Origin of the sequence: Pseudomonas sp. D47, from assembly GCF_045447305.1 — a bacterium.
In the GTDB taxonomy this organism is placed as follows: Bacteria; Pseudomonadota; Gammaproteobacteria; order Pseudomonadales; family Pseudomonadaceae; genus Aquipseudomonas.
Genome location: NZ_JBJGXU010000015.1, coordinates 57,672 through 115,342, shown reverse-complemented (window position 1 = coordinate 115,342; position 57,671 = coordinate 57,672). Strand labels below are relative to the sequence as shown.

Genomic DNA, 57,671 nt, shown 5'->3' with positions numbered 1-57,671 from the left:
GAAACCGTCACCGATGCCAACCAAGCCCAGCGCCTGCACCACGAGCGTTGGTCGCTGCTGCTGGCGATCTTGCTGGCGCTGCCCCTGGTGCTGCCGATGCTGGTGGAGCCCTTCGGCCTGCACTGGATGCTCCCCGCCTGGGTGCAGTTCGCCCTGGCCACCCCCGTGCAGTTCATCTTTGGCGCGCGCTTCTATATAGCCGCGTGGAAAGCCGTCCGCGCCGGCGCCGGCAACATGGACCTGCTGGTAGCTATCGGCACCAGCGCCGGTTACGGCCTGAGTATCTACGAATGGCTCACCGCGCCTGCAGGCAGCATGCCGCACTTGTATTTCGAAGCCTCCGCGGTGGTGATCGCCCTGGTGCTGCTGGGTAAATACCTGGAAAGCCGCGCCAAGCGCCAGACCGCCAGCGCCATTCGTGCCTTGGAAGCCTTGCGCCCGGAGCGGGCGATTCGCGTGTTTGATGGCCGCGAAGAAGACGTTGCCATCAGCGCGTTGAAGCTCGATGACCTGGTGCTGGTCAAACCCGGCGAACGCTTCCCGGTCGACGGTGAAGTGGTGGACGGCCAAAGCCATGCCGACGAAGCCTTGATCAGCGGCGAAAGCCTGCCGGTGCCGAAACAACCGGGGGATAAGGTCACCGGCGGCGCCATCAACGGTGAAGGCCGCTTGCTGGTGCGCACCCAGGCCTTGGGCGCCGAAAGTGTGTTGGCGCGCATCATCCGCCTGGTGGAAGACGCCCAGGCGGCGAAAGCACCGATCCAGAAACTGGTGGATAAAGTCAGCCAGGTATTTGTGCCCGCCGTGCTGGTGCTGGCGTTGATCACGCTGGTGGGCTGGTGGCTGTACGGTGCATCGCTGGAAACCGCGATCATCAATGCGGTCGCGGTGCTGGTGATTGCTTGCCCCTGTGCCTTGGGCCTGGCCACGCCGACCGCGATCATGGCCGGCACCGGCGTCGCCGCGCGCTACGGCATCCTGATCAAAGACGCTGAAGCCTTGGAACGCGCCCATGCCGTCAGCGCCGTGGTGTTCGACAAGACCGGCACCCTCACCTCCGGCGCGCCAAAAATTGCGCACTTGGCGGCAGTGGATGGCAATGAAGCCCTACTGTTACAACAGGCCGGTGCACTGCAACGCGGCAGCGAACACCCGTTGGCCAAGGCGGTGCTGGATGCCTGCAGCGAACAAGGCCTAAACGTGGCGGATGTGACTGCTAGCCAATCCCTCACCGGGCGCGGCATCGCGGGCACGCTCGATGGCCGGCAACTGGCTTTGGGCAACCGTCGCATGCTGGAAGAGAACGGCTTGAGCGTGGGTGACTTGGCTGATTCCGCCAACGCCTGGGAAGCCGAAGGCCGCACCTTGTCCTGGCTGATCGAACAAGGTGCGCAACCGCGTGTGCTGGGGTTATTTGCCTTTGGCGACACGCTCAAGCCCGGCGCACTGGAGGCCGTGGAACGGCTCAAGGCCCAGCACATCAGCAGCCACTTGCTCACCGGCGACAATCGCGGCAGCGCCCGCGTGGTGGCCGAGGCGCTGGGCATTGACGATGTACACGCCGAAGTACTGCCAGCCGACAAAGCCGCCACCGTCGCCGAGTTGAAAAAGACCGGGGTGGTGGCGATGGTCGGCGACGGTATCAACGACGCCCCGGCCCTGGCCGCCGCCGATATCGGCATCGCCATGGGCGGCGGCACCGATGTGGCAATGCACGCCGCCGGTATCACCCTGATGCGCGGCGATCCACGTTTGGTGCCGGCGGCGCTGGAGATCAGCCGCAAGACCTACGCCAAAATCCGCCAGAACCTGTTCTGGGCCTTTGTGTATAACTTGATCGGTATTCCCCTGGCGGCGTTCGGCCTGCTCAACCCGGTATTGGCGGGCGCCGCCATGGCGTTGTCCAGCGTCAGTGTGGTGAGCAATGCGTTACTGTTAAAAACCTGGAAGCCGAGCACTTGGAAACCGGAGCATTTGGAGGATAAACGCCCATGAACATCGGCCAAGCCGCCCGCCAGAGCGGGCTGAGCGCGAAGATGATTCGTTACTACGAGTCCATCGGCCTGCTCAAAGCCGCCCATCGCACCAACAGCGGCTACCGCGTGTATGGCGCCGACGACTTGCACACGCTGGCGTTTATCAAGCGCTCGCGGGATCTGGGGTTTTCCCTGGAGGAAGTCGGCAAGTTGCTGACACTGTGGCAAGACCGGCAGCGAGCCAGCGCCGACGTAAAAGCCTTGGCGCGCCAGCACATCGATGAGCTGAATCAGAAAATCCTGGAGCTTGGGCAACTGCGCGATACGTTGCAGGACCTGGTGGAACACTGCCAAGGCGATCATCGGCCGGATTGCCCGATTCTCAAGGAGTTGGCGTCGGGCAGCTGTTGCGCCTGACGCTTAAACTGATTCAACCCAAAACCAACTGTGGGAGCTGGCTTGCCTGCGATAGCATCAACGGGTGATGCCTGATACACCGAGGTGTCTGTATCGCAGGCAAGCCAACTCCCACAGGAAGCCAGCTCCCATATTTTTAGCGCTTCATGGGCCTGAAGATCATTGCATCCAAGGCGGCGGCGGAGGTTCTTCCGTCGCTTTGCTCGGTGGCGCATCATCCGCGGCCCGAATCGCTTGCTTACGCTCTTCATCCAACCGCGCCGCTTCGATCTCGCGGATCACACCGCCCACATCCGCCAACTCTTCCGGTTCGTCAAACTCACCAGTCAATGCACTGGCCGGATGCAGCGTGCCGGCTTCGTACAAAGCCCACATTTCCTTAGCGTACTTGGTCTTCTTCAACTCCGGAGCAAAGCGCCCGAAGTAGGAAGCCATGTTGCCCACATCCCGTTCCAACATGCTGAACGCATGGTTGTTACCCGCCGCATCCACCGCCTGAGGCAGGTCGATAATCACCGGGCCGGTCGGCGTAAGCAGCACGTTGAACTCGGACAAGTCACCGTGCACCAGACCGGTACACAGCATCAGCACGATCTGGGAAATCAGGAAGGCGTGATATTCACGTGCCTGGTCCGGGTCCAGCGTTACGTCATTCAGACGCGGCGCCGCATCGCCGTACTCGTCGGCCACCAGTTCCATCAACAGCACGCCTTCGAGGAAGTCGTACGGCTTAGGCACGCGAACGCCTGCACCGGCCAAGCGGAACAACGCCGCTACTTCGGCGTTCTGCCAGGCATCTTCGGTTTCTTTCTTACCGAATTTGGAACCCTTGGCCATGGCCCGGGCCTGGCGGCTGTTACGGACCTTACGGCCTTCCTGGTACTCGGCCGCCTGACGAAAACTTCGTTTATTCGCCTCCTTGTAAACCTTGGCGCAACGCAATTCGTTGCCGCAGCGCACCACATAAACAGCTGCTTCTTTACCACTCATAAGTGGGCGCAGCACTTCGTCGACCAGACCGTCTTCGATCAGGGGTTCAATGCGTTTAGGAGTCTTCATCAGCTTTTATTGTGGGTCCTTTATTACCAAACACGCGTATGGCACTCGTTATACGGCAATCGGCTCGCCTCGGGGAGAGGCTACCGACCTTTGGCACTTAAGAATGCATCCAATATGCCAATTTTTTTGTACATTTTTAGCGTTCGATAATCGCCGTCACACCTTGGCCGCCGGCGGCGCAGATCGAAATCAGCCCACGGCCCTTGCCCGCCGCGTCCAACAGCTTGGCCAAGTTGGCGACAATACGCCCACCGGTGGCCGCAAACGGATGCCCGGCGGCCAATGAACTGCCCTTGACGTTGAGCCGGCTGCGGTCGATGGAGCCCAGCGGCGCGTCCAGCCCCAGGCGGGTCTTGCAGTATTGCGGGTCTTCCCAGGCTTTGAGCGTGCACAACACTTGGGCAGCGAAGGCTTCGTGAATCTCGTAGTAATCGAAGTCCTGCAGCGTCAGACCATTCCTAGCCAACAAGCGCGGCACTGCGTATACCGGCGCCATCAACAGGCCTTCGGCGCCGTTGACGAAATCCACCGCCGCCGCTTCGCCATCGCGCAGGTACGCCAGGATCGGCAAGCCGCGTTCCTTGGCCCAGGCTTCACTGCCCAGCAGTACCAGCGATGCACCATCGGTGAGCGGCGTGGAGTTGCCGGCGGTGAGGGTGCCCTTTTCGCTGCGCTCGAACGCCGGCTTGAGGCTGGCGAGTTTTTCCAGGGTCAGGTCGGGGCGCAGGTTGTTGTCGCGGGTCAGGCCGAGAAACGGCGTAAGCAAATCGTTGTGCCAGCCTTCGGCGTAGGACGAGGCCATTTTCTGATGGCTTTCCAGCGCCAACTGATCCTGCTCGGCGCGGGGAATCTGCCAGGTCTGCGCCATCAACTCGCAGTGCTGGCCCATGGACAGACCGGTGCGCGGCTCGCCATTGCGCGGCAGCTCCGGCTTAAGATGATGGGGACGAAGTTGTAACAGGACTTTTAATTTATCCGCCATGGATTTGCTGCGATTGGCTTGCAACAAGATCTTACGCAGCCCTTCGTTCACACCGATAGGCGCGTCAGAGGTGGTGTCGACGCCCCCGGCAATGCCGCAGTCAATCTGCCCCAAGGCAATTTTATTCGCCACCAGCAACGCCGCCTCAAGCCCAGTGCCGCACGCCTGCTGAATATCGTAAGCCGGGGTTTGCGGCGACAGCCGCGAGCCCAGCACACATTCGCGGGTGAGGTTGAAGTCGCGGGAATGCTTGAGCACGGCCCCCGCCGCCACCTCGCCAATGCGCAGGCCGTGCAGATTGTAGCGTTCGATCAGGCCCTCCAGGGCAGCGGTCAACATCGCCTGGTTACTCGCCGTGGCATAAGGACCGTTGGATCGGGCGAAGGGGATGCGATTACCGCCAATGATCGCTACACGGCGCAATTGAGTCATGGAAAGCTCCCTGATAGTTGTGGGTGGAATCATCAAGCCTAGCCTAGGCTGATCGAACGACTACCACACCGGGGTGGTCAACCGTTTGAACCCCAGCCTTTGGAGAGCGTTCCATGTCTGACCGTTATATCGACTTCGCCAACTCAAGCCTCGGCCATCGCCTGGTCGCCGCCATTGGCCTGCCGTCACCGGTACGCCTGGAGCGCTGGCAGGCCGGGCGCCTGCGCCCGGTGGAGGGTGCGCTGCTGCTAGGCGGCGGCGCCCTGGCCGCCAAGGTGCTGGCGTTTGCCAACAAGCTCACCGATGCCACTTACAGCTACGGCGCTGAGCCATTGGGGGCAGCAGCGTGGATTCCCGGGCATGGCCCCAAGCTCAAGGCCGTGGTGTTCGATGCCAGCGACTTGCAGCACACCGACCAACTCAAGCAGCTGCGCGAATTCTTTCAGCCATTGCTGAAAAATCTCGACCACAGCGCGCATGTGGTGATTCTTGGCCGGGCGCCGGAAAGCCTCAGCGACCCCTTCGAAGCCAGTGCGCAGCGAGCCCTGGAAGGTTTCAGTCGCTCCCTGGCAAAAGAGCTGCGCAGCGGCGGTGTGTTGCAATTGTTGTACGTGGGCGAAGGCGCCGAAGACCAGCTGGAGGGTGCGCTGCGGTTTTTCCTGTCGCCTAAAAGCGCCTACATCTCAGGCCAGGTGATTCGCCTGCAAGCCTGCGCCACACCGGTTGAGGATTGGACCCGCCCATTGGCCGGGCGCAAAGCGTTGGTCACTGGCGCCGCCCGTGGCATTGGCGCCTCCATCGCCGAAACCCTGGCGCGCGACGGTGCCGAGGTGATCGTGCTCGACGTGCCCCAGGCCAAGGCCGATCTCGAAGCCTTGGCGGCACGCTTGGGCGCACGCACCGTGGTGCTGGACATCTGCGCCGAAGACGCTGCCGCGCAGTTGATCGAGCACTTGCCAGACGGCATCGACATCGTGGTGCACAACGCCGGCATCACCCGCGACAAAACCTTGGCCAATATGACCCCGGAATACTGGGACGCGGTGCTGGCGGTCAACCTCAACGCGCCGCAAGTGCTGACCAAGGCGCTGCTCGACAGCGGCACCCTGCACGACAACGGCCGTGTGGTGTTGCTGGCGTCCATCAGCGGCATCGCCGGCAATCGCGGGCAAACCAACTATGCCGCGAGCAAGGCTGGGCTGATCGGCCTGGCCCAGGCCTGGGCGCCGTTGCTGGGTGAGCGTGGGATCAGCATCAACGCCGTGGCGCCGGGGTTTATCGAAACCCAGATGACCGCGCACATTCCTTTCGCCCTGCGTGAAGCTGGGCGGCGCATGAGTTCGCTGGGCCAGGGCGGCCTGCCGCAGGACGTCGCCGAGGCGGTGGCCTGGCTCGGCCAGCCGGGCTCCGGCGCGGTCAGCGGCCAAGCACTGCGGGTCTGTGGGCAAAGCCTGCTGGGAGCATAAACATGGAGTGGCTGACCTTAAGCAATACCCCGTTTCTGCCGCCGCTGTATTGGCGTGCGGCGCTCAAACGCAAGATCACCGGCAGCACCTTGCCCGAGCAGGGGCTGCGCTGCCGGGTGAGCGTCAACCCCAAGGCCGTGGCCGCTTATCGCAACGTCTGCGGTTTTGCCGACAGCCCCATCCTGCCGGCGACTTACCCGCATATCCTGGCGTTCGGCCTGCAGATGCAATTGCTGACGGCGAAAAACTTTCCGTTTCCGTTGCTGGGGCTGATTCACCTGAGCAACCGTATCCGCATTCACCGCCCACTGGGCGCTGTCAGTGAGCTGACGGTGGCCGTGCACGCGCAAAATCTCAAGCCGCACGCCAAGGGCGCAACCTTTGATGTGATCACCACCGTCGAGGACTCCCTCGGCCTGCTGTGGGAAGCCGAAAGCCAATTGCTCTGCCGGGGCGTGAAGCTTGAAGGCGAGCCGGCGGATGACACCTTGCCCAGCCCCACGCAGGTCAACGAGCTGACTCGCTGGAAAGCCCCCGCCGATATCGGCCGCCGCTATGCCAGGGTGTCCGGGGACTACAACCCGATCCACTTGAGCGCGCTGACCGCCAAGTTATTCGGTTTTCCCCAGGCCATCGCCCACGGGTTATGGAATAAGGCGCATACCCTCGCCGCGCTGTGCGACCACTTGCCGGCCGCCAACATTGAAATACACGTCGAGTTCAAGAAGCCGGTACGCCTGCCCAGTGAAGTTACGTTGCTGGCCAGTGCGCCGGGTTCGAGCGGTGAGTTTCTGTTAAAGGGCTCGAGTGACATTGAACATATGGTAGGGAAGTGGCAACCCATCACCTGAAAAACACTGATTAATTATATATATACACCTTAAGTTATAGCGGACCTGAGCAGTCCGCTTTATTTTATTTAAGTCACTGATATAAAACATATATATATTCTGACACACCCTCTCTTTATACCCTTGGCATTAGTCGCTAAGCGCTGCCAAGCGGCCAGTATATAAATCGTTAATACCAAGTTGAGCGTTGCGCGAAAGAGTGCCCGGGTCTGTGATAGCCAAACGGACAAACGTATCGCTACTACTAGAAATAGCGAGCGTTTGAAACAACCAAGGTTGTACAGGTGCAAGGGAACTGAATCATGAAAACTCAAACTCAAGTAGTGCTATGGAAAGCAAGTACCGCGCTGGCTCTGATCATGGCGATGAGCCTCGGCGGCTGCAGCAGCGGTGGTGGCGGACATCACAGTAGCGTGGCGGCATCTTCCCCTGACTCAGGGGCAGGGACCGGTGGTGGTACTGGCGGTGGAACAGGTGGCGGTACTGGCGGCGGCACCGGCGGTGGAACAGGTGGCGGTACTGGCGGTGGAACAGGTGGCGGTACTGGCGGCGGCACCGGCGGTGGAACAGGTGGCGGTACTGGCGGTGGCACCGGCGGTGGAACAGGTGGCGGTACTGGCGGTGGCACCGGCGGTGGAACAGGTGGCGGTACTGGCGGCGGCACCGGTGGTGGAACAGGTGGCGGTACTGGTGGTGGCACCGGCTCGACCACTACGCCTCTGGTCACAGGCCAAATTGTCGGCACCGTGGGCACCACCGTGGGTAATGTCGGCGCAGCAGTGGGCGACCTGGGTTCGACCCTGACCACCGTGCCCATCGTCGGCGTAACCGCTGGAGGCTTGGTCACTGCGACCGGCAAAGCCGTTACCAGCATTGGCACCGGCGTCACCGCGGGCCTGGGCTCGCTGGGCACCAACAGCAATTCACTGGGCATCACCGTCGCTGGCGTAGGTGACGGCGTCTCCGACCTGGGCACCGGCGTATCGAACACCGGCAAGTCCTTGGGCACTACATTAGGCGGCATTCCGGTCGTCGGCGGGTTGACCGGCGGCGTAGGCGGTGCAGCGGGCGGCCTGGTGGACAAGGTCGGCCAAACCGTGACTATGCTCGGTGACACCCTCAGCACCGCCAGTACCACTGGCCCGCTGGGCTCCGTGACCAACACCCTCGGCGGCAAGGTGCTGGTGCCTGTGGTGTCCCTGGTGGAAAACACCACCGGCAACCTCGGCAAAGCCACGGGCCTTGGCAATCCAGTCAATGGCCTGCTGGATAAAGTCGGCTCCACCGTTACTGGCCTGGGCGGTCAAGTGGCTGGCGCCGGCGGCACCGGCAACCCTGTCACTGGTATTGTCGGCGGAGCATTGGCTGGCGTCGGCGGCGCGCTCGACAAGTCGGGCGGCTATGTCGCACCTGCCGGCGGCGCTTCGGCTTCCGGCCTGCCGGAACTGGTGGGTGGCCTGGTGGCCAATGTGGGTAACGGCTTGAACGCCGGCAACACCAACGGCACTGTCAGTGCAGCAGGTGTCACCGGTGGCGCACTGGGCAACACCGTCGCCTCCCTCGGCACTATCATCGGCGGCACCGGCGTTGCCAACACCGCCGCCACAGCACCGGTGGCAGGCTTGGCCACTAACGTCGGCGCAGCGCTGAACCCTGTGACCTCCGGTGTCAGCAGCCTGACACAAAACATCGGCACCACCACCGGTATCGGTGCGCCGGTCAACGGCCTGGTGACACAAGTGGGTGGCGCTGTCAGCGGCTTGGGTACCAACCTGACCGCCGCCAACGCCAACCCGATCACTAACACCTTGGGCACCACCGTAACGGCAGTTGGCAATACCGTGGGCGCAGTCGGTGGTTTGGTCACCGGCGGTACCAGCAGCAGCGGTGGTGGCTTGCTCGGCGGCTTGAACGTAGGCGCCAGTGCCTCGGCCAGCGGCAGCGCAAGCACTGGCACAAGCGGCGGCCTGGGCGGTGTATTGAACGGCCTTACCGGCAAAAAATAAATTGCACCTGGCCGATTAGACGGCCTCCCCTACAGCGCCTACGCTTGGTTGAGACGAGAGACCCTATAAGTCTCTCGTCTTTTTTATGGGGTTTGTTTCAAAGAACAATGCTTGGCTCTCCCGAACCGCGTCCCAGAACCCGGCGGGCCAGAAACGCTGCTGCAGTTTGACCATGGAGTGTCCTATGCGCGTGTTAACGCCGTTGTTAGTGCTTACCCTCAGTGCCTCCTACGTCCAGGCCGAAACCCTTCCCAGCTTCCTCAATAGCAACGACACTATCCGCACCCTGCCGGTGCCCAACCTGCCCGCAGACGCCTATCGGCCGGTCACACCACAGACCCAGGTGCCGGAAGCGTCGCCGACCCAGAACCAGCCGTTGCTGATGGACACTAAAGTCACCATCCGCAAACTGCAGATCGAGGGCGGCACGATCTACCCGCTGGACGAGACGGCCAAGGCCTACGCGGCGTTGATCGGGCATGAGACCAACCTCGCACAGCTGATCGAAGCCACCCGCAATATCACCCGTCGCTACCAACAGGACGGCTACCTGCTGTCCTACGCATTCCTGCCACAACAGACCTTCGAAAACGGCCTGGTGCGCGTGGTATTGGTGGAGGGCTATATCAAGGATTATCAACAGAGTGGCGACATCGGTTCCGTGTCGGCCTACGTCGACAAATTGGCGAATAAGCTGCTGGGAGAACGCCCGCTCACACGCAAGACCTTCGAGCGCTACACCACACTCATGGGCCGCATTCCTGGGGTGACGCTGCAAGCACAAGTGCCGCCGCCGGGTACCACCGATGGCGCCACGCACATGGTCATCCAGGCCAGCCGCAAGCCGTTCACCACCAGCATGAGCCTGGTCGAAAAAAACCGCGGCGGCACGCAAGCGTTGCTGACCGCGACCAGCAATTCGCAGACATCCATGGGCGAACAGCTCAACATCAGCGGCCTGTTTCCACCGGGCGATGACAAAGAGCACTACTACCGCGTGGGCTACAGCCAATTCATCAACGCCGAGGGCACCCAGTTGGCGCTGGCGGCCGAGCGTTATCGCGCAGACCCCGGCACCAACGTGCAACTCGATGGCGGCTTCCAACTCAAACCGCACCAGGCAATCGACCGCTACACCATCGGCTTCACCCACCCACTGATTGCCTCACCGAATGAATCGCTGACCCTGGGCACACGCCTGTACACGGTGGACCAGACCACGCGATATCAACTGGTGGGCTACCCCAACCGTTTCGACATCGAAACCAACTTGCGCGCGCTCGCGTTCGAGGGCGACTGGCGCAAGTCCGACACTCGGCAATTGCGTATTCTCAGCGCCGGTTTGTACCAAGGCATCAACGGTTTGGGCGCCACGACTCGCAGTGACCTGGAAGGGACAAAACCTGACCTGGACTTCTTCCGCCTGCGCCTGTCCGGCGTGCAGAGCGACAAGTTCTTCGATAACTGGCAAGGCGTGCTGTCGGGGGCGTTCTACTGGAGCGATAACTCCTTGCCCGACAGTGAACGCGCGACCTTTGGCGGGCAGAACTTCGGCCGTGGCTACCCTGATGACCAAGGCTCGGGCGACAAGGGCTGGGGCGTGGCGTATGAGGTCAACTACAGCTTCAACCGCGCCGGCGATTGGGTGAAGGTCCTGCAACCCTACGTGGTGCTCGACCGCGCCAAGACCTGGTTCAACGAGCTGCCGGTCAAAGGCAACGACATGTCATCGGCGGCTGTCGGCCTGCGTTTTGGTGACAACAAGTACTACAACATTGCCCTTGAAGCGGCCAAGCCAATGTCGGACATCGCCTTGGACAGTTTCAATCGGCGGCCACGGTATACGCTGAGCTTCAGCTATCAACTCTGAGTGTTTGTGGCAGCTCGTTTGTTAGGGAAGGCAGTCTCCTGTAACGAGCGGCTTTGTGTGGCGAGCGGGCTTGCTCCGCGCTGCGTTGCGAAGCAGCGCGAAAACCTGCCAATGCGTTCTGACTGGAAAAACGCGGTGCCTGGATCAGGGCCGGCGCCCCAACGCGGGGCAAGCCCTGATGCCGTTCAGTTAAGCGAACGCAATGCCCAAAGCAGCGAAAATTAAATGTGGGAGCGGCGGTGCGACGATTCGACTTGCCCGCGATGACGTCGGCCCAGCAAACATTGATGTTGACTGACCCACTGCTTTCGCGGGCAAGCCCGCTCGCCACAGGAAGCCCAGTGTCCACACGTAAGCCCACTGACCACACGTAAGCCCGCCGACCACAGACAAGCCAGCGCCCACAACAAGCTCGCTTGCCACAGAAAGCTCGCGCCTAAAATCTATGTTTGGCTAGGGGGAACAGGCTGTTGAGGGTGTCGATTAACCGCACCAGATAGATGGGCTTGCGAAACAGGTCCAGCACCTGCAGGCGCAGCATGTCGCTGACGTCATCCATCTCGGCATGACCCGACATCACGATCACCGGCAAGTGTTGGCGATCGGTGTGTTCGCGCAGGCGCTTGATCAGCGAGATACCACTTTCCTCGGGCATACGCAGGTCGGTGATGACCAATGCGATGTCGGGGTTCAGGGTCAGTTCCTGCAACGCGTAGGTGACGGAGGTGGCGGTAAAACAAACGAAGCCCTCGTTCTCCAGCGACTCCGCCAGTTCTACGAGGGCATCTTCTTCGTCGTCCACCAACAGAATTTGTTGGCGAAAAGGTGCAGCTGCAGCATTCATGGGTACTACCTGGCGTCGCTAATCAATAACAAAAGTACTCACAGAATGCCGTCTACAAGGTCACGTTGGCGTAATGGCTGTCGTGATTTTTGTAAACAACGCGCTGATCTGAGGCGACAGCGTAGTGCCTGCTGCCAGTATCACCAGCGCTACAATGGCCACCAGAATGAGGTACTCAATCGCCGTTGCACCGTCTTTACGACGAAAGAGCAACTGAAGTTGAACGCAACATCTCATCAACATATCAAGGATCATAATACGGCTCCTCTGGCGCCTCAGCGCCTGATCAACAAGGTACTGCACAGTCGTCGAATGCCCTGCGAATTTACGGTGGCGTAACGGCGGTGGTGATTTTTGTGAAGAAGGCGGTGATCTGTGGTTTTAAGGTAGTGCCAGCTGCCAGTATCACCAACGCTACAATTGCCACGAGAATGAGATATTCAATGGCTGTCGCGCCTTCTTTGCGCTGGAAAAGCAATTGAAGTTGGACGTGAAGTCTAATCAGGAAATCAAGAATCATCGTACTGCTCCCTGGGCGGCCAGGCGCCCTAGCTCGGTGCTGCACAGTAATTGCGATGTGCCACTTGAGCATTGTCAACAAACCCCACACTCACAACTGTAAGAACGGATTAATCACAAAGTAGTGGGTGCATTTCCAGTGCCTCAGATCCGTGATTTCAGAGGGTACTTGGGGCTTCACGAAGAATTTTTTCTGTCAGTAATGGCATTTCGTCCTAGCTGAACTACCTTCAAATAGCGAAATAGTTAGTCCACTGTTCATAGCAGCCGGGTTGCGTAATTGGCCTGTTCGGAAGACGGGTTGTAGTGCAACAGGAAAAGGAGAGCCGTCATGAACACGCGTCTGAGCATGATTCTGGCTGGTGTGCTGTTGATCGGTGCGCTGTTTGCCGGTTATTGGGGGCTTGTCCTCAGCCGTGAACCTGCTCCGGCGCCGCCACCGCCGCCACAGGCGGCTTCTGTCGAAAAAGCCGTCGCCGTGGTGGAAGACCAAACCCGCCAACCCGTGGTGGTGCTGGCCCACGATGTGCCGCCGTTTGTTGCGCTGAATGCTGCTGACCTTAGCGTCGAGAAATTACGCACCGTGCCGGCCGGCAGCATGACCAGTGTCGACCAGGCCATCGGCCGTACACCGTGGCGCGCCCTGCAAGCCGGCACCTGGCTAAACGAAGAAAGCTTCACCCCCGGTGGCCCCCTGGCGCGCATGATTCGCCCGGACGAGCGCGCCCTGGCCGTGGCCGTGGATGAAGTGATCGGCGCGGCCGGGCAGTTGAGCCCCGGCGATTATGTGGACGTGCTTTTGTACCTGCGCCAGGACACCGCCAACCTCGAACAATCCGCCCAAGTGGTCGTCCCCGCCATGCGCCTGCTCAGTGTCGGCGATCAAATGGGCCTGACCAACGACGGCACCCCCGCCTCCCCTCCCGCGATGACCGCTGAAGAAAAAGCCCAACGCCGCGCGCCCTCGCGCACCGTGGTACTGGCGGTGCCCGAACAACTGCTGAGCCGGCTGATGCTCGCCTCCCAGGCCGGTACTTTGCGCCTGGCGGTGCGCAGCAGCGACGAACGCCTGTTAAGCCACTATTGGGCCGGCGAACGCGATACGCAGGGCAAGCTGCAAAGCGCCAACCGCGACCTCTACCAGTTCACCCAGCTGGCCTTCGCCCAAGCCCCGAAAAAGCTCGCCCAGAGCGCGCCGCGCCGCGCCGGTGTCGAGGTGATACGCGGCAACCAAGCCACCCAACAAACGCCCGACTGAACAAGGATGCTGTGCATGAGCCGACGTTTCGCACCGGTGTTCACGCTGAAAATTGCCTGTGCCCTGCTGCTGTCGAACCTGCCCGTGGGCCTGGCCGTAGCCGCCACCGGCAACTGCGCCAGCTTGGGCCAATTGCCCGCAGCGCTCTCGGTAGGCGAAGGCCTGCAACAGGAGCTGCAATCGCCGGTAGCGATCACGCGACTGGCAATCGGCGACCCAAAAATCGCCGACGTCCACCTCAATGGCGACCGCGGCTTCCTGCTGACCGGCATCGCTTCCGGTACGACAAGCCTGATGGTCTGGACTGCCTGCTCCACCACGCCGCGCCAGAGCATGGTGTTCGTCAAGGGCAAGGCCACGTCAGCCCTGACCAGCCTGTCCTTGGCGCCAGCGGATGACCCTTCACTGCCCAGCCAGGTGCAGACCGACATCCGCTTTGTCGAGGTCAGCCGCACCAAGCTGAAGGAAGCCAGCACCAAAATCCTCGGCATGGGTAAGAACTTTTTCCTTGGCAGCCCCAACCTGTTGTTCCCCACACCCAGCACCTTCAAGCTGCCGGTGAGCGCTGAGCAGTTCAATATCGGCTTCGGCGGCGGACGTGTTTCCGCGATGATCAACGCCCTGGAAAGCAGCGGTTTTGCCTACACCCTGGCGCGTCCAAGCCTGGTCGCCATGAGCGGGCAAAGCGCGACCTTCCTGGCCGGTGGCGAGATACCGATCCCGGTGCCCAGCAGCGGCAGTGACACTATTTCCATCGAGTACAAAGAGTTCGGCATTCGCCTGACCCTGACCCCCACCGTGATCGACCGCAATCGCATCTCCCTCAAGGTGGCACCGGAAGTCAGTGAGCTGGACTACACCAACGCCGTGGTGATTCAAAACATCCAGGTGCCGGCCCTGACCATCCGCCGCACCGACACCAGCGTGTCCCTGGCCGATGGCGAAAGCTTTGTGATCAGCGGCCTGATCAGCAGCAACAACACCACCAGCATCAGCAAGTTTCCAGGCCTGGGGGACATCCCGATCCTGGGCGCGTTCTTTCGCGATTCCTCGGTCAACCGCCAAGACAAAGAACTGTTGATGATCGTCACGCCGCACCTGGTGCAGCCGCTGGCTGCCAACGCCCAGCTGCCGTCGTTGCCCGGCGAGAACCTGCGCAACTATGACCCGAACTGGTACCGCCTGTACTTCCTGGAAAACGGCAATTTCGACCGCAACAACGGGTTATCCCAATGAGCGATAGCCTGAGCCAGACCTACCTGGCAATCACCCGTAATACCACTGACCTTGAGTGGCTACAGGGCGCGCTGGCACCGCTTGGCCAAGTCGTCAGCGCCGGCAGCGGCACGCTGGATGAGTTGCTGGCGTTGGTCGATGTGACCTTCGCCACCCTAGTGTTTGTCGGCCTCGACCGCGAGCATGTGGTGGCCCAAAGCGCGTTGATCGAAGGCGCGCTGGAAGCCAAGCCGATGCTGGCCATCGTCGCCCTCGGTGACGGCATGGACAACCAGCTGGTACTCAATGCAATGCGCGCCGGGGCGCGGGATTTTGTCGCCTACGGCTCGCGCTCCAGCGAAGTGGCCGGGCTGGTGCGCCGCCTGAGCAAACGCCTGCCGCCGGTGACCACCAACACCCAGCTCGGCGGCCTCACCGTGCTGTTCGGCACTCAAAGCAATGCCGACGGCGCACTGCTCGCCAGCCACCTGGCGCTGGTCGTACAAAAAAGCGGCCAGCAAACCCTGCTGCTGGACCTGGGCCTGCCACGGGGTGACAGCCTGGCACTGCTGGGGCTTGAAAGCTCATTCAATTTCGGTGATGCCCTGCGTCACCTGCGCCGGCTCGACGCGACCCTGATCAACAGTGCCTTTACCTCTGCCGAGGATGGCCTGCGCATCCTCGCCTACGCTTCCAGCGATGAGCCCTTGGAGCAGACCAGCGCCGCCGAGCTGTACATGCTGCTCAGCGCCTTGCGCCAGCACTTCCAGCACATCGTGGTGAACCTCGCCGGCCAGCCGGACAGCGAAGCGCTGCGCACCTTTGTCAGCCATTGCGACAAGCTGCTGTGGTGCACCGATCAAAGCGTGCTGGACTGCCGCCGCAACCTCGCGGTGCTGAACCAGTGGCGCGAAAAAGGCATGAAGCTGGAGCACGCCAAGCTGTTGGTCGATCGCTACATCAAAGGCTGCGCGCCCGACGCCGAGGCCTTGGGCAAGAGCTTTGGGCTGGAGGTGATTGCCGTGTTGCCGTTGAGCCCGGAGGTGCGCCTGAATGCAAAAAACCAAGGGCAGACCTTGTTCAGCCTGGCCCCGCGGGAAGCTCTCACACAAGGCATGAAAACCCTGGGCGAACGCCTGGCAAAACGCTCGGAAGGCATGAAAAAACCTTCTCACACCTGGTTTGAACGCCTGCTGGGAAGCGGCAAATGAACGGCGAAAAACTCTTTGGCGCACCCGCGCGCAGTGTCGGTGGTAACACCGACCACGATGGGCTGAAGCTGGTGCTGCATCGCTACATCATCGATGCCATCGAAGAGTCGGGAAAGAACTTGCTGGAAGGTTCGCGCCCGCTGCTGGCGCAATTTGTCATCGACAAAGTCGCCGAATACATCAACCGCATGCACCTGGCGATTTCCCGTTACGAGATGGAGCGCCTGGCCGAAGAAATCGTCGACGAGCTGACCGGTTTCGGCCCGCTGGAAGTGCTGCTGCGCGACCCGTCGGTGACGGAGATTCTGGTCAACGGCCCGCACCGGGTGTTTATCGAACGTGATGGTCTTCTGCACCAAAGTGACCTGCGTTTTATCGATGCTCACCACGTGGAGCGCGTGATGCAACGCATTCTGGCGCCGCTGGGCCGGCGCCTGGACGAGTCGTCGCCGATGGTCGATGCGCGCCTGCCGGATGGCAGCCGGGTCAACGCGATCATTCCGCCAATTGCTTTGGATGGGCCATGCCTGTCGATCCGAAAGTTTCGCAAGGACATGCTCAAAAGCAGCGACCTGGTGGCGATGCAGACCATCGACCAGAACATCTTCGATTTCTTCCAGGAAGCGGTGGGCAAGCGTTGCAACATCCTCATCAGCGGCGGCACCGGCACCGGTAAAACCACGCTGCTGAATATCCTCAGCAATTGATCAACCCGCATGAGCGTCTGGTGACCATCGAAGACGTGGCCGAACTGCAACTGGGCCACCCTCACGTCGTGCGCCTGGAAACCCGCCCGCCGAATGCCGAGGGCCATGGTGAGGTCAAGGCCAGCGACCTGATCCGCAACGCCCTGCGGATGCGCCCGGACCGCATCATTCTCGGCGAGATCCGGGGCGTGGAAGTACTCGATGTGCTCACCGCAATGAACACCGGCCACGACGGTTCCATGAGTACCGTGCACGCCAACAACGCCGCCGATGCGCTGCTGCGCCTGGAAACCCTGGTGGGCTTGACCGGCCGCGTGGTGGCGGAAAAAACCTTGCGGCAAATGATCTGCGCGGCGCTGGACGTGGTGATTCAACTGACGCGCCTGCCGGACGGCCGTCGTTGCGTGAGCGAAGTGGTCGAGGTGGTAGGCATCCGTGAAGACGTGTACGTGACCAACACCCTGTTCCGACACGACCGGCGTACCGGCTTCGGCTTTCTGCGCGAGGCGGTCAACCCGGCCGGTGAAAAACTGCGCCGCGAACCGTTACTGCCTTGAAGGAGACGCAAGCATGACCGGGGCTATCCTGCTGCTCATCTGCCTGATCCTGATCGGCCTGTCGATTCGCTCCTTCCAGAACGGTTTGCGCCGCGCCCAGACCGAGCGTGTGCTAGGCCGCCTTGCCGAAGGCCAGCCGCAGCTCGTCGAGGCGAACAGCCAGTGGAGCGGCATGGAACGCATGTTCCTGCGCGCAGGCCTGGGCAAACCCAGTGATCACCTCGGCCTATGGCTTGCAGCCTGGGCCCTCGGCGTGGTGCTGGGGTTGCTGGTTGCCAGTTGGATTGGCCTGCTGGTGATGCTGGTATTGCCGCCCTTGGTGCTGCGCCTATACATCGCCTGGCGCTATCAACGGCGCATCAAGCGCATGATCGAACAACTGCCACAATTGCTCGACCACACCGTGCGCAGCCTCAAGGCCGGGCGCACGCTGGCTGACGCGGTGCTGGGCGGCATCGAGATCACCGAAGACCCGCTGCAACAAGCCATGGGCCGTATCCGCCGTAACGTGCAGTTGGGCGTGAGCCTGCCGGAGTCGGCCCACGACTTTGCCGAGTTCTATGAGCGTGACGAGTTTCGCCTGTTCGCCCTGGGCTTGAAGGTCAACCACCGCTACGGCGGCAACGCCAGCGAACTGCTGGAAAACCTGATCAAGATGATCCGCGAGCGCGAGCAAGCCGCCCGCCAACTGCGTGCCTTGACCGGCGAAACCCGGGTGACCGCCTATGTGCTCACCGCCCTGCCGATCTCGATGATCGGCTACTTCCTCGCCGTGAACCCCGCGTACCTGATGACCATGTGGAACGACGGCACCGGGCGCATCCTGTTGTTCGTAGCGCTGGTGATGCAGCTGTTGGGCTGCTTCACCTTGTGGCGCATGTTGCGGAGCGTATGAGATGGCGATTGCACTGCTGATCAGCGCTGTACTGTTCATCGCCGCCCTGGGGTTGGTGCTGGCCAACCTGATGAAGCACCGGCGCGGCCAGCGCCTGGTTGCCCAACGCTTGCAGGGCCAGATGGCGCGCGAACACACATTCGGCACGCTGATGCGGCAACTGGGCAGCAGCCCACTCGCGCAACGCTCGGTGAGCCTGGACAACGAAACCCAAATCCTGCTCAACCGGGTCGGCTGGCGCAAAGCCAACCAGCGCTCGATGTTCGCCGCCTTCCAGGTCGGCACGCCGTTGTTGCTGTTGGTCATTACCTTAGTGGCCCAAGAGTTCCTGTTTCCTAACGTAGGCTCGCCGTGGCTGGCGCCTTTGCTGGCCCTGGGCATCGGCTATCTGTTGCCCAAGCGCATCCTCGCCAGGGCCGCCAAGGCTCGCCAGCAACGCATCTCCCACGAGGTATCGACCTTCATTCCGCTGCTGCGCATTCTGTTCGAGTCCGGCATGGCGGTCGAACAAGCGCTGCGCGTGCTGAGCATTGAAGCGCAGCGCCTGCTGCCGGCGCTGACTCATGAACTGCGCCTGATCCTGACCCGCGTCGACTCCGGCCTGGAGCTGAGCGAGGAAATGGGCAAGACCGCCAGGCTGTTGGCCGTGGATGAGTTCACCGACACCTGCACCATCCTCCAGCAGTTGGTACAACAAGGCGGCGGCGCGATGAAATCGCTGCTGTCGCTCAAGCAATTGCTCGACGACCGACGTCTCACGCGGATCCAGGAATTCGTGTCGAAGATGTCGGCAAAAATGTCGGTGGTGATGATGGTGTTTTTGTTTCCAGCCTTGCTGATCGTGCTCGGGGGGCCTGCCTTTATCGGCATCACCCGGGCCTTGAGTAACTTATGAGGAGCGCCCGATGAAAGCCTTGATAGCCGGTTTTAGCCTGTTGCTGCTGGGCGGTTGCGCCACCAACGGCCAAACCCCGTGGGGCGCGTTGACGGGCACCGGCAGTTGCGCCAAACCCAGCTCCGACCAAGAGCTGGCGCTGAACCTGGCCGATGAAATGGCCGGCGACGGCAAGCTGCACGCCAGCCTCGCCAACCTGCAAAGCTTGCCGGCCAATTTGCCCCAGGTGCGCCTGCGGCAGGCCAAGGCTTATCGCCTGCTCGGGCGCAGTGAAGCCGAGCCGTTGTTCCGCAGCCTGCTCGGCACCTGCATGGCCGCCGAAGGTGAGCACGGCCTGGGGCAAATCGCCTCGGCCAAGGGCGATAACGCGCAAGCCGTGGCCCACTTGCAACGCGCGGCGCGGCTGGCACCCACCGATGAGAAAATCCGCAATGACCTGGGCGTGGTGTACCTCAACCAACTGCGCCTGGAAGACGCGCGTTTCGAGTTCATGACCGCCATGGAGCTCAAGCAGAGCGACCCGCTGGCGGCAGTCAACCTGGTGACGCTGTTGATCTATCAGGACAACTGGAAACAAGCCGCGCAACTGGTCAGCCAGATGGGCCTGAGCCCTGAGCAAGTCACCGAAGCCCAGGCGCGGGCCGAGAAACTCAAAGGCTCAAGTGCAGCCGCCACCAAAGCCAAAGACCAGATCGCCACGGTCAGTGATGCCGCAAGCAACCCGAGGAATTGATGATGAAAATGCCTTATCTCGCAAGCCTGGCCATGCTGGCGCTGCCCATGGGCGTCATGGCCATCGAACCCGGCCCCTCGTCACCGCAGCAGGCGCAGACCGAACAATGGCTGACGCTGCAGTCCACCGGCAGCGCCGCGTCTAAGACCCCACAGAAGGCCTCAGCGGCCGAACGCGATAAAGCTCATCAGCGGTTGTTGGAAAGCTACAAGTACCCGATTCCGGAGTATTTCGAGCAGAAGGTGGGGGGGAAAACTGGAGGGAGTAATTAAGAAAATACCCGCCAGGTCTCTATCAAAATGTGGGAGCGGGCTTGCCCGCGATGACGGAGTGTCAGCCAATACATCTGTGACTGATACACCGCTATCGCGAGCAAGCCCGCTCCCACATGTTTGACTGCATCCAAACAGACAGATCAGTGCGCCGTCACGCGCTGACGCATCACCGAGTTGTTCGGCGACAACGCCAACGCCAGTTGCGTACGGTTGTGCATGTGCGTCAGGCGCAGCACTTGGGACACGTACAGCTTCACGGTGTTTTCTGTGATGCCCAATTCGCAGGCGATCTGATAGTTGGTCTGCCCCTTCCCCACCAGCCGTGCGACATCCAATTGGCGCGGGGAAAGCTGGTTGAAGATCGCCGGAATTTCAACCGGCCCGGCCTCCTCGGCCGACACTTCTTCGCCGTCCAGGCCTGGCCGACTGCTGCGCACTTTGTCGAGGTCCTGGTACAGGTCGTTGATGGACTCGGAAAGAAATTGCAGCTTCTGGTTCAGGTCGCCCAGTTGCAGATCCTTTTTGCGTTCTTGCAACGCAGCTTCCTGGCGCAGCAAGCCTTCGAGCAACTCGTCGAGGTTGATGGGTTTCTGGTAGTAGTCGGCGATCCCGGCGCGCAGGGCCTTGATCACGTCCTGCTTGTCGGCGCGGCCGGTCAACATGATCGCCTCAAAGACCCGCTGCTTACCGGCGACCTTTTGCAGGGCCTGCACCAACTCAATGCCATCCATGTCCGGCATGTGCAGGTCGCACAGCACCAGGCCGATCTCGGGTTCTTCGCTGAAGCGCTTCAGGGCCTGTTGGCTGGATTCACAGGGGACACAGCGGAAACCGCTGCTTTCAAGAAATTCACAGAGCTCTTCTACGATCAGTGGTTGATCATCGACAACGAGCACTTTTACCGCAGAGATAAGCTTGTTCACGCGCTACTCCATGCATTGCAAGCCAAAAGATTGACCATCCCTTTACGACACATATTTCCTGTACATCCGTTTATTAAACGTAGACGTACTTTATGACTATGTACATAGCGTTAATACACTCATACGACTAGTGGATCCAACGCCAAGCAAGGGCGAAACCTACCAGCAAAAACGGAGCAAATGGCATCTTTTTTGACTCTCCCGGCGCCAGATACACCATGTGCTCTCTAAGGCCTTGATTCATATGCGGCCAAAGCTTTGGCGCGATGATGAGCCAGAGCACATTGGCGATCGCAGCCCCTACAAACGACCCCAGTAAGTACTCGGCATCCGAGGCCAACGCCAACGCCGCGAGCAGCTTCACATCGCCTGCACCCAGGCGGCCAAGGGCGTAACCGGGCAAAGTCAGCAGCAGCGCCAGTAAAAACGCTAGCAACCCCTGCCCGGCCGGCGCACCGAGCCACGTGGTGCCGGTCCAGATCAGGTAGATCAACGCCAACAGGGCCGCGCCCAGTGTCAGGCGATTGGCGAGCAGCCGCTGCCGAACGTCCTGCACCGCACACAGCCCTAACCACACCAACACCACTGCGCCATGGATCACTAAAAAACATCCCTTTTTGCTGATTGATTCTATGCTGATATTAAGTAGTAGCCGTCAGGGTAGACGCGGTGATGAAAACAAGCCTCCCGAATAAGCAAAAAGGCGCGGCAGCCCTCGAGTTCATTGCCGTGTTCGTGATTTTTTTCGCGGTGTTCTACGGCATGGTCAGTTATAGCCTGCCGTTGCTGCTGTTGCAGTCGTTCAACCAGGCGACGGCTGAAGCCGTGCGCCTGAGTGTAGCGCTGGACCCCAACATGGCCGGCTATACAGCCGCCGTGCAAAGCACCGCCAAAGCCGCCGTCACCAACCGCTTGGTGTGGATTCCCCCGGCGTACAACTTCAACGCCAGCCAAGTCAGCACCACCTTCGTCGGTGGCCTGCTGTCAGTACAGATCAACTACCCCACGGCCAATCTCCAGGCGGTGATGCCGCTTATTGTGCTGCCCGGCATCGGCACCGTGCCGCAGCTGCCGGCGACACTGCAGGCCACCTCGAGCCTGCAGTTTTGACCTCGGGGGACAAACTCTTCGGGCGCCTGCTCGGCAGAAGCAGCGCGCTGGCCATCGACAGGCCGGCAGCGCCTTGCGCCGGGCTGCACGTGCACTTGGACGCGCAAGGCCGCGTGCTCGACATCAGCGGCAGGCTACGCCCACAACTGGCGCAATACGCTGATTCGGCGCCCCTGCAAGACCTGCTGTGCGCGCACAGCGCGGTGACGGTTGAAGGCGTGCCGGCCGATTGGCAGCGCCACAGCCTGGACCTGGATTTCCAAGGCGCCGCCGGGCAAATCCTGCACACCCGCGGCACCCTTGAGGCGGAGGATAACGGCTGGCTGCTGCATGCCGTGGACATCGGCGACTTGCTCAGCGGCCGGCACCTGGCCGAGCAGCGTGAACAGAATCAGCAATTGGTCAGCCTGGTGAGTGAACACCTGCGCGTGTGCAGCCTCAGCCGACTGCCCGAGGTGTTCAACGAACAGCTGTGCAGCGTGGCGCAGCGCTGGCGCATCCCGTGTGTGGCCCTTGCGTTGCTTGATCAAGAGGACCAGGCCTGGGTGATCTACAGCCAGTACGCCAACCACGACGCGCCGCTGTTCTGGCACACCGGGCAGCGCCTCGGCACCTGCCTGGACAGCCTCAACGGCACCACCGCGCTGAGCCTGCAAGCGCCTTATGGACGCGGAGAGCATCCGCGTTTGCACAGTGTGTTCGGCAATGCCGACGGTTTTCTGGTGCCGTATCGCGACGGCCAAGGCGTGGCGGCGTGGCTATTGTGCGGCGCCTATAACGGCCAACCACACACCCGCGAGCGCGACTGGCTGAACCTCGCCGCCGCCCTCGCAGCGCCCCTGCTCAGCCGCCTGCGCGAACAACGCCACCATCAACAACTGGAGCGCCTGGAAGCCCTGCAAGGCCTGCTGGGCACCGGCTGGTTTGAGTTGTTGCCCGCCAGCGGCGAGATCCAACTGGCGCCGCAACTGATGCGCAACCTCGGCCCGGAGGAAGGCCCCACCCGCCTAGCCCTCGACACGTGGCTGGCGCTCATCCACCCCGCCGACCGCCAGGAACTGCACAGCCGCCTACGCGACCTGCAAGCCCTCGGCAAACCGCTGCTCGCCAGCGTACGCCTCAACCGTGGCGACAGCGCCCAGCCGCCGACCTGGTACCGCGTACAAGGCCAAGTGCTAGAAAGCGGTGAACAACGGCGCTGGGTCGGCTTCATGCTCGACATCAGCGACATCAAAAACCAGCAACTACAGGCCGACGCCGCCCACGCGCGCCTGGATAACCTGATTGCCAGCTCACCGGCGGTCATCTACGTGCAACGCTACGTAAACGGCGCCTTGCTGCCGGTGTTTTTCAGTGACAGCCTGCTGCCGCTGCTGGGCCGTACCCTGGCCGAATGCAGCCACGACAGCCTGGTGCAGTGGGTACATCCCGACGACCGCGACCTGTACTTCCAGCGCACGCGCCAACTGCTGCGCGAAGGCAGCGTGCGCAGCCGTTACCGTGTGCAAGACAAACAGGGCGATTACCACTGGCTGCTCGACGAAGCCAAACTGCTGCGCGATGACCTCGGTGTGCCGGTGGAAGCAATTGGCCTATGGCTGGACGTGACCGACGCGACGCTGGCCGCACAACAGGTCAAGGACAGCGAAGAGCGCTACCGCATCCTGGTGGAAGACTCCCCGGCGATGATCTGCCGCTACCGCCCGGACCTGACCCTGACGTTCGGCAACACGCCGTTGGCCAACTACCTCGAATGCCGGCCCGCACAGTTGCGCGGGCTGAACCTGGGCGACTGGCTGTCAGCCGAACAGCGCGAAGCGTTTGTGCAGCGCATCCGGCAACTGACGCCGGAGTTTCCGGTCAGCACCGCCGAGATCAGCCTGCAACTGCCTGGGCGCGAACATGCCTGGTGGGTGTGGTCGGACCGTGGCGTATTCGATGAGCACGGTGCGTTGGTCGAGGTGCAGGCCGTGGGCCGCGACAACACTGAAGTGCGCCGCTCCCAGCAACAACTGACGCAAAGCGCAAAAATGGCCACCCTCGGCGAAATGGCCACGGGCCTGGCCCACGAGATCAACCAGCCGCTGAACGTGATGCGCATGGCCATCGTCAATGTGCTCAAGCGCCTGGGCAACGGTGATGCGCAGATCGATTACCTGACCGAGAAACTCCAGCGCATCGACGCCCAGGTCCAACGCGCGGCCCGTGTGGTGGACCATATGCGCGTGTTCGGCCGCCGCTCGGAGGTCGAGCAGCAACCTTTCGACCCGGCGCAGGCGGTCGAGGGCACCTTGTCGTTGCTCAGCGAAGGCTTGCGCGGTAAAGGCGTGGACGTGCGCCTGACCCAGGCGGACATTCCCGTGCAGGTCAAAGGCTATGTCGACCAGCTTGAGCAAGTGTTGATCAACCTGATGGTCAACGCCCGCGACGCACTGCTGGGCCAACGTGAAAAAAACCCAGAGCTGCGCCCGTGGATCGCCGTACATACCGAACACGACAGCCGTCACGTGCGCATCTGGGTCGAGGACAACGGCGGCGGCATCGACCCACGCTTGCTGGAGCGCATCTTCGAACCGTTTTTCACCACTAAGCCGATTGGCGTGGGTACCGGGCTGGGCCTGTCGGTGAGCTACGGCATTGTGGAAAACATGGGCGGGCGCCTCAGTGTCAGCAACGGCGAACACGGCGCACGGTTTTGTGTGGAACTGCCCAGGGCCATCGACGCTTAGATCACCAGGTAGGCTTCGCCGGTCTGGCCGCAGGTCAGGTTGGCGCCGACATTCACATTCGCCAGGCTGACGCCGAGCATGTTCAGCAGGTTGTTGAGGATCGGGTTGAGCAGCGGGCCCAGCAGGTTATCCACCACTGGCGTGACGATGGCGCTGACGCTGCCGAGCAGCGACACGACGGTCGGCGCCAGAAGGCCCAATGAATTACCCCCCGACGGCTGGTAAGCGGTGATGCTCACTCCGTTAACCGCAGTGGTAAGTCCGCTCACCAGGTTGGTAGCCGGCGCAGCTGCCTGATAGGTCGGTGCGAGCCCCACGTTAGGTGGCGTCGCAAACGGCGTGGTACTGGAGAACACCAGATCCTGGATGCTGTTGCTACCCGCGATTTTGCTTTGCACCTGGATCGCAATACCGCCAGCTCCAAACGGCACACGGGGGTCACACGAGCCGATGCCGAGGATTTTGTGGCAGGTCTTGATGCCAAGATCTACCAGCGCCATAGGCGCCACGGACATCGGCTGCGTCGAGGAAAAAGCATTGGTGATGTTGCCCACGTTCAGCGAAGCCAGCGAGGTAGTAGTGTGGGCCGTCACGCGCTTAGTGCCCGCAGTGCCCGTCGGGCAGCTGTAGGCAGTGATATAACTGCTGGCGCCCCCGGCATCCAACACAACATTGAGCGGCAGGTTGCCCGGCAACACCAGCAGATCCAACTGCTGGCAACCGGCGCCGAGCAAACACAAGGTCGAGTTGATCGTGGTCACCAGGTTTAGGCTCAGCAGGCCGCTGACTACTGGCGTCAACGGCCCCAACAGGTCATTTACTGCCGTCGTCAGCCCCGACAAGCTGCTCAACACCGGCAGGCTGACCGTCACCTGGGTGCGCACCTGGGCGGTACGCACGTAAATCGCATTCGGCCCGGTAGGGTTGGCGACAGCCAGCGCCGGATTGCCGATGGCTGACAGCTGCGGCGGCTGGATCACCTTCACTTGGGTGGTGATATTGGCCAGGCCCAGCAGGCTCACGGGCAAGGTCGCTGCCGCCGCACTCTGGCTGTTGGAGAGTTGCACCACACCCTGAATCAGCTGGAACACCTGCAGGTTGGCATTCAACGCCGCAGCGGTGGTGCCGGTTTGCAGTTGCAGGATCTGCCCAAGGGTCAGCGGGGTCGGGTTGATCGCGGCGATTTTCAGGTTGCCCAAGGCGGTTAATACGTCGGCTGTTGCGCCGTTGGCGGTGAGCACGGTGATCGCGGCCTGGATCAATTGCGAGGCGGTGACGTTGGTGCTGAGCAGTTGGGTGTAGTTACCGGCGGTCACGCCCAGGTTGATCGCCAGTTGGTCGAGGTAACTGAGCAGGCTGATGTTGGTATTGAGCAGGCCATTCCAGCCGGCGAGCGTAAGGTTGAGGTTGCCGCCGAGCAAGCCGCTGAACAGCGGGTTCAACAGGCTGGCACTCGCGGTGTCGACGCTGGCCAGGGTGCTGTTGATGGTCAGCTGGGCCAAGGTTGGCGTGGGTTTGGCCGCCACTGCCGTGGCCGTCAATACGGTGTTGAGGCTGACCGAGTTGCCGGAAAACAACGACCAGACGCCACCGGCCACGCTGGTGGTAACGGTTTTGCTGGCCACCACTTGGATGGCTGTCGAGACCGCAGGGTTTGCGCTAAAGGTGCGCCGGCCCGAGGCGGGAGTGGTCACGGTGCCACAGGTGGTGACCAGGGTGTTGCCGTTACCTACCACGAAATGGTTGCGCGCCACACTTTGCCCCGCGTAAGCCGCCGCGCTCAAGCCGGTCAGGCAGGTGCCGTTGCGGCTGACGGCTTCCAGTGCCGCGGTGTCGGCCACGCCTTGCAGCTTGCGCTTTTCCAGGTACAAGCGGCCGCTGTCGATCACCAATAAGGTAAAGGCTAAGACCACCGCCAATACGCCGACGGCCATCAAGCCGATAGCGCCACGCTGCTTGCACTGAAATCGGGGAGACATCGAGCACTCCTGTGCCGGCGAGTTGCCGAGCGCTTACTCTCCTGAGGGTGTTGTTGAGTGTAGACAAGGGCTGAAGGTGATGAAGATCAAATGTGGGAGCGGGCTTGCCCGCGATGGCGGTGGGTCAGTCACAGCATAATTGACTGACACTCCGCTATCGGGGGCAAGCCCCCTCCCACAGTGGTTTTTGGGTGGGGATTGGGAGTGGACTTGGGTTAGTGCGGTGGGTAGTTGGAGAGGATTTTGCTGACGGTGGTGCGGATGGCGTTGTTGCGGTCTTGTGGGTTTGGGCTGCTGGCCATCATTTGCTCGTCACTGCCACGCCATACCAGCTTGCCGTCTTTGCCGTCCAGCAGGTCAATCTGGAGTGTTGCCACTTTGTAGGTGATGTTGCGCGTTTCGTTGTACATCGGCCCGCCCCAATAGCCATTCCAGGGGCCACCCCAGGCGCCGCCGTAGTTGGTGGTGACTTGTTGCTGGCGGTCTTCGACGATCAGGTAGGCCTGCACATTCAGGTCGGCCTTGGTGCCGGCCGCTGCAGGGCGCAGGCCGCGCTGGTCAAGTTGTTCGCCCACGGCCTGGCGGATGCGCTGCTCGGTGAGGTCACTCTTGATGCGTGGATCATCCGGGCGGTATTGCAGCGCCGGGTCTTTCCAGGCCCAGTTGCGGTAGGCGCCAAAGTCGCGGCTGGCGTCAAAATCGTGGTTGACCTGGTTGGTCTGGCAACCGCCCAGCAACACGACAACAGCAAGTGCAGCAATGCGACGAAACATGGTCTATCTCCAAAAGACAATTCAGCCTGAGATGAGAATAGCGGCTAACTGGGTGGGTAAGCGCTCATTGCTTTTTGCATCGCCGCGCGCAATGCATCGGCCCGTTCGCTCAGGCTGCCCTGGCTGGCGGTTTCGGCGCTGGTACTCCAGACCGGCTGGCGGGTGCGGGCGTCGAACAGGCTGATACGCGCCACCGCGACCGTCACTTCATAGGTGCGCACCACCGGCACCGTGTTGTACATGCCGTAGCCGTTGCCATAGCGGTTATAGCCGCCGTAACCGTTGCGATAGTCTTCCTGCACTTGGCGCAGGCGCTTTTCCAGGCGCACATCCGCACTCACCAGCAGGTCGGGTGGGCGGTTGTCATGCAAGGGGCGCAAGCCACGCTGGTCGAGGGCGCCGCTGACCGCTTCGGCGATCTGCGCCGAGTCGGCCCAGGCGGTGCCCGGCGGTAGTTGGCCGTTGAGCCAGCCCCAGCTGCGGTACGCGCCATAGTCGCGCACCGGCGCCGGGTAGGCGCTGGCGTCAAAGGTGCTGGCCGCCTGGGCCGGAGCCGGCGGCATCGGGGCCGAGGCGGCCACGTAGGGATTGGGGCTGGAGCAGGCGCTCAAGCCTACTGAAAACAAGATCAAACAGAGACGACGCATTTCGACCTCCGCAGACTGGGCCGCTTAAACCGGACGGCAGATCCAGTGCAAATAACGCCCAAGTCCGGCAAAGCTTGGGTGACGACGGTGAGCAAGTTCCATCTCCAACAAGTCCTGTAAATCGACGCGGGCCTGGAATTCCACCGGCATATAGTCGTGGAACACCCGAACGCCACTTTGGCTTTCGACCTGCCAAAGCCCCTCGAGTTGCGCCGCCAACTCACGTGGGTCGAGCGGCTGTTGCGGGGTGAGGCTCTGTTTCTCCCCGGCCATGTCGTTCTTGCGCATTTTGCGGAAGTGGCCTTTGAGCAGGTTGCGGTAAATCAGCGCATCGCGGTTGTAAAACGCCAGCGACAGCCAGCCACCGGGCACCGTGAGCTGGTGCAGCACCGGCAGGATCGCATGGGGTTCGGCCAGCCATTCCAGCACGGCGTGGCACAGCACCAGGTCGTAAGGTTCGGTGAGTTGGCCGAGCAGCTCTTGCCAGGGCGCATGGATAAAGGTCGCGGTCTGGCCGGCGTCGGCGAAGCGTTGGCGCGCGCCGTCGAGCATTGGCTCGGCGGGCTCGGCCAGGGTCACCTGATGGCCGCGTTCGGCCAGCCACAGCGACATATGCCCCAGGCCCGCGCCGATATCCAGCACACGCAACGGGCGGTCTGGCAGGGCTTCTGCGAGGTCGGCCTGCAGCACTGCCAGGCGGATTGCACCTTTGGCACCGCCGTAGATTTTTTCAGCGAAGCGCGTGGCCAACTGGTCAAAATGACGGTCACTCATGGGCAAACCGCCGTTCGCTGTCGGCCAGTTTGGCGCGCACCACCGCGTTCATGTCCAGGCCCAGCTCACTGCACAGCAACAGCAGGTACAGCACGATATCGCCGACTTCCTGCCCGGCGTGGGCGAGTGTGTCGGCAGGCAGCTGGCGCGATTGGTCTTCGGTCAGCCATTGGAAGATTTCCACCAGCTCGGACATTTCCACGCTGGCGGCCATGGCCAGGTTTTTCGGGCTGTGGAACTGCTTCCAGTCGTTGTTATCGCGGATGCGGTGCAGGCGTTCGGTGAGGTGTTCGAGGTTCATGCGGGGGCTCCTGAAGGTGTATAGCTTCGGGGGGATCAGGGATGAAGGCAAGTGAATCCCGGTGGTGTGTTTGAGGACGCCTTCGGGAGCAAGCCCCCTCCCACCTTTGAATCGGTGCAGATCAAATTGGGGAGGAGTTGCTACGGGCGCTATCGCAGGCAAGCCAGCTCCCACATTTGATATGTGTTCGCAGGCAGGGGCGATGCTTGGCTAGTCGACGACGCTGAATTCGAGGCGGGCGGTTTGGCCGGCTTCGTCGAGGACGCTGAGCTGGTAGCGGCCGAGCTGTTCGAAGCTGGCGTTGATGCTGTCCTGGTTGGCGCTGTCGCCCAGTGGCGCGCCGTTGAGGAACCACCAACGTCGGCCACTGCCGCCGAGGGCGGAGATTTTCAGGCGCAGGGTTTGTTGGCTGGCGGCGGGCAGGCGCAGTTGATCGCCTTCGCGTACGCCGACGATGGACAGTGGTGATGAGGCGGCCAGCGCCGGCGGTGGGCAATCGGGGTCGGCGGGCGGAATGCGTGCTTCACGGCGCTCCACCCTTGGCAGCCAGGGCTCCAGCGGTGCAGGCCACAGGGCGATGTGTTTTGATACTGCGCCAGGGCAATGCGCGTCCACCCGCAGGCCTTTGGCATTGACCCACACGCTTTCCATCAAGCCCACACTTAACGGCTGATCCAATGCCTGCAAGGTCGGTGGCGTGGTGTTGTCCAGCGTCCAGGCAAAGCGTTGACGACGGCAATTGGGGTCGCTGCGGCTCATGGGCTGGCCCAGCGGCCAACAGATCGCCGCCACGCCGACATTGGCGGGCACCGGTTTGACGGGCGCGCTGATCCCGCGCTGGCTGTCGCGGTTGGTCAGCACGTCGTGCACCTGCAACATCAACGGCGCCGCCGAGGCCAGGCCGAACTGCCCCGGCACCGGCGTGCCGTCAGGTCGGCCGATCCACACGCCGATCAAGTAGCGCGGCCCCACGCCAATTGCCCAGGCATCGCGAAAGCCGTAGCTGGTGCCGGTTTTCCAGGCCAGCACCGGGCGCTGCACCAGCTCGGCACGCGGGTCGCGGTCGGGCCGCGCTTGCCCGCTGAGGATGCGCCGCACAATCCAGGCGGACCCTGGCGACAGTAAAGGCCGTTCTTTAAGCGTATCGTCCGGCTGTAATCGAATAGCAGCACTCCTGCCGTCGCGGGCGAACGCGCTGTAACCGCTGACCAAGTCTTCCAGGCGGCTGCCCGCGCCGCCCAGAATCAGCGCCAGGTTTGGTTCGGCCAGCGCGGGCAGCGCCAAGGGCACGCCGCCGATGCGCATCTCAGCGGCAAACCGCTTCGGCCCGTAGGCTTCCAGCAGCTGCACCGCCGGCAGATTCAGCGAACTGGACAGCGCCGTGCTCGCCGGCACCGCGCCGCTGAAGCCCATCGAAAAGTTGCCCGGCCGGTAATCGCCATAGCGCCGGGGCACGTCCTGCAACAGCGACTCGGAGTGGATCAACCCATCGTCCAGCGCCATGCCATAAAGAAAGGGTTTCAAGGTGGAGCCGGGCGAGCGCAGCGCACTGATCATGTCCACATGGCCGAAGCGCTTGGCGTCATTGATATCCACCGAACCGAGGTAGGCGCGCACGGCCATGGTTTCTTCCTCCACCACCAGAATGGCAGCGGAGGTGTGTTCCGGCAGCCGCGCGCGCCAGCCCAGCAGCAAGTCTTCAAGACGGCGTTGCAGGGTGGCATCCAGGGTGGTGCGGATCAGCGGCGGGCTGTCGGGGCGGTTCAGACGGCGGGCGAGCAAGGGCGCCAGGCTCGGTTCCAGGCGCGGGGCCAGCAGCAACGGTTCTTCCAGGGCTTCATCCACGGCCGATTGCGGCCACACCTGAAATTCAGCAAGGCGGCGCAGCACTTTGTCGCGGGCCTGCTGGGCGCGTTGCGGGTGGCGATCCGGGCGCAGGCGGCTCGGCGCCTGGGGCAACACGGCGAGCAACGCAGCTTCGGCGTGGGTCAGTTGGGCTGGAGACTTGCCCAAATACGCCCAACTGGCCGCCGCCACGCCTTGCAACGTGCCACCAAACGGCGCGCGGTTCAGGTACAGGTTAAGAATCTCGTCCTTGGACAAATGCCATTCCAACTGCGCGGTGCGCCACAGCTGACGCAGCTTGCCGTGAAAGGTCCGCGAATGCGGGTCGAGCAACCGCGCCACCTGCATCGACAAGGTGCTACCGCCCGACACCACGCGCGCGCCGGTCAGGTTCTGCCACATCGCCCGCACCAGCGCCAGCGGGTTCACGCCGGGGTGCTCATAGAACCAACGATCCTCGTAAGTGAGCAGCGCATCCAGGTAATACGGCGACACCTCACTCGTCTGCACCGGGTAGCGCCACACACCATTGGCATCAGCAAAGCGCCACAACGGCGTGCCATCCTCAGCCAGCACCACCCGAGCCAAATCATCCTTGGGCAGAGGCAACGGCCAAGTCCGATCAGCCAGCCACAACAGAGCAATCAGCAACAACACAAAACCCACGGCCACGCGCAGTAAATGTGGGAGCTGGCTTGTCGGGTCGCCGCATCGCTGCGATGACGGCCTATCAGTCAACTCACTCACAACTGCCCCGCCACGGCCACAACAAATCGCAAATTCAACACCGCAAACCTCTATGCTTCATGGAACTAGCCGCGACCCATCGCGACCAAAGGCTCAGTGTTGGCAATTTCGTCCACTTATTCATCGAGACACACCTATGCAAGCAGACTTTTTCGGATGGCTGGGTAACACAATCGGCTTGATCATCCACTACATCGTCGAGTTCTTCAGCGGGCTGTTCAACATGCTCACCAACGCTGGCGGCAACTTCGTCGAAGGCATGTCCCGCGCACTGGGCATGGACACTTCGATCATCAGCATCATCACCTTGATCGTCGGCCTGCTCTTCCTGTACTCAGCCGTACGCGCCTTCATGCGCGCCTCGATCATCGCAGGCGTCATCTGGCTAATGCTCGGCCTGTGGCTACTCAGCTGGGTAGTCCACTAAACCCACAACCCACCCCGATCCCCTGTGGGAGCTGGCTTGCCTGCGATAGCGGTACATCAGGAACCCAATGTGCTGGCTGGCCCACCACTATCGCCGGCAAGCCAGCGCCCACATTTGAACCCAGTTCCTTCAGCCAGACCTCAGCGGCCTTTAATCACCAAATCCGCCGGCGTCTCCCCCACCGCCTGCCAGTTCGGCCGATACATCGACTCCACCTGCGGCGGCGGTACCCGATAAGTGCCCGGCGTCACCGCCCGCGCCAGGTACAACAGGTGCGTGGTGCCAGAGCCATCCAGATTCATCGCCGCCACATACCGATCATCGCGAAACTCCTGGTGCTTGAGCGAGGCGTTCTGCATCGACTCGCGCCATTCCTTCACCTGGCTGCTGGCGTTTTCCAGGCTGGCCGCGCTTTGCGCCAGGTTCTGGTTTTCCAATTCCAAGCCCGCAGGCAACAGGTCCACCACCAAGGCATCCGGCACACGCTGCTTGGCGCTGACGGCCAAATGCACCAGTACCAAATCACCGCTATTGACGTTACGCAGGTTCAGCGGCTGGCCGTTCATGCCCAGGTATTCGCGCCGAATGCTCAGGTTGTCGCCGCCCGCTGCCGGTGGCACCTGTGGATAACCCGAGATCGTCAGTTGCTGGTACACCGGCGCCTCGCTTTGATTGCTCAAGGTCAGGTCGCTGGACAGCAACTTGCCTTCCAGCGCCAGCGTCGACTGTTGGTTATTCAACTCATGCACACCGCCGCTGCCATCGAGCAGCACCTTCCAATCGGCCTCAGGCTGCGCAAACCCAAGACGCCCGGCCAGGAACAGCGAGTTGCGCTCTTGAGTCGAGAGATACGGGCTGGCCGCCAACTGGTCCGACAGCGTGAACAAACGCTCCTCGCGCTTGCCCTTGGCCAAGTCGTTCTCTTCAAGCAGTGCCAGGATCATCGCCTGATCGCGCAACGGGCTGCCGTAGTCGGCCAGCCACTCTTTGGCATTGCGCTGCGCCGCGAGCCCGGCGAGCAAGGCTTGATCAGCACGTGGCTGGTCGCCCATTTTTTGCAGGGCGATGGACAGCTGCACCAACGGCAACCCGGAACGCGCATCGCTGCGACGCTCGAAAATACTGCGCAACGCCCCCAGTGGCGCCTGCTGACTGCGCGCCAACACCATGCCGGCGTAGGCCTGCACGGCAAAGCGGGTGTGGTCGGCGTTGTCGCTGTAATCCACCTCGATCAGGTTGCGCTCCTGCACGTAACGCAGCAGGCGCTCGCTGGCTTTCTTCAGCGCCTCGGGCGGCACGGCAAAGCCTTGGTCACGGGCGCGCAACAGGAAGTCGGTGACGTAGGCCGTCAGCCAATATTCCTCTTCGCCATCGGCGCCCCACAAACCAAAGCTGCCGTTGTAGCGCTGCATACCCAGCAAGCGTTCGATGCCCAGTTCGATCTTGCGTTTGCGCTCGCTGTCCGACTCGCCCTTGACGCCCAGGCGCTTGAGCAATGCAGCGTCGGCATACAACGACGGGTACAGGCCGCTGGCGGTCTGCTCCAGGCAACCATAAGGGTAAGCCTTGAGCGCACTGATCTGCGCGCCGAGGTTCAGCGGTGGCCGGCTCGACAGGCTCAGCAGCGCTTCACGCCCCGAGGTATCGAACTGATCCAAGGTGCCGACCGGCAGGCTCCACGGCTGATCCTTGAGTACCGCGCGGTAATGCTTGAGCAACGCCGGGTAGGCCGGGCGCACGCCCAAGGTCCATTCGCGGCTGAACGGCGGCAGGTTTTCACCCGGCAAGTCCAGGCCATTCACCGTGACCTTGACCTTGCCCTGCCCCAGCCCACCCCAGGCTTTAACCGGGATGCGCAAGGTGGTGCGCTGGCCTTGTTTCAACTCAACGGATTGCGCACCACTGTTGACCAACTCCAACTGCCCTTCGGCGCTCAGTTGCACGTCGAGTTTCTGTGCTTTGCCCGATAGGTTGGACAGGTCCAGCGCTAACGTCGTCTGGTCACCACCGGCCAGGAAGCGCGGCGCCGACAGCTCGGCAATCAGCGGCGCGGCAATTACCGTCTTGCCTTCGGCCATTCCATAACGATCATCACTCCAGGCCTGGGCCATCAGGCGCAATTCGCCATTGAAGTCCGGGATATTGACGCTGACTTCGCCCTCGCCCTGTTCATTGAGTGTCACCGGCGCGCTTTGCAGCGCAACAATAGTCACACTGGTATCCGGGCGTTTACCGCCCTTGGCCAGCGCAGCATCACCACCGAAAGCCAGGCTGGCCAAACGGCCCTGGCCGGCTTCGATCAACTGGCCGTAGATATCGAATTGATCAACGCCATACGCCTTGCGGCCAAACAGGCTGGAGTACGGGTCCGGCGTGGGGTATTCGGTGATATTGAGGATGCCCACGTCTACGGCCGCCAACAGCACATGCACCTGTTTCGGCACGCTGCCATCGGCATTCTTGGCGACGATCTTCACCGTCAGCGGTTGTTTGGGGCGCATTTTTTCCGGCGCGGTAAGGGTCAGGCCAAGTTTGCGCTGGGTACGGTCCAACGGCAGGTGCAGCAGGCCCACGGCACGTTTTGGGGTGATATTGGCTTTGCGCTCACCCGGGCGAATCACCAGGGCGCTGACGTACAGGTCATGGCGCGACCATTTTGGGTCGAGCTTCACGGCGAAGCTTTTGCCTTCGGCCGGCACCTCGATTTCCTGCCACCACAGTGGCCCTTCGCTGGATTCCACCAGCAAGTAGCCTTTACCGGCTGCAGGCGGCGTGACGGTGACGTTGGCGGTGTCGCCGTCGCCATAGGCAGGTTTATCCAACGCCAGCTTGACCTGATCCGGGCGCACGGCGCCGCCTTCGGTGTTGTCCTGGGCCTGGTAACCGGCCCAGAACCGCAGGCTGCTGACCAACCCGGTTTGCGGGTCTTCGACCTCGACGCGGTACGGGCCCCACTCCACCTGGAAGCTGACCTTGGCAGTGTCGCCGGCCTTGATGTTCAGGGTCTGTTCGTCGAGATTGAGGAATTTTTCGTTGAAGTGATAGCTCCAGCCATCACTCTCCGAGTAGTTCCAGTAGTAGTCGCGGCGCTCACGCACCAGGCGCACTTTGAGGTTCTGCGCGGCGAGTTTTTGCCCGTCCTGGTTGGCCACCAGCACTTCGAACTCCGCCGGGCCGTCGCCATTGGTTTCCTTGCCGTCGAACAAGCCACGCAAGCCCGGCAGTTGCTCAGCCGGCCAGATCGGCTGCACCAGCCGCCGAGTGATCGGCCGCCCGCCCGACTCTTGCAGGCTGGCTTGCACGATCAATTGCAGCGGTGATTTGGCGTCGGCCCATTTGCTTTCCAGGGTCAGTGCTTCCTGCCCCTTGGCGTCGAGTACGCTTTCGTCCAGCTCGAAATCCTGGCTCAGCTCTTCTTCGGTCACGGAGCCGAACTGATAACCCGGCAGTGATTTGACCGCTTCACGCAACGGGCGCACGTAGACTTGCCCACTGACCCGGTTACCCGACGCCGGCGCACCGTAGAGGTAGCGGCCGTTGACGTGGATCACCGGGTTATCCGCCGGGCTCAAAGCCGTGTCGCTGCCCTTGAGTTCCAGCGCCAGGCGCTCGGGCAGGAAGTCTTCGACGAGGAATTCATACAGCTGTGGTTTGCCATCGCCCAGGTCGAACACCAACTGCCAGCGCCCGGTCGGGGCTTCAGCGGCCAGTTGCAATTGATATTGATAGAGGCCGGACGCATCGGCATCCCACACGAACTTACGGCTTACTTGCTCATCCGGGCGACGCACTTCGACGCTCACCGGCTGCGGCTTGACGGCGTTGCCATCCTTGTCGCGCAGCAGGGCGTTGAGCAGCACGGTTTCGCCGGGGCGATACAGGTCACGTGGGCCGAACACAAAGAACTGCAGCGGGTGCGCCGGCTGGCCGCCGATATCGAACTCGGCCAAATCCAGCGCCGCACTGTCCAGGCGCAGCATGCTGGTTTGTTCGCCAAGCTTTGCCAGCAACACCTGGGCTTTTTTCGGCAGCGGCAACTCAGCATGGCCGCCCTTCTCAGTCTTGCCCTGGCCCAGCACACGGCCTTCGGCATCCAGCACTTCGAGGTCAACGCCATCCAGCGCTTTGCCGCCTTCAAGCGCCTGGGTAAACACATCCAGGCGATTGGCGTAACGGTGCACTGACAGGCCGATATCACTCAAGGTGAACAGCGTGGCCGGTTGTGAATAGTTGTAGGTGCCCGAGGCACGCATCACCGCCAGGTACACGCCCGGCTGTTGCAATTGCTTGAGGCCGGCGATCGGCAGCAACAGGGTTTCGCGCGTGTTGCGCGCCGGGTTCAGGTCGAAACGGCCGCCGTAGACCAGGTCGGCCATCGGCAGCAGCTCGCGGGATTCGTAGCTTTGCAGGCTGGTATTGCGCCCCCACTGAGCGAGGAATGACGGCAGGGATTCGGGTTTGATCCGGAAGAATTCGACGTCGATCTTGTCGACGTTCAGCGCGATCACCGGCAAGCCTTCAGCCAGACGCGTCGGCAGCAAGGTGCCGCGGCTGGCAAAGCCGACGGTGGCTTGCAGGTCGCGGGTTTCCAGGCGCGCGATGTATTCGGCGGCAAGCTTGTTATCGTTGACCGCCTTCACACCGGCGTCGACGGTCAGCACCAGCTTGCGCTGCGGTTCGAGGTGGCGCAGGCGCAATTCCATTAAGTTATCGGAAAGCTCCCAGGCGCCATCGACCTTGCCGGACTTGCTGTCGACCAGATGGAGTTTATCGGCGAACTTTTGATCGGGACTCAACGGAATGGAAAAACTCACCGACAAAGTGCTGGCCCCGTCCAACTGGACTTCGGACACGTCCACCACGCTCAACTCACGGCCGGCATAACGCTGCTTCAACGCCGCCACATCCACCGCCGCCTTGACCGGTTTTGGCGCGCTCGACACCGTTGGAGTAGGCGGTGCAGCCGGTTTGTCGGAGGAATCGCAAGCGCTCAGCAGCGCCAGCGCACAGGCAAGGAACAGTCCTTTGTTAAGCATTGGGGCACTCGTAGTGAGAGGGATCCGAGGGGTGAACTATATATCAGCCCGAGTGGGGCCGATGGGGTACTGGTCACATTGACCGACGGAGGGTGGTTTGGTTCTGGGCCCTCTCTTATCCCAGCCAAATCCCACAGCCATTGGAGACCAACATGTGGGAGCTGGCTTGCCTGCGATAGCGGTGTATCAGCTATCACAACGTTGACTGACCGGCCGCCATCGCAGGCAAGCCAGCTCCCACATTGATTCTGCTGCGTGGCTGATGGGTGGGTACAATGCCGCTCCCCAAAGGAGCCCAAATGACAACCCTGCTCACCGACTGGCGCCACCGCCCCACCCACCGCCGCGTCTGGGCCCTGGCCGCGCCGATGATCCTGTCCAACATCTCGGTGCCGCTGGTAGCCCTGGTGGACAGCATGGTCATCGGCCACCTGCCCCACGCCCACCAACTGGGTGCCGTGGCCGTCGGTGCCAGCCTGTATACCTTCCTCGCCTGGGCCATGGGCTTTCTGCGCATGGGCTCCACCGGGTTCGCCGCCCAAGCCGCCGGGCGAGATGATGGCGCCGCACTGCGGCAAATCCTGCTGCAAGGTTTGCTGCTGGCGCTGAGCCTGGCGATGTTGCTGGGCACGGTCGGCATCCCCCTGAGCCATCTGGCCCTGGAGTGGATGCAGCCTTCCCCCGAACTGAATCAACTGACCCGCGATTTTTTCCACACGCGCCTGTTCGGCTTGCCCGCCGCCTTGGCCAGCTACGCTTTGGTCGGCTGGTTCCTGGGCACACAAAACGCCCGCGCGCCGCTGGCGATTCTGCTGACCACCAACCTGGTCAACATCGCCTTGAACCTGTGGTTCGTCCTCGGCCTGGATTGGGGTGTGGTCGGCTCCGCGCGCGCCTCCGTCATCGCCGAATGGACCGGCGCCCTGCTCGGCCTGGCGCTCACACAAAAAGCCCTGCGCGCCTATCCCGGGCACATCGCCTGGGCGGCCTTAACGCTGTGGCAAAGCTGGCGCCCGCTGCTGGCGGTGAACCGCGACATTTTTATCCGCAGCCTTGCCCTGCAATCGGTGTTTTTCATGATCACGGTGCAGGGCGCACGCCTGGGCGATGCCACCGTGGCGGCCAATGCGCTGCTGCTCAACGGCCTGCTGCTGACTGCCCACGCTCTGGACGGTTTGGCCCACGCCGTTGAGGCGCTGTGCGGGCATGCCATCGGCGCCCATGACCGTCAGGCGCTGCGCCGTTCATTGGTGGTCGCGTGCGGCTGGTCGCTGATCGCCAGTGTCGGCTTCGCGCTGTTGTTCACCTTCGCCGGCCACCTGTTTATCGCCATGCAAACCGACATCCCCAGCGTGCGCGAAACCGCCGACATGTACTTGCCCTATCTGGCCGTGCTGCCTTTGATTGCGGTGTGGAGTTACCTGTTGGACGGCCTGTTCATCGGCGCCACCCGCGCGCGGGAAATGCGCAACGGCATGCTGCTGACTGTGCTGTTGGTGCTGCCGTTTGCCTGGGCGTTGCAGAGCCTGGGCAACCACGGCCTGTGGATAACCTTTCTGCTGTTCATGGCCTTGCGCAGTCTTACGCTGTGGGTGATCGCTTGGCGATTGAGCAAAAGGAACGAATGGCTTGGCGCTTCGACCTGTTAGTTCTCACAGGTTACAAAAGCCCGTCATCGGCGTTGAATGGAGGTGGGCCCTGAAGAGCGATAAATTCAGTTCCCAACCTTCTTGCAACCCAGGGACGAACCCACATGGGCGGCAATAGCACCGAGACCTCAACGGTGTACAGCCTGTACCGTCAAAAATATCGAGAAAAATAAGCAACGCAGACATCTATCCTTTCAGGAAGGACCCGACATGGATCGCAAAAGCCCCGCCGTTTTCACCGCCGTTTTGGTCAGCGTTTTCATGCAAGTGGCCAACGCCGACTCCGCACCGACGCAAAACGTGCCCGATGGGCAAGTTTTCATAGCGCCCGTACAGGCACCCGAACCCCCTGCTACAACCGTTGTTCTCAAACCGGTGGAAGTACGAAATAACAGCACGTTCGTGGTCTCTGTATTCCAAAAAGGCAAGAAGGAAACCCTCCAGCCTAACGGCATATTGACCATGGACTTGAGCAATGGCGTCATCACGCTGTCCACCACAACCAAAACGGACGCAGTGAAGTTCATAACACTGTCAGGCAAAACCGGTGCCTGCCAACAGGAAAACTGCCTGACGTTACAATAAGCCTTGGCGTTATCGGATCAATCGCCCGGCGTGAACCTGATAAATGCGGTTACCCGATCCAGCACCGGCGCCAGCCAGCGTAAGGGCCGGGAGATCGACGCCACCAATGTCGCGTGGTTGGTCTTGGTGAAGTAAAACTCTTCAACCGGCACATCTGCCGCGCGCAACTTCTTCGCCAGCCCGCCGGTATTGCGCGTGGGGTTGACCAGGCTGTCGGACGTCGAGGCAATCAACAGGCTCGGCGGTGCTCCGGCACTGACATGGTTGATCGGCTGGGAATCGGGCGGTGAGTCGGGAAAGAAAAACACCGGTTTCACGTCAGGGTTGTCAATCGGCAGGAAGTCATACGGCCCGGCCAGGCCGACCCAGCCCTTGAGCATCGATGGCGACATATTCACTTCGCCAAGCCAGCGCGCATCCAGCGCCAACATCGACGCGTTGTAAGCACCCGAGCTGTGGCCCATCAGGTAGAGCTGCTTGGGGTCGGCGCCGTAGTCGGCGATGTGCTGATAGGTCCAGGCGACGGCCTGGGCGTTGTCCTGTAGGAACAGTGGGTAACGCACTTGCGGGTAGAGCCGGTAATCGGCAATCACCACCACGATGCCGCGTGAAGCCAGGGCTTCGCCGACAAAACCGTAGTCATCCTTGGCACCGCTGTTCCAGCTGCCGCCGTAGAAAAACACCACGACAGGGGCGTTGGGCGAGGCTTTGCTCGGACGGTAGATATCGAGTTTTTGGCGCGGGTCATCGCCGTAGGCAATGGAGGCGGTTTTGGTGAAGGTGCTGGAGGGCGTCAGCGCGTTGAGCACTTTGATTGGGGAGCACGCGGCAAGCAGCGCGGCGAATGCCAGGGTGAAGGCTTGCAGGAATTTACTCGACATCGTTCAGACCTCACACAGAAGGTACAACCAAACGAAGGTCAACATGTGGGAGCCGGGCTTGCCCTCGATAGCATCACCGCGATCGATCAAACGGTCCGCGGTGATGCTATCGCAGGCAAGCCAGCTCCCACACAAGCCCGGCTCCAACATTAGAGCCGGGTCACTTCAGTTACGACGACAGGTACGAAGACCGCGTCAAACCCAACCGCAACGCATCCAGAAACTGCGTACGCTCCGCCGCACTGATCTTCGCGCTCGCGCACTTGTCACGGTAATGCGTCATCAACTCCTCCGGCGACAAGTGCACATAGCGCAGCATGTCTTCGATGGTGTCGTGGGTTTCGATCCCGGCGCTGTACACAGACCCGTCTTCACGCTGGTAGATGTTCACCGAGTCGGTGTCACCGAACAGGTTGTGCATGTCGCCGAGGATTTCCTGGTAAGCGCCGACCAGGAAGATGCCCAGCAAGTAGTCTTCACCGTCGTTCAAGGCGTGTACCGGCAGGCTGGTCTCGATGCTCTGCTCGTCGACGTATTGCTTGATCTTGCCGTCGGAGTCGCAGGTCAGGTCCTGCAATACCGCACGGCGCAGCGGCTCTTCGTCGAGACGGTGCAACGGCAGAATAGGCAATACCTGGCCGATGGCCCAGGTGTCTGGCAGGCTCTGGAACACCGAGAAGTTGCAGATGTACTTGTCGGCCAGCTTGTCATTGAGTTCGTCCAGCACCTGGCGGTGCGAGCGCTGGCGGGCTTTCAACGAGTTGTGCAGGCGGCGGCACACGGCGAAGTAGCACTGTTCGGCGAGGGCTTTTTCCGCCAGGGTCAGTTTGCCGTCGGCGTACTGGGTGGCCACGTCGCTCATGTAGTGCGTGGCGCGCCAGTAGGTCTCGGTGACCATTTCAATGTCGGTCGGGCCCAGCAGGTCCACCAGCCATTGCACGGTTTCCGGCAGGTTTTCCTTGTTCTCGATCAGCGGGATTTCGTCGTTGTGTTTCTCGACGTCGGTGACTTGCACCACCAGCATGGCGTGGTGGGCGGTCAGGGAGCGGCCGCTTTCGGAGAAAATGTTCGGGTGCGGCAGGCTCTGCGCGTCGCAGAATTCCTTGAGCATGCCCACGACCACACCGGCGTAGTCGTCCATGTCGTAGTTGATCGAGCTGGCGTTACGCGAGTGCGTACCGTCGTAGTCCACGCCCAAGCCGCCACCGACGTCGATGTGGTCCACCGGCAGGCCGAGGTTGCGCAGTTCGCCGTAGTAACGAATGGCTTCCTTGAACCCGTGCTGGTAGTCGGCCAGGTTGGCGATCTGCGAGCCCATGTGGAAGTGCAGCAGGCGGATGCCCTGGTCGAGGCCGGCGTCGCGGAAGCGCTCGACCACCGACAGCAGTTGCGCCGCCGACAAACCGAACTTGGACTTCTCACCACCGGTGTCCGCCCATTTGCTCGACGCCAGGGACGACAAGCGCACGCGCAGGCCGACCTGTGGCTTGACCTTGAGGTTGGCGGCCTCTTCGATCACCAACGCCACTTCGGATTCTTTCTCGATCACGATGAACACGTTGTGGCCGAGCTTCTGGCCCATCAGCGCGAGGCGGATGAACTCACGGTCTTTGTAACCGTTGCAAACGATGGTGCCGCCCTTCGGCGCCAGGGCCAGCACGGCCAGCAGCTCAGGCTTGGAGCCGGCTTCCAGGCCGATGGACACGTCTTGGGTGGCAATGATGTTCTCGATCACCGCTTCCTGCTGGTTCACCTTGATCGGGTACAGCGCGGTGTACTTGCTCTGGTATTCCAGGCGCTCGATGTTGGCGTCGAATGCACCGGTCAGCTGGCGCACGCGGTCTTGCAGGATATCGGGGAAGCGCACCAGCAACGGCAAGGACAGGCCGCTCTTGCGCAGCTCGTCGACTTGCTCGTACAGATCGACAGGCGTGCTGTTCGGGCCGTTCGGACGGACTTCAACGCGACCGGCTTCATTGATCGCGAAATACCCGGCCCCCCAATGGCGAATCCCGTAAACACTGCGGCTGTCCGCAACTGTCCATTGGCTGCCATCGTCTTTGCGTGTGCGTCGTACGGACATCGAAGTCCCCTATAAATGAAGGCGAAGGCGCCGCCCCTGGTTTGAGGCTGGCGCAGTCTAAAGAATGAAAATGACGATTTGCCTGTGAGCAAGGTAAGACCTCACTCGCAGGACAGAGTTTAGACACAGGTTGGGAAGAGGCTTTCAGCCGCCGGACTTCTTGGCCTTGTACCCGAGCTTGATCAGCTCGGCCAACAGCAACTCGACGTGATCGCCCTGAATCTCGATGACCCCGTCTTTCAACGCGCCACCGGTGCCACAGCGCTTTTTCAGCGTGGTGGCCAATTCCTTGAGAGCGTCTTCTGCAAGCGGCGCGCCGGTGATGGTGGTCACCGTCTTGCCACCACGGCCTTTACTCTCGCGTCGCACGCGGGCAATGCCGTCGCCTTCAGGGATCAGGGTTTGTTTGCAGGTGCACGAATCCACGGGCTGACGACAGTCCGGGCAGTGTCGACCTGCGTCGGTGGAAAATACCAGGCCACCAAGGGCGGCGAAGGATGCGGCTTTTTTGGCCACCGGCAATCCTCTTGGGAGGACAAAGACTGATCGGTGCTCGCAATGAGGATCACCGACCGCGAAGCCCCACTCAGGCAGGGGCAGCGCTACCGAACCGCAAAGGTGGTTCGGGGGAAAAGTCGCGCAGTGTAACGGCAAAAAGCCGACTTGCTAAGAGCCAAATAGCGCCAATTTATGCAACTTTAGCGACGCGAGGCCAGATAGCGCCGCAAGCCCTCTTGAGCGTCCGGGCAGTAAGGCTTTTGCTCAGCTTCCTGTAGGACAATTTCTATGGGTAAAAAGCGCGCCTCCATGACTTCCTCCGGCTGCAGGTGCAACGGGCCATCCCAGACCGCCGAGTAGGATTTGCACCAGAGCCGACTGTCGCCATCCTCAAAGTAGAAATGGTCATGCTCGGTCAATTGCACACCCGCCACCCCAAGCTCTTCTTCCAGCTCGCGGGCTGCCGAATCAGCGTAGCTCTCGCCTGCCGCGACCATCCCACCCGCCGCCGTGTCCCAGAAGCCGGGGTACATGGCTTTGCTCAGGGTGCGCCGATGCACACACAGCTCACCGGCTGAATTGAACAGGAAAATAAAGGTGCAACGGCCGATAAGGCCGCGCTGGCGAAGGTCGGACCTGACGAGGGTGCCGAGCAGGTTGTCCTGCTCGTCGACCCAATCGATCAGTTCAGCATCAGAGGCCGCGCGGTGCGCGGCCTCGTTGTGACTAGCGTCCATCATCAACCCTGGTTGAGGAGCTGACGCAAGTCGATCACTGCGGCGTTTGCCCGGGAAATATAGTTGGCCATGACCAGCGAGTGGTTGGCGAGGATGCCAAAGCCACTGCCGTTAAGAATCATAGGACTCCAAACCGGCTCCTGCGAGGCCTCCAGCTCACGAATGATCTGGCGCACGCTGACGGTGGCGTTTTTCTTGGCCAGCACGTCGGCAAAGTCGACTTCGATGGCGCGCAACAGGTGGGACAGTGCCCACGCCTGGCCACGGGCTTCGTAGAACACGTTGTCGATCTGCATCCATGGGGTTTCCACCACTTCCTCATCGAGCTGCGGCACTTCACCCGGCGCCAGGGCTTCGGTTTTCAGCGCGGTGTTCAGTTTCACCCGGCCAACACTGGCCGACAGGCGTTGCGACAACGAACCTAAGCGGGTAGCGACGTCCCCCAGCCAGTTGTTCAGGTTGTCGGCGCGGGCATAGAAGAGCGCGCCGCGTTGGTTCGGGTCTGACAGGCGTGCTTCGTAGCGGCTCAGGGAGTTAATGCCTTCCTGGTACTCCGACTCGCTGGACGGCAGCACCCAGCTCTTGTTGTCGAAGTTGAAACGCGGCTCGGCCTTGGCCAAGTCGGCGTCTTCAGCCGACTGCGACTGGGAACGGGCGAAGTCTTTACGCAGCGCACGGGTCAGGTCACGCACCTGCACCAACACGCCATATTCCCAGCTCGGCATGTTGTCCATCCACAAGCCTGGCGGGAAACGGTCGTTGGAAATGTAGCCACCAGGCTTGTTCAGCAAGGTGCTGACCACGGTCTTGAGGGTTTCGACGGTGGTGTAGCCCACCACCATCTGCTTGCCTTCCTTCTCGGCGGCAAGCTGGGCATTTTGCTGGACCGGGAACAGCGCGGGCTCTTCGCTCCAGTACCAACCCAGGCCGCCGGTGACCAACAGGTACAAACCCAGCACGCTGAGCACGGCTCGGCTCATCACCAGGTTGCGAACGTAGCTACGGTTGGCCGACTTGGGCTCAGGGGCGGGGCCTTTGGCAGTGCCTGCGCGGTTTTTCCAGTCCAGCATGGCGATATCCTTTCAATCACTTGAGTTCATGCACGTCATTTGTCCGGGTGCGTTCAAACACTCCGACCACAACCCTACCCCATCGTGCCCATCGGCGCGGGGCTTTTAACCGAAAGCGGCGCATGGGAGGAAGTAGGACTATAAAGGATGCACGTTTTTTACGCTGCGCGACCATCAAGTCAAAAATTGAATGGCACAGACTTGTACTTAATTGACGTATGACACTCATGTAAGAGAAAAGAGGTGCTAGCATAGAGCCATCAGTCGACCTCAGCATGCAGCCTAACTAGTAGTCAGGATATGACCGAGTCAGAAGACCCGAGCCGTGAGCGTCTCAAGCACCATTTTGCCCAGCGGGTAATTCATCAGGCACGTCAAATTCTTGAGATCTGGCAGCGCCTGCAACGCAGCGAATGGTCGAACACCGATTTGTCCGAACTCAGCGAAGCCAACCTGCGCCTGCTGCGCTTTGCCGAGCGTTTCGAACAGCCCGAGCATGGCCAACTGGCGCGGCATATTGGCGAATCGCTCAAGGTGGTCGATGAAAATCGCGGCCGCCTGAGCAGCCAAGTGATCACCGAGCTCAACCGCCTGATGCAGCGCCTGTCCCGCACCGGCCTGCGCCAGGGCGACCAGCTGGAACAAACCTTCCTGCCGCCGATGCGCAAGCCGATCTACGTGATGCTGGCCGATCACGACCGCGCCGAACGCCTGGCCAAGCAGCTGGAATTCTTTGGCATGAGCGCCCAGCCCCTCGACAGCGTGGCGGCGTTTCGCGCCTCCCTGGCCGAGCGCCTGCCCTCTGTGATCGTAATGGATGTGGATTTCTGCGGCCCTGGCCTGGGCCTCACGCTCGCCGCCGAAGCCCAGGAAGGCCTGGAACAAAAGCTGCCGCTGCTGTTTTTCAGCCTGCATGAAACCGACACGCCGACGCGCTTGGCCGCCGTGCGCGCCGGCGGTCAGGAATTTCTCACCGGCACCCTCGAGGCTTCGAGCCTGCTGGAAAAAATCGAAGTGCTGACCTGCGTCGCTCAGTACGAGCCGTATAGAGTGCTGATCATCGACGACTCGCGCGCCCAGGCCCTGCACACCGAGCGCCTGCTCAACAGCGCCGGCATCGTCACGCGCACCTTGATCGAGCCGATCCAGGCGATGGCCGAGCTGGCGGACTTCCAGCCGGACCTGATTATCCTCGACATGTACATGCCCGCCTGTACCGGCACCGAACTGGCCAAGGTAATTCGCCACAACGACCGTTACGTCAGCGTGCCAATCATCTACCTGTCGGCCGAAGACGACCTGGATAAGCAGTTGGATGCCATGAGCGAAGGCGGCGACGACTTCCTCACCAAGCCGATCAAGCCGCGCCACTTGATCACCACCGTGCGCAACCGCGCCGCCCGCGCACGCAACCTCAAGGCGCGGATGGTCCGTGACAGCCTGACCGGGCTGTACAACCACACCCATATCCTGCAATTGCTCGAAGACTGCAGCTTCCGCGCGCGCCGCGAGAACAAGCCGTTGAGCTTTGCCATGCTCGACATCGACCACTTCAAGCGGGTCAATGACAGCCACGGCCACCCGATGGGCGACCGTGTGATCAAGAGCCTGGCGCTGTTTCTCAAACAGCGTTTGCGCAAGACCGACTACATCGGCCGCTACGGCGGTGAAGAATTCGCCATCGTGATGCCCGACACCGACCTGGAATCGGCCTGCAAGGTGCTGGACGAAATCCGCGGGCGTTTTGCCGAAATTCATTACCCGGCCCAGCCGCAGGATTTGTGGTGCACCTTCAGCGCCGGGCTGGTGGAGCTGTGCGACGGCTCCGACAGTTTGATGATGGCCGCCCAGGCGGATGAGGCGCTATACCGCGCCAAGAACGCCGGACGTAACCGCGTGCAAGCCGCGCGCACGTCAAAGCAAAGTGCCACCTTTTCACCGGAATCCACTGAATCCGTCATAACTCTGTAATGGAAACGCAATAACTTCAGGCACTTATCTTTTGCTGTCGGTTGAAACCACGCATGCGCCTGAAGCTGCTGACCAATCTGAATACCCTCCTTCTGGTGGCCGTGTGCCTGGCGCTTGGGGCGACGCTGTGGTGGTCGCAACGGGCGCTGGAGCGGCCTTATTTGCTGATGGAACGCTACCTGGGCCTGTCGCAAACCTTTCAGAACCAAGCCGCGCGCAACATCGACGACTATTTGGCCAGCGGCGATGCCCTGCGCTTGAGCAGTGCCGGCCAGAGCCTCGAAAGCCTGTTGCAGCACTTGGACGAACTGCCCGCAGAGCTGGGGCAAAACCTGCGTCCCAGCCTGGTAGACCTCGATACCTTCAGCAAAACCGACCTGCTGGCCGCCGGCAAACTGGCCGGCGACCCGCAAGCCCTGCTGTTGCAAGCCGAACGCGAATTGGGCGCGAACCTGGAGCAACTGAGCCAGTACGCCATGGGCGTCAACTCGCCCGAGGCCTCGCGTTATCTGCCGCCGTTGCTGGCCGCGTCCCAGCACTTGGGCAAGCTGTCCCTGGCCCGCGACAAGCTGGTGAGCAGCGGGCGCGCGGAACTGGCGGATGATGTGGAGCGCGAAGTCGCCAGCATCCGCACCCAGGCGGACCTCTTGGCGCAGCTGCCGTTGCTCGGCGTTAAGGCCAGTGCCGAGTCCAACACTGATGACTTTTCCGCCATGATGGGCCTGGAAAACACCGTGAAAACCGAAGCCCAAGACACTGGCGTCGACCTCAAGCGCGAACTCAACAGCCTGCTGACCCGCTACCCCGCCGAACTCAAACGCACCCGCGACCAGATCCAACTGCGCACCGCGCTGGCCGACAGCACCCATGTGAAAATCGCTACCGTGCAGCAAGCCATCGCTGGCCTGGAGCCGGTAGTGCGCGCGCAACACGCCAAGATCCAGGGCGAAGTGCGCCTGATGCAAGGCGTGATGATCGGCCTGATTCTGCTGATCGCGCTGCTGATCGACACGCTACAAAGGAAGCTGGCGCGCGTACTCACCAACCTCGCACCCGCCTTGTCGACCTGGGCCGAAGGCGACTTCAGCCGACCGATTGCCTTGGGCAAGACCAACCGCGAGCTGCACGATATCGAAGCCTCGCTCAACCGCCTGCGCGCTTATCTGGTCGATTTGGTCGGCACCATTCGCGGCAATGCCGAAGAAGTGGCCGGTAGCAGCCGCGCCCTCGCCGAGCTGAGCAGCGGCCTGCACGACGGTGCCGAGCGCCAGGCCGGGGACACCGCGCAGATCCGTGATTCGTTGGGTGAACTGGAGGCGACCATCCAGCAAGTGGCCGGTGATGCCAGCCAGGCCGCCGGTGCCAGCCGCAGTGCGGGCCAGGCCGTGGAACAGGGCCAACGCGTGATCGGCCTGAGCCTGACCGGGCTGCATGCCCTGGTGGGCGAAGTGCAGCAAAACGCGCAGATGATCGAAAAACTCGCCGAAGAATCCGCTACCATTGGCGGTGTGCTGACGGTGATTCGCGCGATTGCCGACCAGACCAACCTGCTGGCGCTCAACGCCGCCATCGAAGCTGCGCGTGCCGGTGAGGCCGGGCGCGGGTTTGCCGTGGTCGCCGATGAAGTGCGCTCGCTGGCGCAACGCACCGCCGGCGCCACGGCCGAAATCCAGACGCTGATCGCCGGCCTGCAAACCGCCGCCCACCAATCGGTGCAAGGCATGCGCACCCAGGTCGAACACGCCGAAGCCACTGCCCAGCAAGCCCAGGCGGCGGACGGTGCCTTGGATGAAATCGTCGGGGCTATCCAAACCATTTCCGACACGGCGGTGCGCATCGCCGATGTAACCGCACAGCAAAGTGGCGCCGTCAGTGAGATTCGCGATAACAGCGAGCGGATTCACCAGCTGGGTGAGGACAATTTGCTGCGCATTGGCCAGGGCCGTCGCCAAGGCGAACACCTGCTGGTGCTGGGCGGGCAGCTCAACACGGCCGTGCAAGCCTTCCGCGTCTGACCCAATCGCCCGTCATGCGGAGATTAAAATGTGGGAGCGGGCTTGCCTGCTACCACAGTGGATCCGCGCCGATTTCGGGCCGTCTTACCAATGACCGGAATCTGACCCGCAGTCACAAATTTTGCGCAATCCTCGCTAATCGTGCCGCCTACTGCATAGAACTGGACAGTCACAAACGCTTTGCGGCATAGTCGCCGAGTTCTGCCGTACCCACATCAATAACAAGGAACAGCCGATGGCGACCTTATTGGTTCTTCACGGACCCAACCTGAACCTGCTCGGCACCCGCGAACCGGGCGTCTACGGGGCAGTGACCCTGGAACAGATCAACCTCGATCTGGAACAGAGGGCTCGTGATGCCGGCCACCATTTGCTCTACCTGCAAAGCAATGCCGAGTACGAATTGATTGATCGCATCCATGCCGCGCGCGGCGAAGGCGTGGACTTTATCCTGATCAATCCCGCCGCTTTTACGCACACGAGTGTTGCATTACGTGACGCGCTGCTGGCGGTGAGCATCCCATTCATCGAAGTGCATTTGTCCAACGTGTACAAACGCGAACCTTTCCGCCATCACTCTTACTTCTCCGACGTAGCGGTAGGAGTGATCTGCGGCCTTGGCGCCAGCGGTTACCGACTGGCCCTGGAGGCCGCCCTGGAACAGCTTGAACAACCGGCCAAGCGCCCCTGACCGACCCTTGGGAGTTGATGATTCATGGATATCCGTAAAGTTAAGAAACTGATCGAACTGCTGGAAGAATCCGGTATCGACGAGCTGGAAATCAAGGAAGGCGAGGAGTCCGTACGGATCAGCCGTCACAGCAAGACCCCAGCCCAACAGTTCTACGCACCGCAAATGCAAGCACCGGCTCCAGCGGCTGCTCCAGCCGCCGCACCTGCTGCTGCAGCGCCTGCCGCACCGGCTGCGCCTGTACTGAACGGCTTCGTGGTCAAGTCGCCAATGGTCGGTACGTTCTACCGCACCCCGGCACCGACTTCGCCAGCCTTCGTTGAAGTCGGCAAGACCGTGAAAGTGGGCGACACCATCTGCATCGTTGAAGCGATGAAAATGATGAACCACATCACGGCTGAAAAAGCCGGCGTCATCGAATCCATCCTGGTAGAAAACGGTCAGCCGGTTGAGTACGACCAGCCGCTGTTCACCATCGTTTGAACCGCGGAGCGCCTTCGATGTTGAAACCTGCGAAGAAACTGCAAAAAGTCCTGATCGCCAACCGCGGCGAGATCGCGCTGCGTATCCTGCGCGCCTGTAAGGAAGAGGGCATCAAGACCGTCGCTGTTTACTCGACGGCCGACACCGAATTGATGCACGTGAAGCTGGCCGACGAGGGCATCTGCATCGGCCCGCCACTGGCGACCAACTCGTACCTGAAAGTCTCCAACATCATCGCGGCCGCTGAAGTGACCGGCGCTGATGGCATCCACCCGGGCTACGGCTTCCTCGCGGAAAACGCCGATTTCGCCGAACAGGTGGAAAAATCCGGGTTTGCCTTCATCGGCCCGAAAGCCGACACCATTCGCCTGATGGGCGACAAGGTATCGGCCAAGGACGCCATGATCGCCGCCGGCGTACCCACCGTTCCAGGTTCCGACGGCCCACTGCCTGAAGACGAAGAAACGGCTCTGCGCATTGGTCGTGAAGTCGGCTACCCGGTGATCATCAAGGCCGCCGGTGGCGGTGGTGGTCGCGGCATGCGCGTGGTGCACAAGGAAGAAGATCTGATCGAAGCCGCCAAACAGACTCGCTCTGAAGCGGCTGCCTGGTTCGGCAACCCGATGGTCTACCTGGAGAAGTACCTGACTAACCCACGTCACGTGGAAGTGCAGGTTCTGTCCGACGGCCAAGGCCACGCCATCCACCTGGGCGACCGCGATTGCTCGCTGCAACGTCGTCACCAGAAGGTACTGGAAGAAGCACCGGCACCGGGCCTGGATGAAACCGCGCGCCAGGAAGTTCTGGCTCGTTGCGTCAAGGCCTGCATCGACATCAACTACCGTGGCGCCGGTACTTTCGAGTTCCTCTACGAGAACGGCCGTTTCTACTTCATCGAGATGAACACTCGTGTGCAGGTAGAGCACCCGGTGTCGGAGATGGTCACCGGTATCGACATCGTCAAGGAGATGCTGAGCATCGCCGCCGGCAATGTGCTGTCCTTTACCCAGGACGACGTGAAGATCCACGGCCACTCCCTGGAGTGCCGGATCAACGCCGAAGACCCGAAAACCTTTATCCCAAGTCCAGGCCTGGTCAAGCATTTCCATGCTCCAGGCGGCAACGGCGTTCGCGTCGATTCGCACCTGTACAGCGGCTACAAGGTTCCGTCCAACTACGACTCGCTGATCGGTAAGCTGATTACCTGGGGCGCTACCCGCGACGAGGCCATGGCCCGTATGCGTAACGCCCTGGACGAAATCGTGGTTGACGGCATCAAAACCAACATCCCACTGCATCGGGATCTGGTTCGTGATGAAGGCTTCTGCGAAGGTGGTGTGAACATTCACTACCTGGAACACAAGCTGGCTAACCAGTAAGTGTTCCCCCAACAAAGCCGCCTTCGGGCGGCTTTGTTGTTTCTGGGCTATCAAGAACAGCACAAAATCCTGTGGGCGCTGGCTTGTGTGGGAGCTGGCTTGCCTGCGATAGCATCGCACCGGTACCAGGAAAGACCGAGGCGCCTGCATCGCAGGCAAGCCCGGCGCCCACATAAGCCCTTCCCACATTTGGACTGAGTGTGCAGTCAGCACAGTCGTCTTCTGCACGCCGCTCGCGTAAACTTGCGCCCTTTCGCGACCCAGCCGGTCGCACACTCATTTTTTCAAAGGTGCCCGCCATGCCTTGGCTGCAAGTCCGTCTCGCCATCAGCCCAGAACAAGCCGAAACCTACGAAGACGCGTTCCTCGAAGTGGGCGCCGTGTCGGTGACCTTCATGGACGCCGAAGACCAACCGATCTTCGAACCCGAACTCAACACCACGCCGCTGTGGTCCCACACCCACTTGCTGGCCCTGTTCGAAGACGGCACCGATGCCGCCGCCGTCCTGGCCCATATGCAACTGCTCACCGGTAGCCCGCTGCCCGAGCATCACAGCGAAGTGATCGAAGACCAGGACTGGGAGCGCAGTTGGATGGACAACTTCCAGCCGATGCGTTTCGGCCAGCGCCTGTGGATCGTGCCGAGCTGGCACGCCGCGCCTGAGCCAGAGGCGGTCAACCTGCTGCTCGACCCGGGCCTGGCGTTCGGCACCGGCACCCACCCCACCACCGCGCTGTGCCTGGAATGGCTCGACGGCCAGGACCTGGCCGACTGCAACGTGCTCGACTTCGGCTGCGGCTCAGGGATCCTGGCGATTGCCGCCCTGCTGCTGGGCGCCAAGCAAGCCGTAGGCACGGACATCGATGTGCAAGCCCTGGAAGCCTCCCGCGATAACGCCGGGCGCAACCACATCCCTGAGGGCAAATTCCCACTCTACCTGCCGGAGCAACTGCCCCAGGTGCAGGCCGATGTGTTGGTGGCCAACATCCTCGCAGGGCCACTGGTAGCCCTGGCGCCGCAGCTGTCGAGCCTGGTCAAGCCAGGTGGCCGCCTGGCGCTGTCGGGCATCCTCGCCGAGCAAGGCGAAGATGTGGCGGCGGCCTATGCTAAGGACTTCGAGCTGGACCCGATCGCCAACCGCGATGGCTGGGTACGCATCAGTGGGCGTCGGCGCTAGAATGAGCGCTTGCCTGAATCGGATGGCCGCATGACCGACAGTTTCGTCACCCAGTGCCCACATTGCCAAGCGCGTTTTCGCGTCAGCCACGCTCAATTGAACGTGGCCCGTGGCGTGGTACGTTGCGGCTCGTGCCTGCAAGTGTTCAACGCGATTCGCCAGTTGCTGGAGCAGCGTGCCGGGGCATCAGCGTCGAAACCTGAACAGCCAGCTGCGGTTGAACCAGCGGTTCAACCGACGCCCAAGGCAGCCCCCGCAATACCAAGGGCCATCAGCCAGAAACAGTGGGCCGCCGAAGACCTGGACCTCGACAACCTGGACCTCGACGAAGAACTGGCCAAGCTGGAACGCCGTCAGGCAAACGTCGACCGCCGGCAACCTGAGGACTCACTCAGCGCCACCCGCGGCACCGTTAAGGCCGACGAAGAAAAATGGGCCGCCAGCCTGTTCAGCGAACCGCCTGAAGAACGCCCCCAAGCGCCCGAAGACGAGCCTGAACCGGCGGCTGCGACCAAGCAGCGCACCGAGCCATCGATGTCGTTTCACACGGGCGATATCGACAAAGAGCCGCTGTTGCGCTCCTCCCCTGACGATGACGACTTCGACCCGCCGTTCACGCCCCTGACCCATGCCGTGGACGAGCCCGAGCCTGAAGAACGCCCTCAGCCGCGTCGCAAGCGCCCGCGCCCCGATGCCGGCCTTCACGACGCCGTCCTCCAGGACCTGGAAGACGACCCACTGCATCTTTACGCGCAGAAACGTCCGTCCGGCTGGGGCCGTCGCCTTATCTGGATCATCCTGGTTTTGTTGGCTGCTGCGGGCCTCGCAGGCCAGTACATCGCCTATCAATTCGACGAACTGGCCCGCCAGGACGCCTACCGCCCATGGTTCCAGCAACTGTGCCCCACACTGGGCTGCACCGTGCCATCACGGGTCGATATCGCACATATCAAGAGCAGCAACCTGGTGGTGCGCAGCAACCCGGAGTTCGCCGGAGCGCTGGTGGTGGATGCAATCCTCTATAACCGCGCGACGTTCTCCCAGCCCTTCCCGCTGCTGGAACTGCGCTTTGCCGATTTGAACGGCGGACTGATTGCCAGTCGTCGCTTCAAACCGGCCGAATACCTGAGTGGTGAGCTTGCCGGAGTGAGCGAAATGCCTTCGCAGACACCGATCCATATCTCCCTGGACATCCTCGATCCAGGCAATAAAGCCGTGAATTACAGCCTGAGTTTCCACTCGCCCGAGTGAGGCGCCACACGCGTCGAGGTTTGACGGCAGATTATTGACTGGGCTGCGCAACCAAACCAGCGGCGATAAAGAAATAACTGTTCAGATTTTATCCAATTCAGCCTTTATCCAGTCATCGAGAGCGGGTATCATGCCAACCCTTTTTCGAACTCTAATGATCCGGCCCCACAACAGGGAAGTCCTATGTCGGCGGTACGCATCGGCCCATACACATTGCCAAATGGCTTGATCCTCGCCCCGATGGCGGGCGTCACCGACCAGCCCTTTCGTCAGCTGTGCAAGCGTTTGGGCGCGGGTCTAGTAGTCTCTGAAATGGTCACCAGCGACATGAGCTTGTGGAACACCCGCAAATCGCGGATGCGCATGATCCACGAAGGTGATCCCGAGCCCCGCTCGGTCCAGATCGCCGGTGGTGATGCACAGATGCTGGCGGCTGCGGCCCGGGCCAACGTGGAGTTGGGCGCACAGATCATCGATATCAACATGGGCTGCCCGGCCAAGAAGGTCTGCAACAAGGCCGCCGGTTCCGCCCTGTTGAAAGATGAGCAATTGGTAGCCGAGATCCTGCAGGCCGTTGTCGCCGCAGTGGATGTGCCGGTCACCCTGAAGATTCGTACCGGCTGGGACCGGGACAACAAGAACGGCCTGACGGTGGCGAAGATCGCCGAACAGGCAGGCATTACAGCGCTGGCGGTGCATGGCCGCACCCGCGCCGACCTTTACACCGGTGAAGCCGAGTACGACACCATTGCCGCGATCAAGCAGGCGGTGTCGATTCCGGTGTTTGCCAATGGCGATATCGATTCAGCCGAGAAAGCCCGGCGCGTGCTGCACGCAACCGGTGCCGATGGCTTGTTGATAGGCCGGGCCGCCCAGGGGCGGCCATGGATTTTTCGTGAGATCGAGCATTTTCTGCGTACCGGCGAAGTCTTGCCGGCACCGGAGCTGACCGAGGTGGAACGTATTCTGCTAGAGCATCTGGCCGCCCTGCACGCCTTCTATGGAGACGTGATGGGAGTACGCATTGCTCGCAAGCATGTCGGCTGGTATCTCGCAACCTTGCCGGGCGCCAGGGAGTTTCGCGCCCAGTTCAATCGTTTGGATGATACGCAAGCACAGGTCGCCACCGTTCGAGAGTTTTTCAGCGAGCGCGAAAAGAGCCTGGGGACAGGGGACGGAGAGGGGGTGGCCGCATGACGATGATGACCGAGACTTTAGTGAGTGGAACAACACCCGTGAGCGACAACGTCAATTTGAAACAGCACCTCAACACGCCGAGCGAAGAAGGCCAGACCCTTCGCGGGAGTGTCGAGAAGGCGCTGCACAATTATTTCGCCCACCTTGAGGGCGCTTCCGTCACGGACGTGTACAACCTGGTGCTCTCCGAGGTCGAGGCCCCCTTGCTCGAAAGCGTGATGAACTACGTCAAGGGCAACCAGACCAAAGCCAGTGAGCTGCTGGGCCTCAACCGTGGCACCTTGCGCAAAAAGCTCAAGCAGTACGATTTGCTGTAAGCATTCAATCAAACCAGAAAGGCGCCCGCGTAAAAAACGGACGCCTTTTTTGCTGACTCCTTTGCTTTTGATGGAAATTGAAATGACCGACCAGACTACCCGCCTGCCGATCCGCCGCGCCTTGATCAGTGTTTCCGACAAGACCGGGATCCTCGAATTTGCCCGGGAGCTGGAAGCCCTGGGTGTGGAAATCCTCTCCACGGGCGGGACCTTCAAACTGCTGCAGGACAACGGCGTGGCCGCAGTAGAAGTCGCGGACTACACCGGTTTCGCAGAAATGATGGACGGTCGGGTCAAGACCCTGCACCCGAAAATCCACGGTGGTATCCTCGGTCGTCGCGGTATCGACGACGCCATCATGACCGAGCACGGCATCAAGCCGATCGACCTGGTGGCCGTTAACCTCTACCCGTTCGAAGCCACCATCAACAAGCCTGGCTGTGACCTGCCGACCGCCATCGAAAACATCGATATCGGCGGCCCGACCATGGTCCGCTCTGCCGCCAAGAACCACAAAGACGTGGCCATCGTGGTTAACGCCAGCGACTACGCCCAAGTGCTCGAAAGCCTCAAAGCCGGTGGCCTGACCTACGCCCAGCGTTTCGACCTGATGCTCAAGGCGTTCGAACACACCGCCGCCTACGACGGCATGATCGCCAACTACATGGGCACCGTGAACCAAGCGGCTGAAACCCTCAGCACAGAAGGTCGCAGCCAGTTCCCGCGCACCTTCAACAGCCAGTTCATCAAGGCCCAGGAAATGCGCTACGGCGAGAACCCGCACCAGAGCGCGGCGTTCTACGTTGAGGCCAAGCCGGCTGAAGTCGGCATCGCCACCGCAACCCAGTTGCAAGGCAAAGAGCTGTCCTACAACAACGTGGCCGACACCGACGCCGCGCTGGAATGCGTGAAGAGCTTCGTCAAGCCGGCCTGCGTGATCGTCAAGCACGCCAACCCGTGCGGCGTGGCTGTGAGCCCGGACGCTGAAGGCGGTATCCGCCAGGCGTACGAACTGGCCTATGCCACCGACACCGAATCCGCGTTCGGCGGCATCATCGCCTTCAACCGCGAGCTGGATGCCGAAACCGCCAAAGCCATCGTCGAGCGTCAGTTCGTCGAAGTGATCATCGCCCCTTCCGTCAGCATCGAGGCCCGCGCCATTGTTGCCGCCAAAGCCAACGTGCGCCTGCTGGCCTGCGGCGAGTGGTCGGCTGACCGTGCCGCTGCCTGGGACTACAAGCGCGTCAACGGCGGCTTGCTGGTACAGAGCCGCGACATCGGCATGATCGGCAGCGAAGACCTGAAGGTCGTGACCAAACGCGCGCCAACCGAGCAGGAAATCAACGACCTGATCTTCGCCTGGAAAGTCGCCAAATACGTTAAGTCCAACGCCATCGTCTACGCCAAAAACCGCCAGACCATCGGTGTCGGCGCCGGCCAGATGAGCCGCGTGAACTCGGCGCGTATCGCCGCGATCAAGGCTGAGCATGCAGGCTTGCAGGTAGTCGGTTCGGTAATGGCTTCCGATGCGTTCTTCCCGTTCCGTGATGGCCTGGACAATGCCGCGAAGGCCGGTGTTACCGCCGTGATCCAACCGGGCGGTTCAATGCGTGATGCAGAAGTCATCGCCGCTGCGGACGAAGCCGGCATTGCCATGGTCTTCACCGGCATGCGCCACTTCCGCCACTGACAGATCGACAGATCGTTCCCACGCTCTGCGTGGGAATGCCTCTACGGACGCTCTGCGTCCGAGGGACGCGGAACGTCCCGGGCTGCGTTCCCACGCGGAGCGTGGGAACGATCAACTGACAGAATTTGAGGTTTATGAAATGAATGTTTTGATCATTGGCAGCGGTGGCCGTGAACACGCCCTGGCCTGGAAAGTTGCCCAGGACCCGCGTGTCCAGAAAGTTTTTGTCGCCCCCGGCAACGCCGGCACCGCCATTGAAGCCAAGTGCGAAAACGTCGCTATCGACGTATTGGCCCTGGAGCAACTGGCTGACTTTGCCGAAAAAAATGTGTCCCTGACCATCGTCGGCCCGGAAGTGCCGCTGGTTGCCGGCGTTGTGGACCTGTTCCGCAGCCGTGGCCTGGACTGCTTCGGCCCGACCGCTGGCGCTGCCCAGCTGGAAGGTTCCAAGGCGTTCACCAAAGACTTCCTGGCGCGCCACAAGATCCCGACCGCCGACTACCAGAACTTCACCGAGATCGAGCCAGCACTGGCTTA

At 61.6% G+C, this 57,671-nt stretch carries 48 protein-coding genes and 1 pseudogene (2 of these 49 cut by a window edge); 30 read left to right on the top strand and 19 right to left on the bottom strand.

Going from position 1 to position 57,671, the window contains the following annotated elements:
- Positions 1-1,995 carry the 3' portion of a cation-translocating P-type ATPase gene (locus ACI77I_RS13025; protein WP_094951758.1) on the top strand. 222 nt of this gene lie to the left of the window's left edge, so only the last 1,995 of its 2,217 coding nucleotides appear in the window; its start codon lies beyond the left edge, outside the window; its stop codon occupies positions 1,993-1,995.
- Positions 1,992-2,393, top strand: coding sequence for a Cu(I)-responsive transcriptional regulator (gene cueR, locus ACI77I_RS13020; RefSeq protein WP_263274449.1), 402 nt, complete (start codon positions 1,992-1,994; stop codon positions 2,391-2,393). The genes ACI77I_RS13025 and cueR overlap by 4 nt, the downstream gene beginning before the upstream one ends.
- A gap of 159 nt (positions 2,394-2,552) precedes the next feature.
- On the opposite strand, the gene ACI77I_RS13015 is transcribed toward cueR, so the two are convergent.
- Both ACI77I_RS13015 and ACI77I_RS13010 read right to left on the bottom strand, forming a co-directional pair.
- The gene (locus ACI77I_RS13015) at positions 2,553-3,452 is read right to left on the bottom strand and encodes a PA4780 family RIO1-like protein kinase (RefSeq protein ID WP_406997735.1); all 900 of its coding nucleotides are present in this window, start codon (positions 3,450-3,452) and stop codon (positions 2,553-2,555) included.
- A 136-nt stretch (positions 3,453-3,588) separates the two neighbouring features.
- Entirely contained in the window at positions 3,589-4,866 is a 1,278-nt protein-coding gene (locus tag ACI77I_RS13010; RefSeq protein ID WP_406997734.1) for an acetyl-CoA C-acetyltransferase, read from the bottom strand.
- 113 nt (positions 4,867-4,979) lie between these two features.
- On the opposite strand from ACI77I_RS13010, the gene ACI77I_RS13005 reads away from it, so the two are divergent.
- From ACI77I_RS13005 to ACI77I_RS12990, 4 genes are all read left to right on the top strand, one after another.
- Positions 4,980-6,332, top strand: a complete 1,353-nt coding sequence (locus tag ACI77I_RS13005; RefSeq protein WP_406997733.1) for a 3-oxoacyl-ACP reductase — start codon at positions 4,980-4,982, stop codon at positions 6,330-6,332.
- A gap of 2 nt (positions 6,333-6,334) precedes the next feature.
- Positions 6,335-7,183: a MaoC family dehydratase gene (locus tag ACI77I_RS13000; RefSeq protein WP_406997732.1), complete on the top strand. Its 849-nt coding sequence runs from the start codon at positions 6,335-6,337 to the stop codon at positions 7,181-7,183.
- 302 nt (positions 7,184-7,485) lie between these two features.
- Complete coding sequence (locus ACI77I_RS12995) at positions 7,486-9,189, top strand: collagen-like triple helix repeat-containing protein (RefSeq protein WP_406997731.1); 1,704 nt, start codon at positions 7,486-7,488, stop codon at positions 9,187-9,189.
- A 184-nt stretch (positions 9,190-9,373) separates the two neighbouring features.
- The gene (locus ACI77I_RS12990; RefSeq protein ID WP_406997730.1) at positions 9,374-11,059 is read left to right on the top strand and encodes a ShlB/FhaC/HecB family hemolysin secretion/activation protein; all 1,686 of its coding nucleotides are present in this window, start codon (positions 9,374-9,376) and stop codon (positions 11,057-11,059) included.
- 436 nt (positions 11,060-11,495) lie between these two features.
- Here ACI77I_RS12990 and ACI77I_RS12985 read toward each other — a convergent pair whose 3' ends face one another.
- From ACI77I_RS12985 to ACI77I_RS12975, 3 genes are all read right to left on the bottom strand, one after another.
- Positions 11,496-11,903, bottom strand: coding sequence for a response regulator (locus ACI77I_RS12985; RefSeq protein ID WP_083355439.1), 408 nt, complete (start codon positions 11,901-11,903; stop codon positions 11,496-11,498).
- Positions 11,904-11,963: 60 nt separating this feature from the next.
- The gene (locus ACI77I_RS12980; RefSeq protein ID WP_094951749.1) at positions 11,964-12,158 is read right to left on the bottom strand and encodes a Flp family type IVb pilin; all 195 of its coding nucleotides are present in this window, start codon (positions 12,156-12,158) and stop codon (positions 11,964-11,966) included.
- A 70-nt stretch (positions 12,159-12,228) separates the two neighbouring features.
- Positions 12,229-12,423: a Flp family type IVb pilin gene (locus tag ACI77I_RS12975; RefSeq protein WP_094951748.1), complete on the bottom strand. Its 195-nt coding sequence runs from the start codon at positions 12,421-12,423 to the stop codon at positions 12,229-12,231.
- Positions 12,424-12,753: 330 nt separating this feature from the next.
- Between ACI77I_RS12975 and cpaB the strand changes: the two genes are divergently transcribed.
- From cpaB to ACI77I_RS12935, 8 genes and pseudogenes are all read left to right on the top strand, one after another.
- Positions 12,754-13,680, top strand: coding sequence for a Flp pilus assembly protein CpaB (cpaB, locus tag ACI77I_RS12970; RefSeq protein WP_406997729.1), 927 nt, complete (start codon positions 12,754-12,756; stop codon positions 13,678-13,680).
- A 15-nt stretch (positions 13,681-13,695) separates the two neighbouring features.
- Positions 13,696-14,916 carry a type II and III secretion system protein family protein gene (locus ACI77I_RS12965; RefSeq protein ID WP_094951746.1) on the top strand — a complete coding sequence of 407 codons (1,221 nt, stop codon included), beginning with the start codon at positions 13,696-13,698 and terminating at the stop codon, positions 14,914-14,916.
- Positions 14,913-16,106, top strand: coding sequence for a pilus assembly protein (locus ACI77I_RS12960; protein ID WP_094951745.1), 1,194 nt, complete (start codon positions 14,913-14,915; stop codon positions 16,104-16,106). The genes ACI77I_RS12965 and ACI77I_RS12960 overlap by 4 nt, the downstream gene beginning before the upstream one ends.
- A pseudogene (locus ACI77I_RS12955) lies at positions 16,103-17,370 on the top strand (CpaF family protein). The gene ACI77I_RS12960 and the pseudogene ACI77I_RS12955 overlap by 4 nt, the downstream one beginning before the upstream one ends.
- Before the next feature lie 13 nt (positions 17,371-17,383).
- Positions 17,384-18,265: a type II secretion system F family protein gene (locus ACI77I_RS12950; RefSeq protein WP_406997728.1), complete on the top strand. Its 882-nt coding sequence runs from the start codon at positions 17,384-17,386 to the stop codon at positions 18,263-18,265.
- A gap of 1 nt (position 18,266) precedes the next feature.
- The gene (locus ACI77I_RS12945) at positions 18,267-19,160 is read left to right on the top strand and encodes a type II secretion system F family protein (RefSeq protein ID WP_094951742.1); all 894 of its coding nucleotides are present in this window, start codon (positions 18,267-18,269) and stop codon (positions 19,158-19,160) included.
- Between the two features lie 10 nt (positions 19,161-19,170).
- Positions 19,171-19,893: a tetratricopeptide repeat protein gene (locus tag ACI77I_RS12940; protein WP_242154204.1), complete on the top strand. Its 723-nt coding sequence runs from the start codon at positions 19,171-19,173 to the stop codon at positions 19,891-19,893.
- Positions 19,894-19,895: 2 nt separating this feature from the next.
- Positions 19,896-20,165 (top strand): DUF3613 domain-containing protein, encoded by a 270-nt coding sequence (locus ACI77I_RS12935; protein WP_242154202.1) that lies wholly within the window; start codon positions 19,896-19,898, stop codon positions 20,163-20,165.
- Positions 20,166-20,308: 143 nt separating this feature from the next.
- On the opposite strand, the gene ACI77I_RS12930 is transcribed toward ACI77I_RS12935, so the two are convergent.
- Both ACI77I_RS12930 and ACI77I_RS12925 read right to left on the bottom strand, forming a co-directional pair.
- On the bottom strand, positions 20,309-21,091 hold the full coding sequence (locus ACI77I_RS12930) for a response regulator transcription factor (protein WP_094949818.1): 783 nt from the start codon (positions 21,089-21,091) through the stop codon (positions 20,309-20,311).
- Positions 21,092-21,218: 127 nt separating this feature from the next.
- Positions 21,219-21,689: a prepilin peptidase gene (locus tag ACI77I_RS12925; protein WP_406997738.1), complete on the bottom strand. Its 471-nt coding sequence runs from the start codon at positions 21,687-21,689 to the stop codon at positions 21,219-21,221.
- 74 nt (positions 21,690-21,763) lie between these two features.
- Between ACI77I_RS12925 and ACI77I_RS12920 the strand changes: the two genes are divergently transcribed.
- Positions 21,764-22,201 (top strand): TadE/TadG family type IV pilus assembly protein, encoded by a 438-nt coding sequence (locus tag ACI77I_RS12920; protein WP_094949816.1) that lies wholly within the window; start codon positions 21,764-21,766, stop codon positions 22,199-22,201.
- Positions 22,198-24,930 carry an ATP-binding protein gene (locus ACI77I_RS12915; protein WP_406997727.1) on the top strand — a complete coding sequence of 911 codons (2,733 nt, stop codon included), beginning with the start codon at positions 22,198-22,200 and terminating at the stop codon, positions 24,928-24,930. Before ACI77I_RS12920 ends, ACI77I_RS12915 begins: the two co-directional genes overlap by 4 nt.
- On the opposite strand, the gene ACI77I_RS12910 is transcribed toward ACI77I_RS12915, so the two are convergent.
- The 6 genes from ACI77I_RS12910 to pbpC form a co-directional block, all read right to left on the bottom strand.
- Positions 24,927-26,909, bottom strand: a complete 1,983-nt coding sequence (locus ACI77I_RS12910; RefSeq protein ID WP_406997726.1) for a pilus assembly protein TadG-related protein — start codon at positions 26,907-26,909, stop codon at positions 24,927-24,929. The genes ACI77I_RS12915 and ACI77I_RS12910 overlap by 4 nt on opposite strands.
- Positions 26,910-27,124: 215 nt before the next feature.
- Entirely contained in the window at positions 27,125-27,682 is a 558-nt protein-coding gene (locus ACI77I_RS12905; protein ID WP_094949813.1) for a DUF4136 domain-containing protein, read from the bottom strand.
- 44 nt (positions 27,683-27,726) lie between these two features.
- Entirely contained in the window at positions 27,727-28,329 is a 603-nt protein-coding gene (locus ACI77I_RS12900) for a DUF4136 domain-containing protein (RefSeq protein ID WP_094949812.1), read from the bottom strand.
- A 24-nt stretch (positions 28,330-28,353) separates the two neighbouring features.
- Positions 28,354-29,103, bottom strand: a complete 750-nt coding sequence (locus ACI77I_RS12895; protein ID WP_094949811.1) for a methyltransferase — start codon at positions 29,101-29,103, stop codon at positions 28,354-28,356.
- On the bottom strand, positions 29,096-29,404 hold the full coding sequence (locus ACI77I_RS12890) for a MazG-like family protein (protein WP_406997725.1): 309 nt from the start codon (positions 29,402-29,404) through the stop codon (positions 29,096-29,098). Before ACI77I_RS12890 ends, ACI77I_RS12895 begins: the two co-directional genes overlap by 8 nt.
- Before the next feature lie 210 nt (positions 29,405-29,614).
- Positions 29,615-31,927, bottom strand: coding sequence for a peptidoglycan glycosyltransferase PbpC (pbpC, locus tag ACI77I_RS12885; protein WP_406997737.1), 2,313 nt, complete (start codon positions 31,925-31,927; stop codon positions 29,615-29,617).
- A 205-nt stretch (positions 31,928-32,132) separates the two neighbouring features.
- Here pbpC and ACI77I_RS12880 point away from each other — a divergent pair, with 205 nt between their 5' ends.
- Positions 32,133-32,423: a hypothetical protein gene (locus ACI77I_RS12880; RefSeq protein WP_094949809.1), complete on the top strand. Its 291-nt coding sequence runs from the start codon at positions 32,133-32,135 to the stop codon at positions 32,421-32,423.
- A gap of 140 nt (positions 32,424-32,563) precedes the next feature.
- On the opposite strand, the gene ACI77I_RS12875 is transcribed toward ACI77I_RS12880, so the two are convergent.
- Entirely contained in the window at positions 32,564-37,459 is a 4,896-nt protein-coding gene (locus ACI77I_RS12875) for an alpha-2-macroglobulin family protein (RefSeq protein ID WP_406997724.1), read from the bottom strand.
- Between the two features lie 299 nt (positions 37,460-37,758).
- Here ACI77I_RS12875 and ACI77I_RS12870 point away from each other — a divergent pair, with 299 nt between their 5' ends.
- Together ACI77I_RS12870 and ACI77I_RS12865 are read left to right on the top strand one after the other, a co-directional pair.
- Positions 37,759-39,108 carry an MATE family efflux transporter gene (locus ACI77I_RS12870; protein ID WP_406997723.1) on the top strand — a complete coding sequence of 450 codons (1,350 nt, stop codon included), beginning with the start codon at positions 37,759-37,761 and terminating at the stop codon, positions 39,106-39,108.
- A 210-nt stretch (positions 39,109-39,318) separates the two neighbouring features.
- Positions 39,319-39,693 (top strand): hypothetical protein, encoded by a 375-nt coding sequence (locus ACI77I_RS12865; RefSeq protein ID WP_406997722.1) that lies wholly within the window; start codon positions 39,319-39,321, stop codon positions 39,691-39,693.
- A gap of 17 nt (positions 39,694-39,710) precedes the next feature.
- On the opposite strand, the gene ACI77I_RS12860 is transcribed toward ACI77I_RS12865, so the two are convergent.
- The 5 genes from ACI77I_RS12860 to ACI77I_RS12840 form a co-directional block, all read right to left on the bottom strand.
- Positions 39,711-40,574 carry an alpha/beta hydrolase gene (locus tag ACI77I_RS12860; protein WP_094949805.1) on the bottom strand — a complete coding sequence of 288 codons (864 nt, stop codon included), beginning with the start codon at positions 40,572-40,574 and terminating at the stop codon, positions 39,711-39,713.
- 169 nt (positions 40,575-40,743) lie between these two features.
- Positions 40,744-42,657, bottom strand: coding sequence for an arginine decarboxylase (gene speA, locus ACI77I_RS12855; RefSeq protein WP_094949804.1), 1,914 nt, complete (start codon positions 42,655-42,657; stop codon positions 40,744-40,746).
- 144 nt (positions 42,658-42,801) lie between these two features.
- Positions 42,802-43,173: a translation initiation factor Sui1 gene (locus ACI77I_RS12850; protein WP_094949803.1), complete on the bottom strand. Its 372-nt coding sequence runs from the start codon at positions 43,171-43,173 to the stop codon at positions 42,802-42,804.
- A 182-nt stretch (positions 43,174-43,355) separates the two neighbouring features.
- Positions 43,356-43,892 (bottom strand): NUDIX hydrolase, encoded by a 537-nt coding sequence (locus tag ACI77I_RS12845; RefSeq protein WP_094949802.1) that lies wholly within the window; start codon positions 43,890-43,892, stop codon positions 43,356-43,358.
- 2 nt (positions 43,893-43,894) lie between these two features.
- Positions 43,895-44,962, bottom strand: coding sequence for a DUF2333 family protein (locus ACI77I_RS12840; protein ID WP_094949801.1), 1,068 nt, complete (start codon positions 44,960-44,962; stop codon positions 43,895-43,897).
- Positions 44,963-45,262: 300 nt separating this feature from the next.
- On the opposite strand from ACI77I_RS12840, the gene ACI77I_RS12835 reads away from it, so the two are divergent.
- The 11 genes from ACI77I_RS12835 to purD all read left to right on the top strand — a co-directional run.
- A complete protein-coding gene (locus tag ACI77I_RS12835) occupies positions 45,263-46,933 on the top strand; it encodes a PleD family two-component system response regulator (protein WP_094949800.1) in 1,671 nt (556 codons plus the stop codon).
- 53 nt (positions 46,934-46,986) lie between these two features.
- On the top strand, positions 46,987-48,948 hold the full coding sequence (locus ACI77I_RS12830) for a methyl-accepting chemotaxis protein (RefSeq protein ID WP_406997721.1): 1,962 nt from the start codon (positions 46,987-46,989) through the stop codon (positions 48,946-48,948).
- Positions 48,949-49,183: 235 nt separating this feature from the next.
- A complete protein-coding gene (gene aroQ / locus ACI77I_RS12825) occupies positions 49,184-49,639 on the top strand; it encodes a type II 3-dehydroquinate dehydratase (protein ID WP_094949798.1) in 456 nt (151 codons plus the stop codon).
- A 24-nt stretch (positions 49,640-49,663) separates the two neighbouring features.
- Entirely contained in the window at positions 49,664-50,122 is a 459-nt protein-coding gene (gene accB, locus ACI77I_RS12820; protein ID WP_094949797.1) for an acetyl-CoA carboxylase biotin carboxyl carrier protein, read from the top strand.
- Positions 50,123-50,139: 17 nt separating this feature from the next.
- Complete coding sequence (gene accC / locus ACI77I_RS12815; RefSeq protein ID WP_406997720.1) at positions 50,140-51,501, top strand: acetyl-CoA carboxylase biotin carboxylase subunit; 1,362 nt, start codon at positions 50,140-50,142, stop codon at positions 51,499-51,501.
- Positions 51,502-51,800: 299 nt separating this feature from the next.
- The gene (gene prmA, locus ACI77I_RS12810) at positions 51,801-52,679 is read left to right on the top strand and encodes a 50S ribosomal protein L11 methyltransferase (protein WP_094949795.1); all 879 of its coding nucleotides are present in this window, start codon (positions 51,801-51,803) and stop codon (positions 52,677-52,679) included.
- 30 nt (positions 52,680-52,709) lie between these two features.
- Positions 52,710-53,930 carry a DUF3426 domain-containing protein gene (locus ACI77I_RS12805; RefSeq protein WP_094949794.1) on the top strand — a complete coding sequence of 407 codons (1,221 nt, stop codon included), beginning with the start codon at positions 52,710-52,712 and terminating at the stop codon, positions 53,928-53,930.
- A gap of 183 nt (positions 53,931-54,113) precedes the next feature.
- A complete protein-coding gene (dusB, locus tag ACI77I_RS12800) occupies positions 54,114-55,127 on the top strand; it encodes a tRNA dihydrouridine synthase DusB (protein ID WP_242154184.1) in 1,014 nt (337 codons plus the stop codon).
- The gene (gene fis, locus ACI77I_RS12795) at positions 55,124-55,444 is read left to right on the top strand and encodes a DNA-binding transcriptional regulator Fis (RefSeq protein WP_002555375.1); all 321 of its coding nucleotides are present in this window, start codon (positions 55,124-55,126) and stop codon (positions 55,442-55,444) included. The genes dusB and fis overlap by 4 nt, the downstream gene beginning before the upstream one ends.
- Before the next feature lie 82 nt (positions 55,445-55,526).
- Complete coding sequence (purH, locus tag ACI77I_RS12790) at positions 55,527-57,134, top strand: bifunctional phosphoribosylaminoimidazolecarboxamide formyltransferase/IMP cyclohydrolase (RefSeq protein WP_094949792.1); 1,608 nt, start codon at positions 55,527-55,529, stop codon at positions 57,132-57,134.
- 139 nt (positions 57,135-57,273) lie between these two features.
- On the top strand, positions 57,274-57,671 hold the beginning of the coding sequence (purD, locus tag ACI77I_RS12785; RefSeq protein WP_094949791.1) for a phosphoribosylamine--glycine ligase. The gene runs 895 nt beyond the window's last position; 398 of the gene's 1,293 nt are visible here — the first part of the coding sequence; its start codon is at positions 57,274-57,276; the stop codon falls past the right edge of the window.

What these genes read in the sequence shown, in the direction of transcription:
- prmA (WP_094949795.1), top strand. Translation starts at nt 51,801, where the DNA reads ATGCCTTGGCTGCAAGTCCGTCTCGCCATCAGCCCAGAACAAGCCGAA.
- ACI77I_RS12880 (WP_094949809.1), top strand. Translation starts at nt 32,133, where the DNA reads ATGCAAGCAGACTTTTTCGGATGGCTGGGTAACACAATCGGCTTGATC.
- ACI77I_RS12935 (WP_242154202.1), top strand. Translation starts at nt 19,896, where the DNA reads ATGAAAATGCCTTATCTCGCAAGCCTGGCCATGCTGGCGCTGCCCATG.
- ACI77I_RS12890 (WP_406997725.1), bottom strand. Translation starts at nt 29,404, where the DNA reads ATGAACCTCGAACACCTCACCGAACGCCTGCACCGCATCCGCGATAAC.
- ACI77I_RS12910 (WP_406997726.1), bottom strand. Translation starts at nt 26,909, where the DNA reads ATGTCTCCCCGATTTCAGTGCAAGCAGCGTGGCGCTATCGGCTTGATG.
- ACI77I_RS13000 (WP_406997732.1), top strand. Translation starts at nt 6,335, where the DNA reads ATGGAGTGGCTGACCTTAAGCAATACCCCGTTTCTGCCGCCGCTGTAT.
- ACI77I_RS12865 (WP_406997722.1), top strand. Translation starts at nt 39,319, where the DNA reads ATGGATCGCAAAAGCCCCGCCGTTTTCACCGCCGTTTTGGTCAGCGTT.
- ACI77I_RS12985 (WP_083355439.1), bottom strand. Translation starts at nt 11,903, where the DNA reads ATGAATGCTGCAGCTGCACCTTTTCGCCAACAAATTCTGTTGGTGGAC.
- ACI77I_RS13010 (WP_406997734.1), bottom strand. Translation starts at nt 4,866, where the DNA reads ATGACTCAATTGCGCCGTGTAGCGATCATTGGCGGTAATCGCATCCCC.
- ACI77I_RS12805 (WP_094949794.1), top strand. Translation starts at nt 52,710, where the DNA reads ATGACCGACAGTTTCGTCACCCAGTGCCCACATTGCCAAGCGCGTTTT.
- ACI77I_RS12840 (WP_094949801.1), bottom strand. Translation starts at nt 44,962, where the DNA reads ATGCTGGACTGGAAAAACCGCGCAGGCACTGCCAAAGGCCCCGCCCCT.
- ACI77I_RS12905 (WP_094949813.1), bottom strand. Translation starts at nt 27,682, where the DNA reads ATGTTTCGTCGCATTGCTGCACTTGCTGTTGTCGTGTTGCTGGGCGGT.
- ACI77I_RS12975 (WP_094951748.1), bottom strand. Translation starts at nt 12,423, where the DNA reads ATGATTCTTGATTTCCTGATTAGACTTCACGTCCAACTTCAATTGCTT.
- ACI77I_RS12845 (WP_094949802.1), bottom strand. Translation starts at nt 43,892, where the DNA reads ATGGACGCTAGTCACAACGAGGCCGCGCACCGCGCGGCCTCTGATGCT.
- ACI77I_RS12895 (WP_094949811.1), bottom strand. Translation starts at nt 29,103, where the DNA reads ATGAGTGACCGTCATTTTGACCAGTTGGCCACGCGCTTCGCTGAAAAA.
- ACI77I_RS12990 (WP_406997730.1), top strand. Translation starts at nt 9,374, where the DNA reads ATGCGCGTGTTAACGCCGTTGTTAGTGCTTACCCTCAGTGCCTCCTAC.
- ACI77I_RS12980 (WP_094951749.1), bottom strand. Translation starts at nt 12,158, where the DNA reads ATGATCCTTGATATGTTGATGAGATGTTGCGTTCAACTTCAGTTGCTC.
- ACI77I_RS13015 (WP_406997735.1), bottom strand. Translation starts at nt 3,452, where the DNA reads ATGAAGACTCCTAAACGCATTGAACCCCTGATCGAAGACGGTCTGGTC.
- dusB (WP_242154184.1), top strand. Translation starts at nt 54,114, where the DNA reads ATGTCGGCGGTACGCATCGGCCCATACACATTGCCAAATGGCTTGATC.
- ACI77I_RS12950 (WP_406997728.1), top strand. Translation starts at nt 17,384, where the DNA reads ATGACCGGGGCTATCCTGCTGCTCATCTGCCTGATCCTGATCGGCCTG.
- ACI77I_RS12945 (WP_094951742.1), top strand. Translation starts at nt 18,267, where the DNA reads ATGGCGATTGCACTGCTGATCAGCGCTGTACTGTTCATCGCCGCCCTG.
- ACI77I_RS12940 (WP_242154204.1), top strand. Translation starts at nt 19,171, where the DNA reads ATGAAAGCCTTGATAGCCGGTTTTAGCCTGTTGCTGCTGGGCGGTTGC.
- purH (WP_094949792.1), top strand. Translation starts at nt 55,527, where the DNA reads ATGACCGACCAGACTACCCGCCTGCCGATCCGCCGCGCCTTGATCAGT.
- accB (WP_094949797.1), top strand. Translation starts at nt 49,664, where the DNA reads ATGGATATCCGTAAAGTTAAGAAACTGATCGAACTGCTGGAAGAATCC.
- ACI77I_RS12830 (WP_406997721.1), top strand. Translation starts at nt 46,987, where the DNA reads ATGCGCCTGAAGCTGCTGACCAATCTGAATACCCTCCTTCTGGTGGCC.
- ACI77I_RS12920 (WP_094949816.1), top strand. Translation starts at nt 21,764, where the DNA reads ATGAAAACAAGCCTCCCGAATAAGCAAAAAGGCGCGGCAGCCCTCGAG.
- ACI77I_RS12875 (WP_406997724.1), bottom strand. Translation starts at nt 37,459, where the DNA reads ATGCTTAACAAAGGACTGTTCCTTGCCTGTGCGCTGGCGCTGCTGAGC.
- speA (WP_094949804.1), bottom strand. Translation starts at nt 42,657, where the DNA reads ATGTCCGTACGACGCACACGCAAAGACGATGGCAGCCAATGGACAGTT.
- accC (WP_406997720.1), top strand. Translation starts at nt 50,140, where the DNA reads ATGTTGAAACCTGCGAAGAAACTGCAAAAAGTCCTGATCGCCAACCGC.
- ACI77I_RS12960 (WP_094951745.1), top strand. Translation starts at nt 14,913, where the DNA reads ATGAGCGATAGCCTGAGCCAGACCTACCTGGCAATCACCCGTAATACC.
- ACI77I_RS12860 (WP_094949805.1), bottom strand. Translation starts at nt 40,574, where the DNA reads ATGTCGAGTAAATTCCTGCAAGCCTTCACCCTGGCATTCGCCGCGCTG.
- aroQ (WP_094949798.1), top strand. Translation starts at nt 49,184, where the DNA reads ATGGCGACCTTATTGGTTCTTCACGGACCCAACCTGAACCTGCTCGGC.
- cueR (WP_263274449.1), top strand. Translation starts at nt 1,992, where the DNA reads ATGAACATCGGCCAAGCCGCCCGCCAGAGCGGGCTGAGCGCGAAGATG.
- cpaB (WP_406997729.1), top strand. Translation starts at nt 12,754, where the DNA reads ATGAACACGCGTCTGAGCATGATTCTGGCTGGTGTGCTGTTGATCGGT.
- ACI77I_RS12965 (WP_094951746.1), top strand. Translation starts at nt 13,696, where the DNA reads ATGAGCCGACGTTTCGCACCGGTGTTCACGCTGAAAATTGCCTGTGCC.
- ACI77I_RS13005 (WP_406997733.1), top strand. Translation starts at nt 4,980, where the DNA reads ATGTCTGACCGTTATATCGACTTCGCCAACTCAAGCCTCGGCCATCGC.
- fis (WP_002555375.1), top strand. Translation starts at nt 55,124, where the DNA reads ATGACGATGATGACCGAGACTTTAGTGAGTGGAACAACACCCGTGAGC.
- ACI77I_RS12995 (WP_406997731.1), top strand. Translation starts at nt 7,486, where the DNA reads ATGAAAACTCAAACTCAAGTAGTGCTATGGAAAGCAAGTACCGCGCTG.
- ACI77I_RS12835 (WP_094949800.1), top strand. Translation starts at nt 45,263, where the DNA reads ATGACCGAGTCAGAAGACCCGAGCCGTGAGCGTCTCAAGCACCATTTT.
- ACI77I_RS12900 (WP_094949812.1), bottom strand. Translation starts at nt 28,329, where the DNA reads ATGCGTCGTCTCTGTTTGATCTTGTTTTCAGTAGGCTTGAGCGCCTGC.
- ACI77I_RS12870 (WP_406997723.1), top strand. Translation starts at nt 37,759, where the DNA reads ATGACAACCCTGCTCACCGACTGGCGCCACCGCCCCACCCACCGCCGC.